Here is a 56868-nt window from a genome sequence, read left to right as displayed (position 1 = left end):
TCCGGCGCCGCGAGCTCCGCGACGCGGGTTTTCCGTCGGGTCGACCTCGACGGCGACGGAGTTCCGGACGAGGCGCAGGCCCTCACGGTCGCGAAGAACGTCGGCGGGCGCGTCGCGGGTGCCGCGGACGTAGTCGGTGGGCGCGTCGCTGGCCTGTTCAAGAAAAAGAAGGACGCCGACCTCACCGCAGCGGAAGCCGACTGAGCTCGTGCCGAAGACCGGCGCTCGTGTCAGTGCTCTCGATCGAATGCTGCAGCACGCAGGCCTCGCCTCGCGGCCGGCGAAGCGAGGCCCACGGCTCCCCGAGCTGCCGGAAGGAGCGCGGTCGGCGATCAGAGGTCTCTACCGACAGTTGGGCGGCGTCCTCGACGAGCCGAAACTTCGTCCCGGCGGATGGGACCTCGCGTACGACGGCATCCTCGTCGAGCTCGACGAGGAGATGCACTTCAACCGGTACCGGGCCGTCACGCTCGATGTCGATACCGGGGCGAGCGCGCCCTGGGCGGCTGCGTACGAGGACTTCTGCCGAACACATGAACGGCGATCTGGGACCGGCGGCCGACGGTGGAGCAGTCCTTCGGCCGAGCGGATGTTCGGGGCAGCTGCGCCCCATTGGACGTTCGAGGGAGGTGGCGCGCCGCGTTGGAAGCAGCGCGCCCTTTATGACGCCATGAAGGACGTTGCTGCTACAGCGGGCGTGGTCCGGCTGTCGAGGATCTCCGTGTACGACATGGTCGACGGAGTTCGTCTCGAAGATCTGCTCCGAGGCCGAGCCGTGGCCCCTCCCTCGGTTGTCCGGACCTTCGTCGAATCTCGCGCTCTCGGCGTGAATCGGTAGGTCCGTTCGCGGTCGTGTTCGATGCGGGGCTCGCTTCTGTCGAACGCTCACGGCCCCACAACGGGTACTCCCGCCCACTCTCCCCACCCACGAGGATGGTTCAACACCACTCGTCCCGGGGACGACGAGCGGCACCGAGGACCAGGGACTCCCCGAGGGACAACACCATGACGATCGCCGGGGAATCGGCAGGTGTCGAAGCACGCCGCCAGCGCAGCCACGCACAGGAACTCCGACGCCAGGCACACGACGCCGAACAACGTGCCGCCCGCTTCGAGATCGCCGAACGCACCGAGAGCGAGACCGCCCAGCTCCTCGCCCCTCTCGCCGGCATCGGCTACCACCTCCTCGCCGACCGCCGCTGGCCCGGCAGCCGCACCGCCCAGGTCGACATGGTCGTCGTCGGCCGCGCCGGCGTCTTCATCGTCGACACGAAGGCCTGGCGCGAGGTCGCGGTCCACGGCGACCGGATCACCCGCGGCCAGGAGGACGTCACCGACGACATCGCCCGCCTCGCCGACCTCGCGTACAGCACCGAGGCCACCCTCGCGGACATCGGGCTCGCGCCAGGCGAGGTCCACGCCGTCGCAGCACTCGCCGGCCAGAAACGCATGCACGCCCGCGTCGCCTCCGTCGACGTCGTCGGCACGCACGACCTCGTCGGCCACATCACCAAGCGCGGCGCACGGCTCTCGGCATCACGCGTCGACGAGGTCCTCGCGGCGATGCTCACCCACTTCCCCGTGATCGGCGAGGACGCAGCGACACCGCCGCAGATCGTCGTCCCCGCGGCCGTCCTCCCCCGCGAACCCGCCCCGACGATCGCCACGCTCGACGACGAGCTCACGGACCAGCTCCTCGACGGCGTCCTCGAGGCACCCATCGAGGACTGGATGGCCTTCCTCGAGCCCGCCCAGGCGAAGCTCGTCCGCCGCAGCTTCAACGGCCCGGCACGCATCCGCGGCGCCGCAGGCACCGGCAAGACCGTCGTCGGCCTCCACCGCGCCGCCTACCTCGCACGCTCGACCGGCGGCCGTGTCCTCTTCACGACGTACATCGGCACGCTGCCGAAGGTCCTCGAGTCGCTCCTCGAGCGCCTCGCGCCCGACATGGTCGGCCGCATCGACTTCATGGGTGTCCACGCGTTCGCCACGCGCCTGCTGAAGGAACGCGGGATCGCGTTCCGCACGCCAGGACGGGAGGCGCGACTCGCGTTCGACGACGCCTGGAACGCGATCCGCGCCTCCAGTCCATTGCGGTCCTCACGTTTCTCGCGCTCCTACTGGGAGGACGAGATCAAGCACGTCATCAAGGGACGCGGCCTGACGCGCTTCGACGAGTACGCCGACCTCGCGCGCGTCGGGCGCAAGCACGCGCTGCCCGTGGAGACGCGGCAGGCGGTGTGGGACCTCTACGAGGCGTACTCGCGCGAGCTGCGCGAGCGGCGCGCGCACGACTGGGAGGACATCGTGCTCCTCGCGCGCGACGCGGTCGCGGCGGTGCCGCTCGAGCGGTACGACGCGGTGATCGTCGACGAGGCGCAGGACCTGTCGTGCGCGATGGTCTCGCTCATGCACCACCTCGTCGGGGATCGCGCGGACGGGCTGACGCTCATCGGGGACGGCCAGCAGACGATCTACCCGGGTGGGTACACGCTCGGCGAGGTCGGCATCCGCCTCTCCGGACGCGGTGTCGTGCTCGACGTGAACCACCGCAACACGGCGGAGATCCTCGAGTTCGCGAAGGAGATGGTGGCGGACGACCAGTTCGTCGACATCGAGGGCGTGGACGGCGTCGGCGATGCGGTGTCCGATGTCTCGCGCTCCGGTCCCGCGCCGGCGTTCCACCGGTTCGCAAGCCGCGCCGAGCACGACCGTTCCATGGTCGCGCGGCTCAGCGAGGTGCTGCGGCTGATCGGGACGGGGCACGGGGACGTGGGGATCCTCACGGCGACGAAGCGGCAGGCGGACGACGTCCGGGGCGTCCTGCGGGATGCCGGCATCCCCGTGATCATGCTCGACGAGTACTCCGGCAGGACGTCCGACGCGGTGCGGGTCGGCACCGTGAAGCGGGCGAAGGGGCTCGAGTTCAAGCAGGTTCTGTTGGCGCACGTCGATCGTCGGCTGCTGGATCCGGAGACGAGTGAGCCGTCCGAGACGGAGCGGGAGCGGCGGGAGCGCGGCCGTCGGGAGTTGTACGTGGGGATGACGCGGGCGCGGGACGGGCTGTGGGTCGGGGTGCGTGGTGGAGCGGGGAGCGGTCGCTGAGCGCAACGCCGGTTCAGTCGGGTTCGTCCAGACCGTCGAACGCAGCGATCAGCGCTCGGGTGACGTCCCGGCCCGCGGACGCGACCTGGCGCACGAGGACGGCCGAGGAGTTCGTGTGCTCGACGCGCCGCCCAAGCTGCTGTGTCTCGATCCGCGCGAGCTCGCGCGCCCAGATGATGTCGTATGTCCGCGAGTCGAAGAGGACGAACAGCGCGATGTCGAAGTCCCATGACCGGAACGCTGAGAACGGTTGCGATCGCCTGTCGGCGGGGTCGACGAGGCGGGCCTTGACCTGAACCCGCTTGCCGTCATCGGACAGCAGGTCGTAGCTCTTCTCCGAGTTCGGAGCGAGTACTCCACCGAAGGCGCGGAGCGCGATCGTCTCGGCGAGGTCGCCGAGCGGCGCGTTCCGCGTCCGCACGAGCCCGCGCCGCAGAAGCTCGTCGACCACTGCAACCGATGCGGCGAGCAACTGCCGAATCGACAGAGCGGTGGGATCGAACGGTAGGACGGGCGGCTTCACGGTTGCACTGTACGGCCGGGACTATCGGACAGACGTCTCGACCGGCTTGAGCCGGGAGAGGCACTGGGTCGGATTGTAGGCACCGACCGTCGCCGTCACGCCGAGGTTCGTGCCCTCGCCGATCGTGTCCGGCACGTCGCCCGTGTAGTGCATGTCGAACGTCGTGTTGACGTCCTCGAACTGGAACGACGGACCTCGGTTCGACGTCGTGCTGTAGTCGCCGGCGCCGATGAGCATGTCGTAGCGCGTGGCGTAGCTGCCGTGGTTGTTCATCTTCAGAATCGAACCGTCGAACGCAATCGTGCGTCCTTCGTACTGCTTCGCAAAGGCGTCGATCGACGGGTCGCAGTTGTCGCCGAGCTGCAGCAGCGCGGCGAGCTCCGGCGAGTTCGCTGCAGTGAGGACGGCTGGCTCGGCCTGGGGGTCCGACCTCGGCGTGGCTGACGGCTCCGGCGTCTCTACGCGAGATCCGGCCGTCGAGCTGGCGGAGGGCGGGTCCGCTACAGCGTCACTTCCACCGTTGCTGTCGTCGTCAAACACCCCCGTCGCACCGAGGACGATCACCACGACAATCGCCGCGGCGACTCCCCCGCCGATCACGATGGTTCGGCGGGAGAGTTTCCGTACCGGTCGCCGGAGGAGGAGCTCGGACTGCAGCCGGCCCTGCTTCTGCGAGACGACCTCCCATCCGTCCTGCTCCCAACGTGCTGCCGTGCGCGCTTCCATGCCACGGACGCACTTGACCGTGCGTGTCTCGTACCGAACTGCCTCGTCGGTCATGCGTTCCCCGTTCTGATCCGTCGCCGATGCTCGCGACCGCCGAAGCCTATTGGGAGCGATGTGGACGACCGATACCGAGATCCCCGTCCGGGTGGGAAGTGCGCCTTCCGTTCGGGATCGCGCATCAGCGGTGTGCGTGACGGTCGAGCGCCTCGAGTACCGCTCCGGCAGTTCGCCCGTCAGTGAAGGCGATCACGTAGGTTCGCCCGTCTCGCATCACGAACCGCACGCCTGCGTCGCCGCCGACTGAGTAGAGACGACCTCGGCTCGCTCTCGCCGATCCCTTGATCCCCCACCCGCCGTACTCGGCGTACGCGTCGATCTGGACGAGATCCGCCGTCTGGATGTCTCGACGAACCAGGCGCGTTCTCCAGAACGGTGCCAAACCGACCGTGACGTGGTCGGGTGAGCACGTCACGAACGCGGCGGTCCTGGCTGCAGATGACGTCGCCCACGCCAGAGCACCGCTGACGGCTACGAGCACCACGATCGACGGGAGGTCGAACTGTCTGCGCGCGGCCTCGGCGACAGCAATCACGACGACCGGGGCGAGCACGATCACCGTCGCGAAGAACGCTCCGCGACCCGCGAAGCTGCGGAAGGAGCGGTCAACCGCTGACATGCTCAGCCCCCTGTGCGCGTCCGAGGCGCCAATGGATGACTTGCGCGAGACTCGTGGCTTCGTGGGGTCGCACGAGGAGCAGGACGTCCGCGGCGATCATGATCATCGAGAAGCTCCAGAGTCCCATGAGGCAAGCGATCGCGAGGTGGAACACCACGGCGAGGAGCAGGAACAGTCTCCTCGCCCGCTGCGGCAGGAAGACGGCAGCGACCAACGCGAGCTGCAGTGCGAGCGTTCCGTAGGTCAACACGACCGTGAACGGCAACCACGCCAGAGCAGATCGAACGACATCACCGATCGGGGCGGGTGGAGCGAACACCGGGTTCTGCATCCAGTACCACAGCGCAGTGCCGTCGGACCACTCGAGTACCGCGAACTTCGCGACGCTCGCTTGGAAGTACACGCCCATCATCTGCAGCACCCACAACCCGACAGCGGCGTAGGCGATGCTCGGGACCCACGGGCTGCGACGCCCGTACCTGCTGTCCCGCGACCAGTGCCAACGGCGCCTATCGAGCAGCAGGATCGGAACGAGGATGAGCGTCAAGTTCGCAGCGAGGTGTTCGCCACCGTCGACGGCGGTGCTCGAGGCCATCAGGCTCCACGTCACCCACCAGTGCGGGAGAGCGGTGACCGCCGGGAGGATCCCCGTGATCACGAGTGCGAGCACGATCACCGCAATCCACCGCGCCGGTTCGAGCTGCCCGTTCGAGGACCCGATGCAGAACAGGGACATCCACGAGGTCGCATTCGCACAGTTCGTGCCGCTCGGGAACGTGGCGCTCCGAAAGAAGAGCTGATCGGTCGGCGTGAGCACGAGCGTCAGCAGCGCTGCCGCCGCGAGGATCGAACGGACGAGTCCCAACACCGGAGAGAACGGGCTCACGGCGGCGATGTATCGTGCCCAAGCGGAGTGTCCGCTGCCTTCTGTGCGTCGGCACGCTGCCGCGATCGTCGTGGCCGTCATGCGGCATCGCCGAGATGGCGGCACCGAACATCTGCACGGATGGCCTTCGTCGGAGCGTCGTACTCGAGGCCGGCGAAGTCGATCGAGATCGGACTGATGTCGAGCAGGAGTACCTCGCCACAGAGTCGCAGGTCGTAACCGTCCGCGGTCCACCGCTGCACCCCTCGCTCCGACTCCGCTCGCCTCGCACAATCCGTGGCGGAACTTCCGGTGCAGTCGGTCCAAAGTTCGTCGATGTCCGTTCCACCGACGATCTGCGAGACGTCGTACTCGTCCAGTCGCGACGCGCGATCGAAGCCGAATGCGTTCTCGAGGGTGGCGTTCGGTCCTCGGGAGACCGGCTGCCATCGACCCGTCTCCGCGCGGGCCCATGCCTGCGTGATCGGCTCGCGCGGGTCACGTGTGAAGAAGCCCCACCCTTGCGGCGCGACCTCGCCGACGATCTGGAGTCCGTCCGAGACAAGGCCGGTTGCGTGCGTCTTCACGGGAAGAGATGCGAAGCCGACCGTGGCCACGACGGCGACCGCCGCCGCCGCCGCCGCCACGGTCGTCGTGGTGACGCGGGAACTCACGCCGGCAGCGCCTGGCCGACGCGCGTCGCGTTCGCCAGGAACTTCTCGTGCTTCACTCGCTCGGTACCCGTGTCGGCGCCTCGTCCACAGCCGACCCAGGCACCGCACCAGGCGTACACAGACACGAGCACCGCTGCCGCAGCCGTGATCGCGGCGGCATTGTGGACAACCGCTCCGGCGTACACCGCGAACGCCACCGCCGCGACGCACGCGGCGACTGCGCCACACATCGGTACGACCGCGCTCGAGCTGTACTTCTGCGTTGCTGCCTCGAGTTCCTCCGCCGAGTAGGTCTCTTCGACGTACGACTCGAAGGCATCGCCGAGCGTGCGGAATCCGTCTTCGACCGTGTTCACCGAGCCCGAGCGGATGTCATCGACTGCCTGCTCGACGGCCGAGGCTCGGGACGCGACGAGACCGTCACGTGCGTCACGCGCGTAGGTCTCGATGCGCTGAAGTTCGTCTCCGGAGAACACCGTGTCGATGCTCGTACCGAGTTGCTGAGCGACCGGCCCGACACCGAAGAGCGCGCCGTCGATGAGCAGCAGGTCTTGATCAGAGAGGCCACTCTGCCCAGCCGGCTGATTGGTTTCGCGTTCCGTGGCCACGGCCGGCGGCGCGACGACCAGCGCCGCGACCAACGAACCGACGACGGCCAGCCCGACCGCGCCGGAATGCGCTCCGCGAAATGAGATCGTGATCATGATTCCCTCCCGGCGGAGCAACTGCGCTCCACTCACAGAGGGACGGTACTGATACTTCACTCACCCGGCAAGTGATATTCACATTTCTGCACGCTCGGCCGAGGCCTCACCACGTCAACACGAACCGCCCCCGCGTCCCCCCAGCCTCGAGCCGCTCATGCGCCTCCCGAGCCCGCTCCGCCGGCAACACCTCCGCCACCCGCGGCGTCACCGTCCCACTCTCCACCGCATGCCGCAGCTGCTCGAGCTTGTCGAACGACCGGTACTCGGCGAACACGGCGATCTGCTCGAACCGGATGCCACGAGCCCCGTTCCCTTCCCACCCCCGCACGTCGAGGAACACTCCCCCGTCGCGCACGGCATCGACCACCGAAGCCCGCTGCACCGCAGCATCGGCGAGCGCATCGACCCCGTCCGGCACGAGGCCACGCACCGCAGCAGCGAACCCGTTCCCACGCGCCACGATGTGCGCCGGCCCGAGCGACCGGACCAGCGCTTCGTCCGCGGGAGCAGCATCGGCGATGACGGTGAGTCCGGCGGCAACACCGAGCTGCACGACGTAGTTCCCGAGCAACCCCGCAGCCCCGGTCACGGCGAGCGTCTGCCCGGGAGCGAGCCCCGCCCGCGAGAGGATCTGCAACGCCGTCAGCCCGTTCATCGGCACCGTGGACGCGAGCGGAAGAGACGTCCCCCGAGGGATCCGCGTGAACGACCCGACCGGCGCGACGAGCTCCTCGACGTAGGCACCACCGTGGGCGCTGAGCGGCAGCGCGATCGCCATGACCTCGTCGCCGACCTCCCACCCGGAAACGTCGGGCCCGACCTCGTCGATGACCCCGGCGGCGTCCATCCCCGGCACGTACGGCGGCGACGCCTGCGAGCTGTCCCGCTGACCGGCACGCACACCGGTGTCGGTCGGGTTCACGGCGAACGCCTGCACCCGGATCCGCACGGATCCCGCACCGGCGTGCGGCTCCGGCACCTCGTGGACGGCGAGGGCCTCCGGCCCTCCGAACTGTTCGACTCCTACGACCTTCACCGTTCCGGTCTACCGGACGTCGATCGGCCGTACCCAGCGAGCGGGCCGGTGGCGGTGGTCGGGCCGCACCATCCGTCGGACTGGAGGCGCGGATCACCACCGACCCGCGCCTCCAGTCCGGCACTGGGCCGGCTACACGGCGGGGGCGAGCGCCAGCTGCTCGCGCGCCACCACGGCGTCGGCGGCCGGGGGCCGGCCGTACGCCTCGCGGTAGTCCCGCGAGAAGTGGGAGGCGCTGCGGTAGCCGACGGCGGCCGCGGCGCGGGCGGCGGTGTCGGCGTGGAGGACCATGCGGCGGCGCGCTTCCCCGAGTCGGGTCCGCTTGAGGTACTGCGCGGGTGACATGCCGGTGGCCTGCTTGAAGCGGGCGAAGAGGGTGCTCTCGCTGACGCGGAGTTCGCGGGCAAGGCGCTCCATCGTCCATGGTTCGTCCATGCGCCCGGTCAGGAGTGCGGTCGCCGCCGTGACCAGTCCGGCGTCGGCTCCGGCTCGGTCGAGTGCTGCGGTGATGCGTGGCGCCTGCGCGGTCTGCAGCAGGCGGAGGACGATCTCGCGCGAGACGAGGGGGAACAGGACGGGGATGTCCTCGGGGGCGTCGAGCAACGCGAGCAGGCGGCTGACGGCATCGGCGAGCGGGGCCGTCCACGTGCCGAGTCGTGGGAGGTCCGTGCGGCTGGTGCTGGAGATCGTGCTCGACATCGACGCGACGACCTCACCGACGACGACCGGGTCGAGCTTCCAGACCGCCGAGACGAAGCCGTCGTTGCCTGCCGTGTCGAGCACCCCGGCGACCACGGGCAGGTCCACCGGCGTGATGATGAACCGCTCGCGACCCCAGACCTGGTCGTCGTCCCCGACGATCGAGCGCTTCCGGCCGCGGAGGACGACGGACAACGACGGCACGTACCGCCGGTCGAAGAGTCCGGTCGGCTCGTGGACGCGGGATACGGTCAGACCCAGTGCTTCGGCCCGCTGCACCGAGGCGGGACGGGCGACGGTGTCGACGGTGGACGCCCGGTCGAGCACGGCGGCGTGCCGCGAGGCCACTTCCGCCGCGCGGTCGAGGTGCTGCGCCGTGCGATCGTCCACGTGCCCACGCTACGCAGTTCTCCCGGCGCCGAAGAAGTCGTGCGGGATCCGGCAAGATTCCCGCTGGATCGGGCAAGGTGCGGGGCTGCCCGGGGATCGAGCATCGATGCATGACCACTGCACTCCACGACCAGACCACCGTCCGCACTGCCCTCGTGACCGGCGCCTCGAGCGGCATCGGTGAGGCCATCACCCGCGAGCTCGCGGCCGCCGGCATGACCGTCGCCGTGCACGGCCGCGACGCCGTCCGCACGCGTGCTGTCGCCGACGACATCGAGCGCCGGGGTGGCCGAGCCCTCCCGCTCGTGGCGGACCTCTCCGCGGGCGGTCCCGACGTCCGGGCGTTCGCCGCCGCGGCCCGGGAGCTGCTCGGCGGTCACGTCGACGTCCTCGTGAACAACGCCGGCGTCTACCCCGGCGGTCCGACGGAGTCCCTGTCCGACGACACCGTCGACGCGCTGCTCGCGACGAACGTCCGCGCACCGCACGTCCTCGTGGCGGCGCTCGCCCCGGGGATGGCCGCGCGCGGGTCCGGCGTCGTCGTGAACATCGGCTCGTGGATGGCCCGGGTCGGGGTGCCGTTCATGGGCCTCTACCCGGCGACGAAGGCCGCGGTCGAGCAGCTGACCCGGGCGTGGGCGGCCGAGTACGGGCAGCGCGGGGTGCGGGTCGTGACGGTGGCGCCGGGGGCCACGGCGACGCCGGGGAACGCGGACTCGGCGGACGTGCTCGCGGCGATGACGCAGGGGACGCCCGCGGGGGTACCGGTGCAGCCGGTCGACATCGCCCGCGCCGTCCGGTGGGTGGCGTCGGACGAGGCGGCGTTCGTGAACGGCGGGACGCTCGACGTCGACGGTGGGATCGCGTCCACGCGCCTGCGCTGAGGGCACATCGCTGCCCGTCAGGGTGCCCCGGACGGGATGCAGTCGCTCTCCACCAGCAGCACGTTGTCGGCCTTGAGCCACGAGATCGTGGCGTCGGCGGAGGAGACACTGAGCTCGAGGCGGCCGTTTCGCTCATCGAACCCGGTGTGGTCGCCGTCGGTGTCCCACGAAGCCCGGAGCGCCTTCTCCGCACTTGAGCGATCGACCTCGTCTCCGAGTCGGATGCGCTCGTGGAAGGCTCGACACGTGTTGCCCAGCGCGGTGGTGCCACTCGTGGACCAGGTGGTCGTCCGCACCGTGCTCGGCTCCACGTCGAGCAGCTGCAGCGCATCGTCGACGTACTCCTGCATCTCCTGGCCCGCTTCCTCGGCCGATCCCGGGCCGTAGCCCGAGTCCAGGTCGTCGAGTTCCTCCTGCCGCTGCTGCTGTGCGTACCTGTCGGCATCGCGGGCAGCCCGCGGGAGGATGTCGAACGACGGGACGATGACGAGCAGCACGACGGCGATCAAGCCGACGCCCGCGACCACGGTCGCTCCCGACGCAGCGACCTCCAGGACGCGGGCACGGAGCGCTCGTATCCCGGCGATCAGCGCTGGGACGGTGGCGAGCAGGCCGATGACGATTGCTACGATCTGCGGTCCGGCCGCGGCCCCGCCGTCGCTCGTCGATCGCCACGCGGAGCTGATCTGCACCACAAACGACAGGAAGAGTGCGATCAGGACTCCGATCGGCGCGACGACGATCCCGAAGATCAGCCGGTTGCGCCGGAGCCGCAGGTCGTCAGCCGTCGTGGACTCCCCGGCGGTGGACTCGGGTTCGCCGGCCGTCACCGGTAGTCGTCCGGGTCGCCGAGGACGCAGCGCGAGTCCACGTTGACGTGCGCGCGGACCTTGGTGGCTGCCATCGAAGCACGGGGCTTGCCGTCGGCTCGCGCCACCACGGCGTAGACCTGACCGGTCTCCGGGTCCATCTCCGTCTGGGTCTTCGACAACTCGTAGCCCTCGCGCTCCCAATGTTCGCCGGCTTGCGCGACGAGCACGCCAGGAGCGGCCGGCGCTTCGACCGCGACGAAGTAGCTGAACTGCACGGCTCGCACCCCATCGATCCGGCAGTCGAAGACGGCCGGCTTCGGCACCTCTTGCGGCCACGTGTCCGGAGCCAACGCGAGCGCGGATCGGAATTCCGCGATTGCCTCCGCCTTTGCCTCGTCGATCGTCATGGGCTGTCCCGCTCTCGTCGTCCCGCACCCGGAGAGCGCGAGGCTGGCAGCAGCGGCCAGGATGGCGACTGCGATGGTCGTGTGCGCGCGCGTCGTCATCGGATTCACCGTAGCGTCGCCTTCGCCGTCTCGATCAACGTGTTGGTGTCGAGGTCGAGGTAGCCGTGATCTGCGTCGTCGGCGCCGTTCGGGTTCACGTACAGGTCGTGCACGTTGACCGCGGAGGATCCGTTGACGTGCGACGCGTCGATCTCGGTCGCGCCGAACGGTTTGAAGGTCGGGTCGATGCGCTCGGGGTAGCTCAGGACCTGTCCGATGTGCGCCACGTTGAACCGTTCTTCGGCCTGCGCCGCGTACATGCGCTCGGCGTGGATCGCTCCGGCGTTCGGGATGTGCCCGGGGATGCCCGCGGAGCCCAGTGTCACGAAGCTGCCCACGCCGAGATCGGCACGCTCGTGCAGGGTGATCGATGCCGTCGTCGATCCGTACGAGTGCGCGACCACGTTGAGGTGCGCGTCCGGCCGGGTCGCTCGGAATCCACCGAGATCCGCGGCGAGACGGTCTGCCCCTGCCGCCGCGTCAGCCAATCCGAACACGCCGAGATCGCCTGTCGTCAGCGCGTTGCGCGGCGCGTCGTACCCGATCCACGTGACCATCGCGGTGTCTCGTCCCCCCTCGGAGAGCTGCTGCGTTGCGATCACGTTGGAACTCGCCTTCATCAGAACGGTCGTGTCCTCGAGGGTGGTGCCCATTCCGGGCACGAGGTAGCTGACGTTGGCTGCCGTGTCGAGGTCGCCGATCGACACCGCTCCGAGGGGAGGCTGCCCGTCGATGAACGAGACGAATTGCCGAGCCATGCCGTCCACGTCGCGGAGCGTCGTCCGCGATGCAGCGATGAAGTTGTCCAGAGCTGCGAGCCGCTCCGCGGCGTCGTCGAGCTCCTGCTGCGCCGCACGCCGAGCGCTCGGTCCCGCTGCGTGCAGCGCCTTCCGCGCCGCGTCCACGTCGTCCTGCGCCCGCGCGGACGCCCGCTGCGCGCTCAACCGGTTCGCCTGGTCCCGCGCCCAGTACGGCACGCCGATCAGGTTCCCGATCACTGCCGGCGACGCCGTGATGAGCGCGTCCTGTGCCGCCGAGTGCTCCCCCGCGGTCCCCCGACCACCGAGTCCGTCCCACCACGCCTGCACGGTCTCTGGCGGCATCCCGGCGAGCCGATCGGCGACCGACGGGTCCTGCGCCGCCAGGACCTCGGGCGGCATCGCGGCGACGGCAGCGAGGAAGTCGGCGTCGCTCATCCTGCCGAGCGTCCCCGAGTACGAGGGCGCCACGCCGAGGACGTCGGTGGCGGACAGCCCGGCCGACGCAGCACGGTCCGCGGTGGCCCGTCGTTCGACGAGCGCGTCCCATTCCGCCTGCAGTCGCGACGCCGTCGCCGCGAGGTCGTCCGCGTCGGACCGCAGCCGTCGGGCACGCCGTCCGTCAGCCTCGGTGGCGTCCTTCCCCGCGGCGGCCACCACCGCGGCCGAGAGCGACACGGTGTTCGCAGCGACTTCCATGGCGTTCGTCATCTGTGCCGCACGGATCCGCTCCGCCTCGTCCTGGATTGCCCGCACGTCGTCGGCGTAGGTGTCGAGTACGTCGATGGCCGCGTCGAGCCGGCCGATGATGCGTCGAGCCGCGCGCGGGACGGTGCCGACGGTGACGGAGAAGCGATCCTTCGAGGCACCCCTCCAGTCGTCCGCATCCTCCGCGGCGCGGGCGACGCCGTGGGCTCCGGCGCTGAGGTCGTCCTGGTGGTCGGCGAGGCCACTCGAGAGCTTCGCGACGGCACCGGGGTCGCCGGCGAACGGGTCGGCGGTCATCACTTGCCGCCGACCTTGCCCGCGAGCTCGGCGTCAGCGTCCTGCACGAGCGACTTCGTGTCGTGCGCGTACTGCGCGAGCGTTCGGCTCGTGTCCGCCAGCCATCCGGCCGAGCGTTCCTGTGATGCACGGAACACCGTGAAGGCGTCGGTGACCTCGTCCGCGCCGAACGCTCCGCCGTCGGTGGGCACCGAGGCGTTGGCGAACAACTCCTGTGCTGCGTCCAGCGCGTCGCGCACGCCGTCGAGCGTGGCGTACGAGACCCGTAGATCAGCCATCGTCTCCCCCGTCCGTCGCAACGCCCTCCGTCGCGATCCCACCGGCAACATATCAGTATCGGCAGGTCGGACGAGTCGTTGTGCACAGATCGGTGCCCATCGGCGGTGCGCCGGCATCCTCCGATCGGAGGATGCGGGTCGAGCCACCCGGCCGAGGCACCACCGGGCACGACCGGCCAGGCTGGACCCATGCCCGACACCCCCGCCATCGAGGTCCACCACCTCACGAAGCAGTACGCCACCGGCAAACGCGCCGTGGACGACGTCTCCTTCGGCATCCCCCGCGGCGAGACCTTCGCGCTCCTCGGCCCGAACGGCGCCGGCAAGACCACCACGGTCGAGATCCTCGAGGGCTACCGCACCCGCACCGACGGCGACGTCCGGGTGCTCGGCCACGACCCCGCCCGCACGAGCCGCAGCCACAACGCACGCATCGGCATCGTCCTGCAGACCAGCGCCGAGTCCCCCAACGTCACCGTCGCGGAACAGCTCCGGCACTTCACGACCTTGTACCCGCGGCACCGCAGCGTCGAAGAACTCCTCGAGAAGACCGGGCTCGAGCCGCAGCGCAACACCCGCATCAGCAGACTGAGCGGCGGCCAGCGTCGCCGCGTCGACGTCGCCCTCGGCATCATCGGCCGCCCCGAGGTCCTCTTCCTCGACGAGCCCACGACCGGCTTCGACCCGGAGGCCCGGCGCCGCTTCTGGGACCTCATCGACGAGGTCAAGCGCGAGGGCACGACGATCCTGCTCACCACGCACTACCTCGACGAGGCCGCACACCTCGCCGACCGGGCAGCGGTCATCGCCGACGGCAGGCTGCTCGACATCGCGCCGATCGACGAGATCGGCGGCGCCGAGGCCCGCACCCCACGCGTCAGGTGGCGTGACGACGTCGGCGAACCCCACGAACGGCGGACGAACGAACCGACCGCCCTGATCCGGAGCACCCCGGAACCCATGCACGACCTCGAAGTCATCCGCCCGTCCCTCGAGGACGTCTACCTCGGAATGGTCGGCCACCGATGAGCACCGCGACGACGAACACGAGCACCGCGAACGCCGCCACGATCGGTGCGCACCGCATCGGCTACGAACTCCGCTCGTACTTCCGAGCGCCCGACGCCGTGTTCTTCACCTTCCTCTTCCCCATCGTCATGCTGGCGCTCTTCTCGGTCGCGTTCAGCAGCGCGCCGGACATCCAGGCGGGCCCGAACGTCAGCGTCGACTACGCCACGTACTACCTGCCCGGCCTGGTCGCGACGGGCATCCTGCTGTCCGGCACGCAGTCCCTCGGTGTCGACATCGCGGGCGAACGCAGCGACGGCACGCTGAAGCGTCTGGGCGGCACACCCCTGCCGGTGGTGAGCTACTTCATCGGCAAGATCGGCATGGTCCTCGTCACGACGGTCGTGCAGACCGCTCTGCTGCTGGCGATCGCGAGCCTCGTCTTCGGCGTGGACCTGCCCACCGACGGCGGCGCGTGGGCGCACTTCGCGGGCATCATGCTCCTCGGGGTCGCGACGAGCTGCGTCCTCGGCATCGCGATCTCGGCGCTCCCCCGCGAGGGCCGCCGCGCCACCGCCACCATCGTCCCCATCGTCCTGGTCCTCCAGTTCATCTCCGGCGTCTACCTCCCCTTCACGCAGCTCCCCGACTGGCTGCAGAACGTCGCGTCCGTCTTCCCCCTGCGGTGGATGGCGTCCGGCATGCGGTCGGTCTTCCTTCCCGACGCGTTCGCGTCCGCCGAGCCAGGAGGCGCGTGGCACCTCGGCCTCGGAGCCCTCGTCCTGACAGCGTGGCTGGTCGTGGGCGCGGTGGCCTGCCTGCTGACGTTCCGGTGGAATCGCAAGGACGCGTGATCCGGCCTGTGGAAAACCGCTCGGCGGCACCCGGGCGATGGGATGCTGAGGCCATGGACCGCATCACGGCGCACCGCAACTGGGGCCTGCACGTGGCGTTCGGCGTCACGATCGCCCTCGTCGCGGTGATCACCGTGCTCGGGTGGTCCCCGTGGGCGGACCGCTGGCCCGCGTTCGCGATGCTCGGCGTCCTCGCCGTGGCCTACGCGGCGTACGGCTGGCGCGGCTACGAGGTCCCCCGCGCTGCCGCCGGCTTCGTCCCGCTGCTGGTACTCGCGGCGCTCGTGCTCCCCGCGGTCGTCCCGAGTACCGCGCTCGTGCAGTGCATCCTCTTCCCCGTCGCGTGGTGCCAGATCGACCGGACACGGACGGCGGTGGTGGTCTCGGTCGCGATCGGCGTCGCCGCGGGGGTCGGGCTCCAGATCGCGAGCGGCCCGGACAGCCTCGTCAGCACGGTCCTCATCGAGGGCGTCAGCATCGCGGGTGCCTGCGCGCTCGGACTCTGGATCACCCGGATCGCCGAACTCTCCGACGAACGACGCCGCCTGCTCGACGAACTCCGCGCGACCCAGGACTCCCTCGCCGAGGCGCACCGCAGCGCCGGCGTGACGAGCGAACGCGAACGCCTCGCCCGCGAGATCCACGACACCGTCGCACAGAACCTCGCCGGCATCGTCATGCTCACCGAGCGCGCCCGCGGGGACCTCGCGGCCGAACGTGTCGATCGACTCGACGAGCGACTCACCATCCTCGAGGAGTCAGCCCGCGCAGCACTCGAAGAGTCCCGCACCCTCGTCGCGGCGGGTGCAGCCGGGGTGGCGGGCGACGGACTCGGCGCCGCCCTGCACCGCCTCGGCGAACGGTTCACGCGTGAGACCGGCGTCCCGGTCACGGTCGAGGCAGCGGACTGCGCGCTGGACCGCGACACGCAGGTGGTGCTGCTCCGCGCCGCCCAGGAGGCACTGGCCAACGTCCGCGCGCACGCCCACGCCGCCACGGCGCGGGTCGCACTGCACGTAGCAGCCGACCGGGTCGGCCTGCGGGTCTCGGACGACGGCGTCGGCTTCGACGCGTCCCTCCCGACCGCCGGCCACGGGTTGCGGGGCCTGCGCGAGCGGCTCGCCCTCGCCGGCGGCACCTGCGCGATCACGAGCGACACCGGACGTGGCACCGTCGTCGAGGTGACGTTGCCCACCGGCGCCGAACCGCGCCTCCCGGCAGTCGACGCACCACTGACGGAGGTGCACCGGTGATCCGCGTCGTCGTGGCGGACGACCACCCCATCGTCCGTGCCGGCATCGTCGCGCTGCTCCAGGACGCCGACGACGTCGAGGTGGTCGGGCAGGCGAGCGACGGCGAGGCGGCGGTCGCGATCACGCTCGCCGAACGACCCGACGTCGTCCTGATGGACCTCCGCATGCCCGGCCTCGACGGCGACGACGCGACCGCGCGGATCCTCGCCCGCGAGCCGGGCGTCCGCGTGCTCATCCTGACGACCTACGAGTCGGACGACCAGATCCTCGCCGCGATCGAGGCCGGTGCCGCGGGGTACCTGCTCAAGGCGGCGCCGGAATCGGAGATCCTCGCGGGCCTCCGCGCGACGGCACGGGGTGGGACGGCACTCGCACCCTCGGCCGCAGCTGCCCTCGTCCGCCGGGCGACCGGCAAGCCCACGACCGGGCCGACCCTGTCGCCGCGCGAGCTCGAGGTCCTGCAGCTCGTCGCGCAGGGCAACTCGAACCCGGCGATCGGCCGCACGCTCTTCCTCAGTGAAACCACCGTCAAGACGCACCTCGGGCACGTGTTCGAGAAGCTCGGCGTGAACGACCGGACGCGCGCCGTGACCCGCGCGATGGAGCTCGGCCTGCTGCGCTGACCCCGCGCCCGTTCGTCCGTTCCTCCGTTCGTCCGCAAGGTTGGGCTCATGCGCTTCGACGAGGTCCTCACCCGCGCCGATGGTCCCGCGGTCGCCCAGGAGCTCGCCGCCCTCCGACGACCGGGACGAATGGTCATCGACGGCGTCCACCAGGAGGCACCGCGGGAGCACTGGCAGTTCCGGCTCGACATCGACGAGGCCCGGCAGAGATGGACGCTCGACCGATCGGAGCAGCCCACCGTCTCCTACCGCGACGGTGTCCTGCACGACGAGGACGGTCAGTTCGAGGACTCGTTCGAGCACAGCACGGTCGCCGGCACCGCCGTGCGGGTAGCCGTTCCCGAACTGATGCTCCGCTGGGGCCGAGGACCGGAGAGCTTCCACCCGGTCCTCATCCAGCACGCCGGCACTCCGTCCTGGTCACGTTCGAGCACCGTGGGGACCCGGCGGTCCGCACGACCCTGGTGGTCGATGAGCGCGACGGCGTCGCCCGCCGGTCCCTGGAGTACGGAGCGGCCACGATCGTCACCGGCGTGCGGACCGCCGAGCCCGACGACGTCCTGCCACCGGCGTCCTTCGAGCCCCTGACGGACTGGATCCGCCCGGACTACTGAGCGCGTGACCGTTCCGGTTCGCGATCCCCGAGGATCTCGAACCAGAGCCCTCACTGACACACGCCTCCGCAGCAGCGCACCATACGGCACGCAAACGCAGAAAACCCCTGACCACGTGGTGGTCAGGGGTTCCCTGGTATTCGTAACGTTGAGTCCGGCGGCGTCCTACTCTCCCACAAGGTCCCCCTTGCAGTACCATCGGCGCTGAGAGGCTTAGCTTCCGGGTTCGGAATGTGACCGGGCGTTTCCCTCTCGCTATGACCACCGGAACACCTTCGACCCAATCGCTTGGAAGTTCGAAAGCTGTTCCGCGCATGCGCGGTTTTCAGTTTCTTGTTCCCGATCGTCTGTCGGGAACCACAAAGTGGACGCGAGCCCCACACCGAAGTGTGGGAAATAGTTGTGTTGTCAAGTCTTCGGCTTATTAGTACCGGTCAGCTCCACGGGTCGTTAGTCCCCGCTTCCACATCCGGCCTATCAACCCAGTAGTCTGCTGGGAGCCTCTCACACTCAAGGTGCATGGAAATCTCATCTCGAAGACGGCTTCCCGCTTAGATGCTTTCAGCGGTTATCCGGTCCGAACGTAGCTAATCAGCGGTGCCCTTGGCAGAACAACTGACACACCAGAGGTTCGTCCATCCCGGTCCTCTCGTACTAGGGATAGATCTTCTCAAATTTCCAACGCGCGCAGCGGATAGGGACCGAACTGTCTCACGACGTTCTAAACCCAGCTCGCGTACCGCTTTAATGGGCGAACAGCCCAACCCTTGGGACCTACTCCAGCCCCAGGATGCGACGAGCCGACATCGAGGTGCCAAACCATGCCGTCGATATGGACTCTTGGGCAAGATCAGCCTGTTATCCCCGAGGTACCTTTTATCCGTTGAGCGACAGCGCTTCCACAAGCCACTGCCGGATCACTAGTCCCGACTTTCGTCCCTGCTCGACCTGTCAGTCTCACAGTCAAGCTCCCTTGTGCACTTACACTCGCCACCTGATTGCCAACCAGGTTGAGGGAACCTTTGGGCGCCTCCGTTACTCTTTGGGAGGCAACCGCCCCAGTTAAACTACCCACCAGGCACTGTCCATGAACCCGATCAGGGTCCTACGTTAGACATCCAGAGTGACCAGAGTGGTATTTCAACAACGACTCCACGAACACTAGCGTGCCCGCTTCACAGTCTCCCACCTATCCTACACAAGCCACACCGAACACCAATACCAAGCTGTAGTAAAGGTCACGGGGTCTTTCCGTCCTGCTGCGCGTAACGAGCATCTTTACTCGTAGTGCAATTTCGCCGAGTTCGCGGTTGAGACAGCTGGGAAGTCGTTACGCCATTCGTGCAGGTCGGAACTTACCCGACAAGGAATTTCGCTACCTTAGGATGGTTATAGTTACCACCGCCGTTTACTGGGGCTTAAATTCAGAGCTTCGCCCAAAGGCTAACCCTTCCTCTTAACCTTCCAGCACCGGGCAGGCGTCAGTCCGTATACATCGTCTTGCGACTTCGCACGGACCTGTGTTTTTAGTAAACAGTCGCTTCCCACTGGTCTCTGCGGCCTTCAACGCTCAGCGGAGCAAGTCCGCATCACGTGTCCGGCCCCCCTTCTCCCGAAGTTACGGGGGCATTTTGCCGAGTTCCTTAACCACGATTCTCTCGATCTCCTTGGTATTCTCTACCTGACCACCTGAGTCGGTTTCGGGTACGGGCGGCTGCAACCTCGCGTCGATGCTTTTCTCGGCAGCATAGGATCACTGATTTCCCCTTACGGGTACGCGTCGGATCTCAGGCATCTAGACGACGGATTTGCCTATCGTCAGCCCTACATCCTTACACCAGGATCACCTTACGGATACCATCGCCTGGCTCAGCTACCTTCCTGCGTCACACCTGTTCATACGCTAACCGCACCAGCATGGGGTCGAGCGTTAGACCGCACGCCATCACCCCGAAGGGATCCGGTCAATGCGGGTTAGGACTCTTAGCACCACTGGATTAGCTTGGGCGGTTGTTCGCCGGTACGGGAATATCAACCCGTTGTCCATCGACTACGCCTGTCGGCCTCGCCTTAGGTCCCGACTTACCCAGGGCGGATTAACCTGGCCCTGGAACCCTTGGTCTTTCGGAGGACGGGTTTCTCACCCGTCTTTCGCTACTCATGCCTGCATTCTCACTCGTGTAGCGTCCACGGCTGGATCACTCCGCCGCTTCACTCGCCACACGACGCTCTCCTACCACTCCGCACGACTGAACCACGAAGGCTTATCGAGTGTGCGAAATCTACAACTTCGGCGGTGTGCTTGAGCCCCGTTACATTGTCGGCGCGGAATCACTTGACCAGTGAGCTATTACGCACTCTTTCAAGGGTGGCTGCTTCTAAGCCAACCTCCTGGTTGTCTATGCAACTCCACATCCTTTCCCACTTAGCACACGCTTAGGGGCCTTAGTTGGTAGTCTGGGTTGTTTCCCTCTCGACGATGAAGCTTATCCCCCACCGTCTCACTGCTGCGCTCTCACTCACCGGCATTCGGAGTTTGGCTGACGTCAGTAACCTGTTGAGGCCCATCGGCCATCCAGTAGCTCTACCTCCGGCGAGAAACACGCAACGCTGCACCTAAATGCATTTCGGAGAGAACCAGCTATCACGAAGTTTGATTGGCCTTTCACCCCTATCCACAGCTCATCCCCTCCATTTTCAACTGAAGTGGGTTCGGTCCTCCACGACGTCTTACCGTCGCTTCAACCTGGCCATGGATAGATCACTTCGCTTCGGGTCTAGGACATGCGACTCAAATCGCCCTATTCAGACTCGCTTTCGCTACGGCTGCCCCACACGGGTTAACCTCGCCACATATCACTAACTCGCAGGCTCATTCTTCAAAAGGCACGCCGTCACCCCTACAAGGAGGCTCCGACGGTTTGTAAGCAAACGGTTTCAGGTACTATTTCACTCCCCTCCCGGGGTACTTTTCACCTTTCCCTCACGGTACTTGTCCGCTATCGGTCATCTGGGAGTATTTAGGCTTATCAGGTGGTCCTGACAGATTCACACGGGATTTCTCGGGCCCCGTGCTACTTGGGATACACATCCGGCCATAACACCATTTCGTCTACGGGGCTGGCACCCACTACGGCCCGGCTTTCAAACCGGTTCGACTATGATGCGCTGTAACCGCCCCAGTCCGGCAGAACTGAGCGACGTGTCCCACAACCCCGACCATGCAACGCCCGCCGGCTATCACACATGATCGGTTTAGCCTCATCCGCTTTCGCTCGCCACTACTCACGGAATCACATGTTGTTTTCTCTTCCTGTGGGTACTGAGATGTTTCACTTCCCCACGTTCCCTCTACCCGCCCTATATATTCAGGCGGGAGTCACCAGGTCACAAAAGCGCCCAGCGGGGTTTCCCCATTCGGAAATCCTCGGCTCACAGCTCGATTATCAGCTCCCCGAGGCTTATCGCAGATTTCTACGTCCTTCTTCGGCTCCAGATGCCAAGGCATCCACCGTTTGCTCTTAGAAACTTGACCACAAAGATTAAAATTGCGATCGACTCACAACAACAACAACCCGAAAGTCATCATCGTTCCGAGCGATCTAAGATGCTCGCGTCCACTGTGTAGTTCTCAACATACGATCGGCACCACACTCCCCCAGAAGCCATGCTCCCAGCATCATGCGGCCCACCGAAGAACCCAACCAGAACCCAAAAGGCCCCAGTCACGGCTCAACCCCCGACCATCACGGTCAGGAAGCCTGGTCCCTCAGGACCCAACAACGTGCACCAGCCGACCCGCTCACCCCCAACCCGTTCCAACCCGAACCACGAAGGCCCCGGCGTACTGAGATCAGGAAGCTGCGCTCCCGACTGCACTGTCAATGTTCCACCCATGAGCTACCGGCGAGAACGTTCGTCTCGATCCGGCGCCTGGACCCACCGTCCCCCGAAGGACACGACGAGCCAGATGCTCCTTAGAAAGGAGGTGATCCAGCCGCACCTTCCGGTACGGCTACCTTGTTACGACTTAGTCCTAATCACCGATCCCACCTTCGACGGCTCCTTCCACAAGGGTTAGGCCACCGGCTTCGGGTGTTACCGACTTTCATGACTTGACGGGCGGTGTGTACAAGGCCCGGGAACGTATTCACCGCAGCGTTGCTGATCTGCGATTACTAGCGACTCCGACTTCATGAGGTCGAGTTGCAGACCTCAATCCGAACTGAGACCGGCTTTTTGGGATTCGCTCCACCTTACGGTATCGCAGCCCTTTGTACCGGCCATTGTAGCATGCGTGAAGCCCAAGACATAAGGGGCATGATGATTTGACGTCATCCCCACCTTCCTCCGAGTTGACCCCGGCAGTCTCCTATGAGTCCCCGCCATAACGCGCTGGCAACATAGAACGAGGGTTGCGCTCGTTGCGGGACTTAACCCAACATCTCACGACACGAGCTGACGACAACCATGCACCACCTGTACACCGACCACAAGGGGGCGACCATCTCTGGCCGTTTCCGGTGTATGTCAAGCCTTGGTAAGGTTCTTCGCGTTGCATCGAATTAATCCGCATGCTCCGCCGCTTGTGCGGGCCCCCGTCAATTCCTTTGAGTTTTAGCCTTGCGGCCGTACTCCCCAGGCGGGGCGCTTAATGCGTTAGCTACGACACAGAAACCGTGGAAAGGTCCCTACATCTAGCGCCCAACGTTTACGGCGTGGACTACCAGGGTATCTAATCCTGTTCGCTCCCCACGCTTTCGCTCCTCAGCGTCAGTTACGGCCCAGAGATCTGCCTTCGCCATCGGTGTTCCTCCTGATATCTGCGCATTCCACCGCTACACCAGGAATTCCAATCTCCCCTACCGCACTCTAGTCTGCCCGTACCCACTGCAAGCCCGAGGTTGAGCCTCGGGATTTCACAGCAGACGCGACAAACCGCCTACGAGCTCTTTACGCCCAATAATTCCGGACAACGCTTGCACCCTACGTATTACCGCGGCTGCTGGCACGTAGTTAGCCGGTGCTTTTTCTGCAGGTACCGTCACTTTCGCTTCTTCCCTACTAAAAGAGGTTTACAACCCGAAGGCCGTCATCCCTCACGCGGCGTTGCTGCATCAGGCTTTCGCCCATTGTGCAATATTCCCCACTGCTGCCTCCCGTAGGAGTCTGGGCCGTGTCTCAGTCCCAGTGTGGCCGGTCACCCTCTCAGGCCGGCTACCCGTCGTCGCCTTGGTGAGCCATTACCTCACCAACAAGCTGATAGGCCGCGAGTCCATCCCCAACCAAAAAATCTTTCCACCACCAGACCATGCGGCCGGCAGTCATATCCAGTATTAGACGTCGTTTCCAACGCTTATCCCAGAGTCAGGGGCAGGTTACTCACGTGTTACTCACCCGTTCGCCACTAATCCACCCAGCAAGCTGGGCATCATCGTTCGACTTGCATGTGTTAAGCACGCCGCCAGCGTTCGTCCTGAGCCAGGATCAAACTCTCCGTAAAAAATTACAACCAACACCCGAAGATGTCAGCGAGTTGATTCTGACAAAAAGAACTGTCTACTGACAATTCTGTCTATCCAAAAGGAATTGTCTCCGAACCCACCAGCAAGCTGATGAGTCACGGGGTCAATAAATTGGCATTGACAATGTGCACGCTGTTGAGTTCTCAAGGACCAGACGCACTCCCCACTCGACCCCGAACGAGGTTCCGCCAGAGAGGCTTTTGGCTTTCGTTGCCCGGGGAAGAACCGTGGTGGACAAGATCTCCGGGTCTGTGACCAGGTGACCGTCTCGGCCGTTCCGTTCTCCGCCTCAGCGGCAACGAGTGATTACTTTACGCAGAGGTGAACGGCAGCACCAACCCGGGCCACATCCCGGGCGTGTCGGCTCTGCGAAGCCCGGAAACACGCGGATCGCGCGGTGCGGGCAGTGCCGACCCGCGCCGGGAACGACGGAAGGCACGGTGCGAACCCGCACCGTGCCTCCCGACCGAACGAACGAACGAACCGAACCGACCTACTCGGCCGCAGCCAACTGCCCGCACGCACCGTCGATCTCCTTGCCGCGGGTGTCGCGGAGGGTCGTCGGGATGCCGGCGGCGTTGAGTCGGCGGACGAACTCGTCCTGCACGTGGACCTCGGACGAAGTCCAGACCGAGCCGGGCGTCGGGTTGAGCGGGATCGGGTTCACGTGCACCCAGCCCTTGCCGCGCTTGTTGAGCTTCTCGGCGAGCAGGTCGGCACGCCACGCGTGGTCGTTCATGTCCTTGATGAGCGCGTACTCGATCGAGACACGTCGGCCCGTCTTGACGAAGTAGTTGTGGGCGGCGTCGATCGCCTCGTCCGCCTTCCACTTCGAGTTCACCGGGATGAGCTCGTCGCGGAGTTCGTCGTCGGGCGCGTGCAGGGAGAGCGCGAAGGTGACGGGGATGTCCTCGTCGGCGAGCTTGTTGATCGCGGGGACGAGCCCCACGGTCGACACGGTGATGCCGCGGGCGCTCATGCCGAGGCCGTTCGGTTGCGGCGCGACCATGATCCGCACGGCGTCCATCACGCGCTTGTAGTTCGCGAGCGGCTCCCCCATGCCCATGAACACGATGTTCGTCACGCGCTCGGCGTCGACGCGGTCCTTCCCGCCCTTGCGGGGATCACCGCCCAGCTCCCCCGCGGCGATGGCGGCGTTGGCACGGACGATCTGCTCGATGATCTCGGCCGTGGACATGTTCCGGGTGAGCCCGGCCTGCCCGGTCGCGCAGAACGGGCAGTTCATCCCGCACCCCGCCTGGGACGAGACGCAGAGCGTGATGCGCCCCGGGTACCGCATGAGCACCGACTCGACCAGCGCCCCGTCGTGGAGCTTCCAGAGGAACTTGATCGTGTCGCCCTTGTCGGTCGCCAGACGACGGGTCTCGGTGAGGAGGGGCGGGAGCATGCCCGCCACGAGTTCCTCGCGCTGGGCGGCCGGCAGGTCGGTCATCTGCGCGGGGTCGGACGTGTAGTGCGTGAAGTAGTGGGTCGAGAGCTGCTTGGCGCGGAACTTCGGCAGCCCCAGCTCGACGACCTTCGCCTCGCGCTCGGCGACCGTCATGTCGGCGAGGTGCACGGGCGGCTTGCCACGCTTCGGGGACGCGAACTGCAGCAGCGGCCGGCCGTCGGTCCCGGTGGCCTGCGTCCAGCCCTCGGTGCGCGGACGCACCTGCGGACGAGCAGAGCGCTGCTCTTCGAAGGGGGTGCGGGTCTCGGAGGCCATCACTCCAGTTTACGGGACGACGACGCCCCGCGGGTGCCGGTCAGCTGCCGGCGGGGAGCACCCGGGCGAAGTGGTGCGCCGCGGAGTACATCGGCACGATGTCGACGACCGCGCCGGGGTGTGGCGCCTGGAGCACCAGTCCGTCGCCGAGGAAGATGCCGACGTGGTCCTCGTTGTCGTACACGACGAGGTCGCCGGGCTGCGCCTCGGACTCCGGGATCGTCGTCGCCGCGGCGTCCTGCGTCGGGACGTAGTGCACGAGCGGGATCCCGACGGCCGCGTACGCGACCATCGTGAGGCCGGAGCAGTCGATGCCCTCGTGGCTCGCGCCGCCCTCGACGTACGGGTCGCCCATGTACTGCAGGGCGGTGGAGACCACGGTCGCCCGGTCGCCACCGGCGGAGAGGATCTTCGAGATCGCGTCCTCCGCCTGCTGGGTGCTGACGCCGAACTTCGTCACGATCGTCGGGTAGGACACCACGGTCGTGGTCGTCGTCATGCCGTCGGTCGACACCACGGGGACCTCGACGTCCCGGGCGACGGTGTAGGTCTGCGTGTGCTGCGAGGTGGTCGTCCCGTGGTGCGCGTCGGTTGACGGGGTCGCGGCGTTCGCCGGGACCGCGAGCGTCAGGCTCGAGGTGATGGCCAGTGCGGGCGCGAGGAGGACCGCTGCGCGCTTCGCGTTGGCAGCCCGGCGGACGTGCCGCGGGTCGACCGCCCGTTCGGCTCGGAGCGCTGCGGACCGGGACAGCACGGCCGCTCCGGCAACGGCCGTCGAGGCGACCGGGTGGGTGTTCGACAGGGACACGCTGCGCGCCGGCTTCTCGTGCTCCACGAAGGTCGAGCGGGCCACGGCGGGGCCGAAGGCGGAACGACGTCCGCGGGGACGGCGCAGTTCGACGGCTTCGGTGGTGGCCGCGCCGTCGGGGGCTGCGGGCAGTGCGTGGCGTCCCATGGTTCCTTCCGGGTCGGACGAGCCGGCCCGAGCAGGGGACGAGGCGACTCGGGAAGATAACGTATTGGTCACGAACCTGGACCCCGCTGGGCACTCGCGGCCCGTTCCTGCGGTTCGTCTCAGGCTCGGGTGTTCCTCGCAGCCCCCTCAGAACCGCGGTTCACGTCGCGCGAGACGGCCCGGGTGGTCCGGTCCCGCATGACGGCGGCGATCCGCGCCTCCCGAGCCCGTGCCAGGTCGTCGAGGCGGGCCGCCAGGGCGCGCACCGACTCGTCGACCGGCGCGTCCCCCGAGATGTCCCCCGGGAGCGGCTTCCCGGCGGTGACCGCGAGCGGGAGGACGCCCGCCCACACCGCGTGGTCCTCGGCGTCGTCGGCAGCCTCGCCGACGCCGGCGGCGCGGATCTTCACGCTCGCGTGGTCGAGGGGCAGCTGGAGGACCTGGGTGGCACGGACCTCCTTGGCGGTCATCTCGCGGACCTCGTCGCGGCGTCCGGGCATGAGGTGGTCGGCGACCTGCCAGAGCGCCTCGGTCCGCAGGTCGTCCGGCACCACGGTGGCGTTGCCGACGACCACGGCGCTGCGGTAGTTCGCGGAGCTGTCGAAGGTCGAGCGTGCGAACACCAGGCCGTCGACGTGGGTCACCGTGGCGCTGACGGGGACACCCGCGGCGCCGGCGTCGAGGAAGAGACCGCCGCCGGTCGAGCCGTGCAGGAGCAGGACGGGGCCGGCGCCGAGGTCGCCGACGCCGCAGAGGAACGGCAGGACGAGCGGGTGTCCGTCGCGGACGAAGCCGACGTGCGCGACGATCGCCTCGGCGAGGATCGCGTCGAGGTCGGCGGGGTCGTGGGACTGGCGGTCGCGGAGGCGGCGGACGGTGAGCGACGGGACGGCGGGGTCGGACGGGAGGCTCGTGGTGCGCATGCGGGCAACGCTAGGGTCAGGACCGGTCCGGTTCGTGGACCAGATCGGCGGTGCTCAGGTGGACCAGTTCGGGAAGACCGCCGGGGTCGTCGCGCGCGTCCGGGCGATGGTGCAGGACGGGACGCTGATGGCCGGGGACGCAGTGCCGTCGACCCGCGTCCTCGCGGCGGAGCTGGGGGTGGCGCGGGGGACGGTGGTCGCGGCGTACGAGCAACTCGACGGCGAGGGGTGGATCCGGACGCGGCAGGGGGCGGTGGCGCGGGTGGCGGCGGGGGTCGGTGCGGGCCACTGGCCCACCGAGCACGCTGCGCGCGACGCGACGGGGCGCACGCACGGGCACGCGGACGGCGCGGCAGGTACCGGCGCGGACCTCCTCGACGCCCGCCCCGGGATCCCCGCCGTGACGGCGATCGCCGCCCGCGACTGGCGGGCCGCCTGGCGCGCCGCTGCGGACGCCCCGCTCCGCAACGCGCTGTCCGACCCGGCCGGCCTCCCGGAGCTCCGCGCGCAGATCGCTGCCCAGCTCGGCCTCGCTCGCGGGTTCGCCCCGGAGATCGGCCGGATCGTGGTCACCGCCGGCACGGCCGAGGCGCTCTCGCTCGTCACCGAGGGGCTCCGGAACCGCCTGGGTCGGGCGCCGGTCGTCGCCGTCGAGGATCCCGGCTACCGCTCCGGACGTCGGGCGATGACGAGCGCCGGCGCCACCCTCGTGGGTGTCCCGGTGGACGGCGACGGGATCGACGTGGACGTCCTCGGCCGCGTCGGCCCGGTGGACGCGGTCGTCGTCACGCCGACGCACCAGTACCCGCTCGGCTCGGTGATGCCGGTGGCACGACGGCTCCGCCTGCTCGACTGGGCGACGCGCACCGGGGCGGTCGTGGTCGAGGACGACTACGACTCGGAGTTCCGGCACCGCGGCTCCCCCGTCCCGGCGCTGGCGGCACTCGACGCGACGGGCGTCGTGGTGCACGTCGGCGGGTTCTCGAAGACCCTCGATCCACGGCTGCGCTGCAGCTACGTGGTCCTGCCACCGGGGCCGGTGCTCGAGGCCGTCGTCGCCTCGCGGCTCGCTCGCGGACCCGTGGTGGCGGAGCCCGTGCAGGTCGCGCTCGCGCACCTCCTCCGCACGGGCGCCCTCCGCCGCCACCTCGGCCGCGTGCGCCGGGACTACACGCACCGACGGGAGCGGGTCGCGACGCGCGTGGCAGCGGTCGCGGGCCTGGAGGCGCGTGCCCTGGACGGCGGGCTGCACGCGGTCCTGACGTGGTCGGGTCGGGCGGCGGGGCACGACGTGGTCGCCCGGATGGCGCGGTCCGGTGTGCTGGTGAGCGCGCTCGAGGAGTACGAGGTGTCGCCGGGGAGCGCACCGGCGGGGATCGTCCTGGGCTACGGCGCGCTGACCCTGCCGCAGCTCGATCGCGCACTCGACGTCCTGCTCGAGGTACTGCCGGTCAGGGGGTACTGAGCCGCAGGTGGGCCCGCACCCGGTCCTGCACGGCGCTGGCGTCCGGGTGGTCCCAGAGCGCGAAGTGGGTGCCGCCGGGCAGGACGAGGAGCTCCGCTCCCGGGACCTCGTCCGCCGCGCGGACGCTGTTGGACGGCTCGACGTCGACGTCCGCGTCACCGTGCAGCAGCAGTGTCGGGGCACGGACGGCTCCGAGGTCGAGGTCGGTGACCGCGCCGAGGTTCCGGACGTCGGCCTCCCACCCGGCACGGTGCGGGCCCGCGGTGTTGCCGGTGCGGGCGAGGTCGAGCAGGAACGTGCGACGCTCCGGATCGCGCAGGATCCCGCGGACGTGCTCGCGGAGCCGTCGACCGCGCAGGGAGCTCACGCCCGAGACCGCGAGGCGCACGACGACGCCGGGCACCAGTCGCGCGGCGGCCCGGGCGAGTGCGGCGCCGAGGAGGGTGCCGCCGACCAGGCGCTCCGGTGCGGAGACCTCCGGGGGCGTCCAGGCACCGGTCAGTCCGGCCGCCACGACGAGGGAGTGGACCCGCTCGGGGTGGCGGACGGCGAACCGGTAGGCGGCAGGGGCCCCGCCCGACCAGGCGAGCACCGCCACGCGGTCGATGCCCAGCGCGTCGAGGACCTCGGCGTACCGATCGGCCTCGTCGTCGAGCGAGTCGTGGCCGGGTCGGACCCGGGTGCCGAGGTACCCGGGACGTGAGAGCGTGACGACACGGAAGTCGGCGGACGGCAGGAACCGCGCCATGATCTCGGCGACGTCGATCCCGCCGGGGGTGCCGTGCACGACGAGGACGGGAGCGCCCGCGCCGCGGACGGCGAACTCGGTGTCCTCGGTGACGACGGGACGCGTCTCTGGTGGCATCACCCGACGATATCCGCGGCGGCGATGCGTCGTCTCCGACCGCGGAGGGTGTCCCCCGGGTACTCGCCGTACATCGAGAAGTACGAACCCGAGAACCGCCCCATGTGCCGGAAGCCGCAGGAGTGCGCGACGGTGGCCACGGAGGTCTCGCTGGGGTCCGCGAGCTGCAGGCCGAGGCGGGCCTTCTCGAGGCGCAGGTCGCGGAGGTACGCCATCGGGGTGCTGCCCTCGCGCCGTTGGAACCCCTCCTGCAGGGTCCGGACGCTGACCTCGGCCGCGGCGGCGATGTCGGTGGCGGCGATGGCCCGGTCGAAGTGCGCGTGCATGAACGCCTTCGCACGTTCGACCGTCCCGGCGGGCGCGGCGGTCCCCCGGCGGTCGGCATCGGAGCGGAAGGCGCCGAGCACCGCCTCGGCGAGCCGCAGGTCGAGCGCGGCCCGGTCGGCGTCGACCACGGCGACGTCGAGCAGCGGACGGGCGACCTCGCGCAGCACGGCCTGCAGCGGCGCGAGGCGTTCCGCGGACACGGTCACGGGGAACGCGAGGGGGACGGGGGCGGCGTCGGTCCCCACGACCGCGACGGCCTCGAGGAAGTCCGCGTCGAAGTGCACGAGGTGCTTCGTCCCTGCCGGTGCCGAGACGTGGAAGGGGCGTCCGGCCGGGTACATCACGGGCACGCCGGCGCGGAGGAGCACGTCGTCGTCCACCACGATGCCGCCCTCGACCGACCACGCCAGCAGGTACTGCCGTTCGGGTGCGAGGAAGCCGGACCGAGCGGCGGACACCGACGATGTGCGGAGGCTCAGGCGGCCGTCCCCGGTGGCGCGGTACCGGAAGCCGAACGGCGACGAAGAGGGCGCGAAGGCCATGTCGTGGCCGTCGTACACGCCGCGGTAGAACTCGAGTGCTTCATCGGGGTCGGTGCCGCTCTGGAGGACTTCCCGGACGGAGGTCCGACGGACCTCCGCGGTCGAGGACTCCGCCGGCGGCCGGTCCGCCGCGGGGATCACCGTCGCTCCGGACCACCAGGCGATCGTTCCCCGACGAGGTCGGCGAGCGACGGCTCGGACTCGACGGGGACCGCCCAGCCGCGGCGTGTGGCCCGTCGGAGGTGTCGGTACGTGGTCACCCGCACCGGCTGGACGTCGGCGTTGGACTGGTAGTTGCTCGGTTCCTGGCTGCTCATGGCGTGCTCCCTGCTCGCGAGCCCGGCTCCGCCTCGGCCTCATGGGTGCCGACGTCCAGAACGGCCTCGGGGTCAGGGAGGTGCCATCGGAGCGTCGGGAGGACGCGTGACGATGCCGTCTTCCCTCCTGACGGTACGCGCGTGTCGGACACCCCACGCGGACCGGACAGCGGGCTGCGCAATCCGGACGGCCCGCGCACTGTCGCGGAGTATGTTGTTCGCATACAATGCAAACATGCTGATCACCGTCGATCCCGCGGCACGGACATCGCTCGCGGACCAGGTGGCTGCCCAGATCCGGCACGCGATCGCCCGTGGCGAGTTCCGGAACGGCGAGCGGTTGCCGTCCGCGCGCGAGCTCGCGGCCGCCGTCGACGTCAACATGCACACGGTGCTGCGGGCCTACGCCCAGCTGCAGGACGACGGACTCATCGAGCTGCGCCGGGGCCGCGGTGCCACGGTGCTGCGGTCGGGCAACGCGTCGTTCGACCGCCTGCGGTCGCTGGTGGTGGAGCTCCGTGAGCAGGCGGAGACCCTCGGGGTCCCGCTCGACGACCTGTACGCGATGATCAAGGGGGCACGATGACGACTCGGACGATGGGGACCGGCGCACGACTGGCCGTGGTGGGACCGAGCGCGGCGGTGGCCGTCGCGCTGGTCGTCACGGCGCTCACGCTCGGACCCGCGCTGCCGGCACGGGTGGCGACGCACTTCGGCGCGGACGGTGTCGCCGACGCTTGGGGGTCGCCGTGGCCGTTCTTCTGGGGGTCCCTCGTGGTGGCCCTGGTCGCCGCCGGACTCGCGGTGGTGGCGCTCGGACGGAACGACCGCCGGACGTGGGCGACCCTGCTGCTGGTGGCGAACCTCCTGAGCGGGTCCGTCGCGACCGCATGGATCGCCGAGGCGATCGTGGACCGCGTCGACGACCCGACGTTCCCGGTGTGGTGGGCCGTCCTCACGCTCGTGGTCGGTGTCGCCGTGGCCGTGCCGCCGACGATCGCGCTCGTCCGGACGGCAGCGCCGGTCCCCGCGCACGACGTCCCTCCGTTGGACGTCCCGACGGACGCCCGGGTCGCCTGGCGTGCACGGGCCGGCAGCCCCTGGTTCGCGGGGCTCGGCGTGGTCCTCGTCGTCGGCGGCGTCGTCGCGGCCTGGGCCACCGCGTCCGCGTCCGCCGACATCACCGCGGCCGCGGTGTCGGGCGGGCTGCTCGTCCTCGCCGGGATCGCGGTGTCGGTGCTCGCGCGGGTCGAGTGCACGGTCGATCGACGCGGCTTCCGGCTGACCTCGACGTGGACGCGGATCCCCCTCGTGCGGGTCCCGCTCGACCGCATCGAGTCGTGCGGGTGGGAGCAGGTGTCGCCCGGGCAGTGGGGCGGGTGGGGCTACCGGATCTCCGGCCGGGGTGTGGCGTACGTGGTCCGTTCGGGGCCGGGGCTCGTCGTCCGGCTCCGGGGCGGCGGAGCGCGGGTGGTCACGGTCGCCGATGCCGAGCGCGGTGCGGCGGCGCTCGGCGCGCTGCTCGCGGCACGCGGGCACGCCTGACCCCGGGGCGCGTGCGCTCTTCGTGAGCAGGAATGGTCGGGTCGGTCGAGCGAACCCGACCATTTCTGCTCACCGTCGAGCGCCGTGGCGGGGCGCGGCGCAGCGCGGCGCGGCGGGGCGCGGGCCCGGGCGCGGGCGGGGCGCGGCGCGGCGCTACAGGCTCGTCATCCCGCCGTCGACCCGGAAGAGCGCGCCGGTCGCGTAGGACGACTCGTCGCTCGCGAGGTACACCATGATCCCGGTCACGTCGTCCGGGGTCCCCGCCCGTCCGAGCGGCGTCCGCGACACGATCGCCGCGCGGGACTCCGGGTCGCCCGAGATCGCCTGGACGAGCGCCGTCTCGGTGTAGCCCGGCACGACGGTGTTGGCGCGGATGCCGTCACGGGCGTAGGCCATCGCGGTCGCCCGGACGAGCGCGTGGACGCCGCCCTTCGTGGACGAGTAGGCGGCGAAGTCGGCACCCTCGCCGTTCAGGCCGGTCGGCGACCCCGTCACGATGACGGACCCGCCGCCACCGGCCGCGAGCATCGCCCGGACGGCGTGCTTCACGGTGAGGAAGGTGCCCGTCAGGTTCACCGCGATCGTGCGGTTCCAGGTCTCGAGCGCGACGTCGGCGACCTTCGCGTCGTGACCGAAGAGCTGCACGCCGGCGTTGGCGACGACGACGTCCGGTACGGCGCCGCGGGCGACCAGGGCGGCGAAGCCGGCCGCCACGCTCGACTCGTCCGCGATGTCCACGGTGAGCGCGATCGCCGAGTCGGCGGTGACAGCCGCGGACGCAGATGCGGCAGCAGCAGCGGCAGCAGCAGCGGCAGCAGCAGCGTCCCGGTCCGCGTACACGACCCGCGCCCCCTCGGCCACGAACCGGTCCGCGATCGCCCGCCCGATCCCCGATCCGGCCCCGGTCACCAGGGCGGTCTTCCCGGTCAGTCGTCCGGCCATGCGTGTGCTCCGTCCTCAGGGCGGCAGTGCCCCGTCCTCGGAGCGACGCCGCTCCTGGACACATCATTGCGCAACCGGTTGACCGACTGGTAGCAAAGGGACATGACCGACGACGGTGCGTGGGCGGACTCGACCGCCGAGGACGTGCTCGTCGTCGGACCGTGGCGGGTGACCCTCCGCGGCTCCGAGCTCGCCGACGTCCGCCACGACGGGGTGCCGGTGCTGCGCGGCATCCGGTTCGTCACCCGCGACCAGGACTGGCGCACCGCGGACGACACCGTCACCCGCCGGACGACCGACGCCGCCGCGTCCGACGAACACGGGCACGCGCGGGCCCGGGCCCATACCCGCATCGAGGTGACGAGCGCCTTCGACGACGCCGAGGTCCTCCGCACCACCCTCGACCTCACGATCGACGCCGACACCCTGCACGTCGACGCGACCGCCACCACGACCGCGCCGTTCCGCCGCAACCGCATCGGCCTGGTCGTCCTGCACCCGCCGACACTCGCCGGCACCCCGTTCACGGTCCGCCACCCGGCAGCGCCCGCCACATCGCACACGTTCCCGCTGTGGATCGCCCCGCACCAACCCGCGACCGACGTCGCCGGGTACGCCTGGACGACCGGCGGCACGGACTGCACGCTCGACCTCACCGGCGACGTGTTCGAGATGGAGGACCAGCGCAACTGGACCGACGCCTCGTTCAAGACCTACTCGACGCCGCTGGCCGAGCCCTTCCCCGTCGCGCTCGACGCCGGTGCCGTCGTCCACCAGGCGCTCACGCTGCGCGCGGTGCGACACCCGGGAGGCGCGCCCTCCCCCGCCCCGGACCTCGCCGCGCTCGACGGGCCGGCCCCGACCTCCGTGGTCACCCCGCCCCCGACCCTCCAGCTGCTGGCCACCTCCGCCCCGGCCGCTGCGCGCCCGGACGACGAGGCACTCCCCGGCGGCGTGCCGATCCTCGTCGAGCCCGTCCTCGGCGACCACGACGTCGCCGCGGTGCTCGCCTCCGCCCGGCGGGACGCCCGAGGCGCGCCGCTCGACGTGCGGTTCGTCAGCGACGACCCGGCCCGGCTGCGCGCCGCGGTCGACGAGGTCCTGGCGTCCGGGCCGGTGGTGCGCATCGGCGCGTTCGACCCGTCGTCGCACGTGACGACGACGGCGCTGCAGCGGGCGCTCCGGGAGACAGCAGCCGCGCACGAGGGACTCGACGTCGTGGCCGGGACGCGCGCGCACTTCACCGAGCTGAACCGCACGATCGACCTGTTCGGCGACTGGGACGGTCCGCTCACGTTCAGCGTGACGCCGCAGATGCACGACCGCAGCCGTGCCCAGGTGACCGAGTCGATCCGGATGCAGCGCTGGGTGGCGATGAGCGCCTCCAGGCTGGCCGCCGGCAGGCCGCTCCACGTCGGGCCGGTGACGCTGCGTCCGCGGTTCAACGCCGTGGCGACGTCGCCGCGTCAGGCCGTGACCGACGCCTCGGTCGAGGCCGGCTCCGGGCCGCAGTTCGTGCCGGACGCGACGGATCCGCAGCAGCACTCCGCGGCCGCCGCCGCGTGGTTCGACGCGGCGGTCAAGGCGCTCACGGTGCCGGGAGTCGCCTCGATCACGCTCGCCGAGGCGTGGGGACCGAGGGGAACGCCCCGCCGGAAGGGGGTCGGCGGGGCGTTCCGGTCTCGGGGATCGATCAGCGCTTGACGGCGTCGATCTTGAGCATCTTGGCGATGACGCTGTCGAGCTCGCTGTCGTCGAAGACCTGCTTCCAGTCCTCCTTGATGAGCTTCTCGCGGCCGTAGCCCATCGCGATGTGGCAGGCGTCCGAGAACGGGTTCGAGCCACGCAGACCGTTCGTCAGGGCGATCCAGGTGTGGCCGTAGAGCATGGCGCGGGCGGCCTCGCGGGGCACGCCGACACCGGTGACGGTCTCCTCGAGGGCGTCGTTGAGGAAGTCGCCGATCATGCAGGCGATGGTCTCGACGAGCGTCGGCTCGAGGACGGCGAGCTGCTTCACCGTGACCCAGTGCACCTGGATGACGGGCGCGTACATGGTCGTGATGACGGCCTCGGCGATCGCCTTGGCGGCGTCACCCTCGTCGCCGAGCGACTCCGACGCGTCGAAGGCGGCGATGACCTCCTGCGGGGCGGCGATGCCACCGAAGGTGTCGTCCCACTCGGCCTTGGTGGTGCGCTCGAGGAACACCGACGGATGGCACGGGTGCGCCACGGCGTAGTGGATGTCCTCACGCTTCGCGAGCAGCCCGGCGTAGGCGGCGGCCGGGTCGAGGGTCAGGATGCTGGCACCCGACTTCATGACGGGGACGAGCTGCTCGGAGATGCTGCCGAGCAGGACGTCCGGCACGGCGAGGATCACGACGTCGGCGACCTTGGCGGCCTCGACGCTGTCGGTGAGCGACCGGCCGAGGGCCTCGATGCGCTCCTGGCCGGCGGGCGAGGCCTCGCTGTAGAGCGTCGTGTACTCGCTCTTGGCGAAGTTGTTCGAGACGCGGGTGCCCATCTTGCCGCCGGCACCGATCACGGCGACGGTGACGTCGGCCGTACCGGATCCGGCAGCGACGGTGTGGGGGGTGGTGACGGTGTCGGTCATGATTCCTTGCTCCTGATGTACTCGATGGTGTGTTCGGTCCACGCCGCCTCGACGCGGGTGGTGGTCTGTGCCGGGTCGCCCGTGGCGCCGAGGGCCTCGTCCTGCCAGGGCAGCCAGAACTCGATCACGCGGTTGATGCCCCGTGCGTCGGGGTCGATCGCGGCGCGGACGGCGTCGTAGTCGAGGAGACCGGTGCCGGTGCGGACGCCGGTGTACTGGAACCCGACCCAGCCCGGTGAGCGGGTGAACCCGGAGTCCTTGACGTGCCAGTTGCGCGCGTACGGGGCGGCCGCGGCGACCACGTCGGCGGGGTGCTCCAGCCGCGCGACGGTGTTCGCCGGGTCGAGGCAGATCCCGAGGTGGTCGGAGCCGACGGCCCGGACGACGGCGACGAGGTCCTCGGTGGCGACGACCTCGTAGGTCTCGAGCGCGAGCGTCACCCCGGCGGCCTCGTACGCGGGGAGCGCCCGGCGCAGTCGGCGTTCGGTCTCGAGGGCGTCGGGCTGGTCGTCGCCGCTCGTCCACATGCTCCGCACGAGGGTCGCGCCGAGCGCCTGCGCGACGTGCAGGTACCGCGCGAGGTGCTCCGGGTGGGTCCCACGGGTGCCGACCTCGAGCGCGAGGCCGAGCTCGTCGGCCAGTGCCCGGATCGCGGCCAGTCGGTCGTCCGAGGCGGTGTCGAGCGGCAGGTGGTCGCAGATCTGGAAGAGGTCGACGCCGTCGTGCGCCGCCGCGTCCCGCATCGCGTCGTCGAGCGACATCGGGTCCGGCACACGGTCGGACATCCGCCAGAAGTAGGCGTAGGTGGAGAGGCCGAGCAGGGTGGTCATGCGGTCGCTCCCAGCTGCGCGGCTTCGTCGAGGATGGTCCGGATCGCGGCGGGATCGTGGGCGAACCGTCCGAGGAACAGCCCGCCGATGCGCCCCTGCCCACGGGTGAGCAGGCCCGGTCCGGCGCTGCCGCCGTAGATCGCGACGGAGCCGGCGAGCTCCGGCCGGGAGGCGAGGTGCTCCTCGATCCCGGCGAGGACCGCGACGATGTGCTCGTCGGGCGCGGGCGCCGGGGCGCCGATCGCCCACACGGGTTCGTACGCCGCGATGATCGGCCCGGCGAGACCGTCCGCGGTCGCGGTCGCCAGGAACCGGTCGAGCTGCGCGGTCACGTCCGCCACGGCGGTCTCACTGGAGGCGCGGGCGGTCTCCCCGACGCAGATCAGGGGCCGCAGGTGGTTGCGGAAGGCGGCGTGCACCTTCCCGGCGATCTCCTCGTCCGTCTCGTGGAACAGGGAGCGCCGCTCCGCGTGCGCGATCTCGACGAGCGCGACGCCGATCTCGCGCAGCTCCGCACCGGACACCTCGCCGGTGAAGGCGCCGATGTCCGCCCAGGCCAGGTCCTGCGCGCCGAGCGTCATGGGAGCGTCCCCGATCACCTCGCGCACCGGGACGAGCGCGGGGAACGTCGGGATCACGAAGAGCTCGACGGCGCCGGACTGCACCGCGGGGTGGGTCCGGGCGATGTCGGCCACGGCGGCTGCCCACTCGAGCGTCCGGGCGTGAGAGAAGTACATCTTCAGCGACACCCCGATCGTCAGCTGGGCGGCTGCCGTGGACGCGGGCATCAAGCGTCGGTCCCGACCGGGGCCGAGCCGTCGTCAGTGCTCGTTTCGTACGAGCAGATTGCCTGCACCTTCTCCGCGCTGGCGGACGAGCGGTCGAACTCGTAGCCGAGCCACTCCTTCGCCATGCGCCGGGCGACCTCGACTCCGACGACCCGCTGGCCCATGCAGAGGACCTGGGCGTCGTTCGACAGGATCGAGCGCTCGACGCTGAACGAGTCGTGCGCGGTGACGGCCCGGATGCCGGGGACCTTGTTCGCGGCGATCGCGACGCCGAGTCCGGTGCCGCAGATCAGGATCGCCCGGTCCGCCTCGCCGTTCGCGACCATGCGTGCTGCGTCGACGGCGACGTGCGGGTAGGCGGTGTGCCCGTCCGCGTCGACCCCCACGTCGGTGACGCTGACCACGCGCGGGTCCGTGGCGAGGTCGGCCTTGATGATCTCCTTGTAGTCGAACCCGGCGTCGTCGGAGCCGACGACGATGCGGAACTGCTGCTCGGTCATGGGGTCTTCCTTACTTCTCGGAGAGCGTCGCGAGGACCGCGGCGGTGATGAGGGCGAACGAGATCGCACCGGCGTCGGGGGTGCCGACCGCGTCCTCGCCGTGGGTCCGGGCGCGGCCCATCCGCGGCAGCAGGTCGGCGGTGGCGTCGGCCGCGGTCGTGGCAGCGGCGGACGCGGCGGACCAGGCGGTGACCAGGTCGTCGCCGGCCGCGGTGCGGGCGGTGAGGACCTCGTCGAACGGGACGAGCGCGTCGACCATGGTCTTGTCGCCCGGGACGGCCCCGAACGCGAGGACGGCCTCGGCGGCCGCGTGCACGGCGCCGGCGACGGTGGTGGCCGACGGGCGCGAGGTGTCCCCGAGGACGCGACCCAGTGCCTCCAGGGCCGCGCCCCAGATCGCACCGGACGTGCCGCCGGCCTTGTCGGACCAGGCGTCACCGGCGATCACGAGGACCGATCCGGCACCGGCGCCGCGTGCTGCGGCGTCCTGCGCCGCCGCGTCCGCCGCGGTGGAGCCGCGCTGCATGCCGATCCCGTGGTCGCCGTCGCCGGCCACGGCGTCGATGCGGCCGAGTTCGTCGGCGTGGGCGTCGATCGTCGCGCGCACGGCCGTGATCGCCGTCGCGATGCGGGTCGCGGCCACCCGGGACTCGTCGGTGCCGACGGTCACGGGGACGACCACGCCGGCCTCGAGGACGTCGGACGACACGGGCTCCTGCGGGACGGCACCGCCCTTGCGGTAGGCGGGACTGTCGGCCGGGGCGGCCCAGAGCTCCTCGAGCTCGTCGTCGAGCCAGAAGAGGGTCAGCGAGACGCCGGCCATGTCGAAGCTCGTGACGAGTTCGCCGACCTCGGGCTCGACGACGACTGCGCCGGCCGCGGTCAGTCGGCGCTGCACGGCGTCGAACACGACGAAGAGCTCCTCGTACTTGACGGAACCGAGGCCGTTGAGGATCGGGACGACGCGTGCTCCGTCGGCTGCGACACCGGACGGCAGCTCGGTGAGCAGCTTGTCGACGAGCAGGTCCGCCAGTCCGGACGCGGTGGGGACGTCGGCTTCGTCGATGCCGCGTTCTCCGTGGATGCCCATGCCGATCGCCATGCGGCCCTCGGGGACGGTGAACAGGGGTTCGTCCGCGCCGGGGAGCGAGCAGCCGGAGAACGCGACGCCGAAGCTGCGGGTGCGGTCGTTCGCCCGCTCGGCGATCGCCGTGACGGTGTCGAGGTCGTCGCCCCGCTCGGCGGCGGCTCCGGCGACCTTGAACACGCAGAGGTCGCCCGCGATCCCGCGGCGCTTGTGGGCCTCGGCACTCGGGGCACTCGCGACGTCGTCGGTCACGCGGACCGTGCGGACGTCGATGCTGGCCGCGGTGAGTGCCCGGGCAGCTGCGTCGAAGTTGAGGACGTCGCCGGCGTAGTTGCCGTAGCTCAGCAGCACCCCGCCGCCGTGCTCGGAGGCCGTCGCGACCGACGTGACCTGCTGTGCGCTCGGGCTGGCGAACAGGTTCCCCATCGCCGCACCGGCGGCCAGGCCGTGCCCGACGAGCCCGCCGAACGCCGGGTAATGCCCGGACCCGCCGCCGACGACGAGCGCCACGGTCCCCTCGGGGCTGGTGGTCGAGCGGGCGACGCCGCCGTGGACCTTCCGCACCCGGGAGCGGTTCGCGGCGACGAAGCCGTCGACCATCTCGTCCGCGAAGTCCGCGGGGTCGTTGAACAGGCGGGTCATGCGTGGGACTCCTGGGTCGTGGTCGTCGCGGCCTGCGCGGCAGCGTCGGCGTCGCGTCGCTCGTTCCGCTTCGTGGTCCGGCCGAGGACGAACATCAGGACGCTCGACAGCACCATGAAGAACCCGACGATGAACATCGGCACCTGGTACCCGCCGGTCCACTCGCTGACGGCGCCGGTGATGTACGGCGCGGCGAACCCGCCGAGGTTGCCGACGGTGTTGATGAGCGCGACGCCCGCGGCCGCCGCGGCACCGGTGAGGAACTGCGTCGGGACGGTCCAGAAGTTCGGCAGCGCGGCGAAGATCGAGCACGCGGTGATCGCGATGACGGCGACCGTGGCGGCCGGGCTGTTCATGTAGAGGGCCACCGGGATGCTCAGGCCACCGACGAGGGCGGGGACCGCGATGTGCCACACCCGGACGCCGCGCCGGAACGCGTCACGCGACCAGAAGTAGAGGACGACGGCGGCGGGCACGTACGGGATCGCCGTGATGAGCCCCTTCTGGAACAGGTCGAACGTGGTGCCGAACTGCTCCTGGAAGCCGTCGATGATGGTCGGCAGGAAGAAGCTCAGGGCGTACAGGCCGTAGATGAAGCCGAAGTACACGGCGGCGAGCATCCAGACGCGACCGGAGCCGAACGCCGCACGGAGGCCGCCCTTGCCGTGCGCGTTGCCCTCCTTCTGGCTGTTCTCCTTCGCGAGGGCGCCCTCGAGCCAGAGTTTCTCGTCCTCGTCGAGCCACTTCGCCTGCGACGGCTTGTCCTTCAGCACGAAGAGGCACAGGATGCCGACGATGATCGCGGGGATCGACACGCAGAGGAACATGAAGCGCCAGCCCGCGAGGCCGCCGAGCAGTCCCTCGTGGGTCATCAGCCAGCCGGCGAGCGGCGAACCGATCACGCTGGTGAGCGGCTGCGCCAGGTAGAAGAGCGCGAGCATCTTGCCGCGGTGCCGGGCGGGGACCCAGGTCGACAGGAACAGGATCGCACCGGGGAAGAACCCGGCCTCGGCGATGCCGAGCAGGAAGCGCAGGCCGACGAGCTGCGGGTAGTTCTGCACCCACGTGAAGAGCAGCGAGACGATGCCCCACGTGATCATGATGCGGGCGAGCCAGACGCGGGCGCCGAACTTGTGCAGCGCCAGGTTCGACGGCACCTCGAGCACGAGGTAGCCGATGAAGAACACGCCCGAGGCGAACCCGAACTGCGCGGCGGTCAGGCCGAGGTCGGCCTCCATGCCGTTCGGGGCCGCGAAGGAGATCGCGGTGCGGTCGAGGAAGTTGATGAAGAACATCAGCGCCACGAAGGGCACGATGCGGATCGCGATCTTGCGGATGGCCGTCTTCTCGACGACCGAGGTGGGGATGCCTCGCGTGGCGGGGATGTCCACGATGACTCCTGCTCGGGTGGGGTGGTGCTCCGGTCGGCTGCTGCGCCGGGGACGGAGGTGACGCATCGGTGCGCACGGACCAGTGTGCGCGGTCGCGCAAAACTTGTCAACCGGTTGACCATTTCATGCCGCCACGAGGGGCGGGGAGTCCCGCCGCAACCGGTTGACCGACCGGTACGCTCACTGCATGCCCGCGTTCAGCCCGGACGACCCGCTCAACATCCGCCTCGAACTCGAGTCGGTGCCGACGGGCTCCCCCGCCTCCGAGGTCGCCCGACAGCTCGTCTCCCTGCTGACCGCCGGCGACCTGGCGCCCGGTTCGCGGCTGCCCTCGGAGCGGGTGCTGGCCGAACGGCTCGGGGTCGGTCGGTCCGCCGTGCGAGAGGCCCTCGCGGCGCTCGAGATCCTCGGCATCGTGCAGATCCGCCCGGGTTCCGGCACGTACCTGCAGGGCGGGACCTCGGACCTGCTGCCGACGACCCTGTCGTGGGGGCTCATGCTCGCGTCGAACCGGACCCGGGAGCTGCTCGAGGTCCGGTCGTCGCTCGAACGCACCGCGGCGATCCTCGCCGCCCAGCGTGCGACGCCGGCGCAGCTCGACGAGCTCCAGACCTACATCGACCGGCAGCACCAGGCGCTCGACGACCCGGACGCCTTCATCGACGCCGACGTCCGGTTCCACGTGCTGCTCGCCCGCTCCGCCGGGAACGACGTGCTCGCCGACCTGCTGCAGAGCCTCCGCTCGATGCTGAGCGTGTGGGTCGGCCGTCGTGTCCGGACCCGCCAGGCCACCGAGGCCGCGTACGAGGAGCACCGGGCGATCCTCGAGGCGCTCCGGGCCGGGGACGTGCTCGCGGTGCAGCGGGCGATGGACGACCACATGGCCACGGCGAGCGCCCGCATCGAGCACGCCGGCCCCGCCGACTGACGAACGGGGCCAGCCGCCGGCCCCGTCCGCCTACGTGCGGAGCAGCGGGGCAACCAGCGGCTCGAGCCACCTCGAGTACGCCGTCGACATGTGCGTCCGGTCGCGGTACACGAGCTTGTCCTGCACCACCACCGGGCACCCGTCGTCGGTGCAGAACCAGTCCCGCGGCTCCACGGTGGGGACGCCGGCCGCCCGCACGGTGTCGGCGACGTCCTCGTGCCGTCCGGAGACCGCGTAGGCGCGTTGCTCCGCCTGGTTGCACTCGTCCACGGTGTCGAGGTGCTCGGCCACGCACGACACCGCGTCCCCTTCCGGCACCGGCGTGTCCAGCATGTAGACGGTGCGGAGTCCGGCGGCCTGCATCGTGGCCGCGGTCTCGGCGGTGCCGTCCGCCCACGTGGTGTTCGACACCTGCTTGCCGGGGACGTTGTCCGACTGCGCCATCACCACGAGGTCGGGGTCCAGGGCCTGGATGCGCCGCATCGACGCGTCCCGCCACTCCGGGCACTCGGTGTACGTGCGCTTGAGCGAGGAGTTGAACAGCTCGACGTCCTGGGCGACCGGGCACGCGGCCTTCGTCCACGCGACGACCTTCCAGCCCTCGGTCTTGCCGGCGGCGTCGAACGCGGGCAACCACTGCTGCGCGTGCGAGTCGCCCCAGAGCACCACGGTCCGGGAGCCCTCCGGGTCGCCGTACACGCACGCCTTCTGCTGGATCTGCAGGTAGCCCGCGTGGCAGCCGTCGTCCGTCGAGTCCGGCTGGTCGTCGGCGGCGGTCGTGAGGCTCGGGGTCAGGTTCGCCGGCACGTCCGACGTCGTCAACGCCGACCGGATCGTCGCCTGGATCTCGGTGGAGTCGCCCTCGTCGAGCGATGCCGCCTGCACCGTGCCGCCGCTGCCGACGAGCGCCGGGACGGAGAACACCACGACCACCGCGGTCGCCGTCGTCGCGGCCGCCGCACCGGCCCCGATCGCGGCCCAGCGGATCCGCTTCCACCGCGCACGCGCGGAGGGCGACTCGATGAGGTGGTACGTGATCGTCGCCACCCACAGCGCGACCGCCATCACCTCGAGCTTCTCGAGCCACCCGAGGTCGCGGTTGACCATGACGGGCACGAGCACGACCATCGGCCAGTGCCAGAGGTACCAGCCGTACGACACCTTGCCGATCGCCTGGAACGGCTTCAGCTGCAGGACCGTCTCGACCGAGCCGCGGCGGTACACCCCACCGCCGGCGATCACCGCGCATGCGCCGAGCACCGGCAGGAGGGCCGCCGTGCCGGGGAAGGGCGTCTCGTCGGAGTACACGAACGCGCTCGTCAGGACCGCGCCGAGGCCGGCCCAGGTCAGTGCGACCTGCAGCGCACCGGGGGCCTTCGCGAGCCACCGGGCACCGAGGGCGAGGAACGCCCCGGCCGCGAGCTCCCACGCGCGGGTCTGCATCGAGAAGTACGCCAGCGGGGAGTCGTGCGCGGTGATCGTCACGGACGCCCACATCGACGCCCCGAACACGAGCGTCACCACGGCGGCCATCGCCAGGCGACGGTGCCGCTTCCAGAGCACGATCGCCAGTGTCAGGACGAGCGGCCACACCAGGTAGAACTGCTCCTCGACGCCGAGCGACCAGAAGTGCTCGAGCGGCGACGCCGGTCCGTCCGCGGCCTGGTAGTCGACGCCCTGCGCGGCGAGCCGGTAGTTCAGGGCGAAGAAGGTCGCGGCGACGCCGTCCCACGCCACGTTGGACGCGCGCAGGATCGAGTCGAACACGCGGGTGGCCACGACGGTCACGGCGATCACGAGGAGCGCGGTGGGCAGCAGGCGCCGGATGCGGCCCGCGTAGAACGAGCCGAAGTCGATCCGTCCCGTCCGCTCGACCTCGCGGAGCAGCTGCCCGGTGATGAGGAAGCCGGAGATCGCGAAGAACACGTCCACGCCGACGTACCCGCCGGTGAGGACGGGCGCGCCCGTGTGGTAGACCACCACGAGCAGCACCGCGACGGCGCGGAGCCCCTGGATGTCGGGTCGGAACTGGCGCGGTCCGGCGGCCTGTGGCCGCTCGGCCTGGACCGGCTCCTCGACGGGTGCTGCGGTGTCCGCCAGCACCACCGGGTCGAGGCGCTCACCGAACGCGGGCCCGGAGGCGCGGCGCGGCTCCGGCACGACGCCGACCGGTGACGACGGGGTCACCGTCGGCGAGAGCGGCGGCGCGGGGAGCGACGGATCGGCCGCGTCCGCCGCCGCGACGGAGGCTGGTGCGGGGGTCGGAGCCCCGCCACCGGTGGCGGTGACCGGTGCGTGGGAGGCGGTCCGCGCCTCCCGACGGTCGACACGTGCCTGCCTGCGGAGCGCACGCCGCGGCGAGGAGGGAACCGACAGGAAGAGCATCGGCACCTGCACGTACGCGTGGATCGCGGCGAGGATCCACATGGCCCAGAGCACGTCGGGGCCGAAGCGGACGGTGGCCCACGCGAGGCCCGTCCACGTCACGAGGAGCGACGTGGTGACCGTGATCCGCATCACCCGCGCGATCTGCGTGCCGAGCGGCGTGGTGACCTTCTTCGCCGCACCGGTCGGCACCCACTCGCGGGTCCTGCCCGTGAGGACGTGCACGATCGCGACGGCGTGGGCGAACGAGTACAGGGACTGGATGCGCAGGACGTCGATGCGCCACCGGGACCGGTACATGATCGGGACGACCACGAGCCACATGAGCATCGCGCCGAGGAGCCAGACGGAGTTCTGCGGCATGATCCACTGCGGCAGGCCGAACAGCATCACGAGCCCGGGCAGCGGGGACAGGAACACGTTCACCGCGGTGGAGATGTAGTAGAGGAACCCGGACCAGAAGCACATGCGTTGCCGGAGCGTGATGTGCGGGTTCTCGTGGAAGGTGGTGTCGGCGAGGAGCGACATCGACCCTGTGCACCAGCGGTACTGCTGGTTGAGGAACGACGCGAGGTCGTCCGGGCACATGCCCTTGGAGACGAGGATCGGGACGTACCGCACGAGGAAGCCGACGCGCATGAGGTTCACGCCGGTGTGGACGTCCTCGGAGTGGCCGATCTGGGCGAAGCCGCCCGCGCGCTCGAGTGCCGCCCGCCGGTAGATCGCGCAGGTCCCGACGCAGATCGCCGCGTTCGAGCGGTCGCGTGCGGGCTGGATCCAGCGGTAGAACAGCTCCTGCGTGGCGCCGGCGGTCCGCTGCAGCCAGTGCATGCCCTTGCGGGCGTCGAAGAACTGCGGCGACTGCACGATGCCGAGGCTCTGGGTCGTCGAAGTAGGGCACGAGCTCGTGGAGGTAGTCGGCTCGGGGCACGAAGTCCGCGTCGAACACCGCGATGAGGTCACCGTCGCTCTGTTCGTAGCCGTACCGGAGGTTGCCGGCCTTCTTGAGGTGCCCGCGGTCCGGCCGGACCTCGTACCGGTAGCCGTGGCACCGCGCGAGCTCGGCGACCTCGGGGCGGTCCGCGTCGTCGAGGACGTACACCGTCAGTGTCGTCGGCCAGCGGAGCTTCGCCACCCACGCGTAGGTGTTCGCGAGGATCGCGAGCGGCTCCCCCGCGGTGGGGAGGAACACGTCGACCGTCGGGTACCGGTCCGGGGCCCAGCTGCTGACGCGTTCGACGTGGTCACGCTTGTGGAAGCGCTTGCGCCGTGCGCTCGTGGTGAGCGACACGCACAGCGTGAGGCAGTAGAGCGTCGTCGGGATGAGGAACAGCAACAGCCCCGGGGCCGACGTGGAGAACCGCCAGATGCTCGAGGCGATGAGCGCGAAGGCGGCGGCCTGGGCGAACAGCATCCAGCGGTGCTGCGCGCCCATGTACCAGTACTTCTCGCGGTCCGTGGGCGGTGCCGGGAGGTACTGCGGCTCCCCCGTCTGATCCGTGCTGTCCGTGGTCGCGGGCTGGATGCGCGCGTCGACCACCGTGTCCGTGGACGTCATGTCGGGCCTTCCCCTGGTTCAGGCGTGACGAATGGCGTTGCAGTGGTGCAGGTACGGTGCTGCGGTGATCGTTCGATGGTGACGGTTGCTCGGGCACTTCGTGTGACGGGGAGGTGAACCCGACCTGGCAGTGTGCCCCTCGAACGGGGGACGACCCCGCTCTGCCGGGCGCGCTGTCAGCCGGGCATCGGCATGGCCGTACCGATCGGGACCTGTCCCCCGGGGATCTGCGACGCACGCCCCGCGGCGCCGGGTCGTTGCCGGTCCGGCAACGTTCCTTGTCCGTCGAGCGCGGGATGCGGTGGATTGACGGCATGCACACGCACCGGGAGCCGTCCGACACGACCGCACGCAGCTGGTGGGAGGCCCGCTACGCCGAGCACGACGGGATCTGGTCGGGGCGGGTGAACGCGGTGCTCGCCGACGTCGCGTCGTCGCTGCCAGCGGGACGCGCGCTCGACCTGGGCTGTGGCGAGGGCGGCGACGTCGTCTGGCTCGCCCAGCAGGGGTGGGCGACCACCGGGGTGGACCTGTCGGTGACGGCGGTCACCCGCGGGTCCCGGGCTGCCGTCACCGCCGGGGTCGAGGAGCGGACGGCGTTCGTCGCGGCGGACCTCGACTCGTGGGACACCGCGGCGCGGTTCGACCTCGTCACGGCGTCGTTCCTGCAGTCGTGGCCGGTCGAGATCCCGCGTGGGGTGATCCTGCGGCGGGCGGCCGGGTTCGTGGCGTCCGGTGGGCACCTGCTCGTGACGGCGCACGCCGCGCCCCCGCACGGGGACCTGCCCGAGGAGATGCGGGCGTACCGCTTCCCGACGCCGGCGGAGGACCTCGCGGCGCTGGGGCTCGACGACGGGTGGGAGGTCGTCGCCGCCGAGCTCCGACCGCGCACCGCGGTGACGCCCGAGGGAGCGCCGCACGAGGTGCTCGACAGCGTGGTGCTGGTCCGCCGCCGCCCCCTCAGCGAGGCAGGGGCAGGGGCAGCGGCACCGAGGCCGTGAACGCCCGGACCACCCGGTCGACGACGTCCGTCGCCGGGGCGTCCCACACGGCCTGGTTGAAGATCTCCACCTCGACGTCACCGGCGTACGCGGCGGCCGTCACGGCGGCGGTGACCGGCCCGAAGTCGATGTGCCCGTCCCCCATCACACCGCGGGAGAGCAGCGGGTCGGCGGCGATCGGGGTGAGCCAGTCGCACACCTGGTAGCTCGCGATCCGCCCGGCGGCACCCGCGCGGGCCACCGAGGCCGCGAGCGCCGGGTCCCACCAGACGTGGAACGTGTCCACGACCACGCCAACGGCAGCGGCCGGGAAGGGCGCCGCGAGGTCGAGGGCCTGCGCGAGGGTCGACACGACGGCCCGGTCGGCGGCGTACATCGGGTGCAGGGGCTCGACGGCGAGCTGGACGCCGGCGTCGAGGGCGTGCGGGACGAGGTCGGCGAGGGCGTCGGCCACGCGGTCCCGGGCGTCGATCAGGTCACGGGACCCCTCAGGCAGTCCTCCGGCGACGAGCACGAGCACCGGCGCGGACCCAGGTGCACCGGCCTCGGCCAACGCCGCGGTCTCGTCGATCGCCCGGCGGTTGTCGTCGAGTGCCCGCTGCCGTTCGGTGCCGGCCGGGAGGGTGAAGAAGCCGCCGCGGCAGTGCGAGGACACCCGGAGGCCGGAGTCGGCGACCATCCGCACGGCCTCGGACAGCCCGACCTCGGCGACGGGCGCCCGCCAGGTGCCGATCGCCTGGACGCCGGCGGCGCGGACGGTGTCGAGGGCGTCCCGGAGCGAGGCGTACTTGATCGTCGCCTGGTTGATCGAGAGCCGTGGATGCGGGGGTGCGGAGCCCGGGGCGGCCCCGGTCCGCGTGGCGCGGACGACGGGGGTGCTCACGCGACCACCCCGGAGAGCGGGCGGTCGGCGGGGGTCGAGGCGCGCCTCCTGGCCGTCACGGGCACACCGGACACGGTGAGCAGGTCGTGCCACCGCGACGCCGCGAGCGACGGGTCCTCGAGCGCGCCGCAGGCGTTCGCGAGCCGGACGGTCTCGGACAGGTGCGGCAGGGAGCGGCCGGCGTGCTGGCCGCCGACCATGGCGAAGGCGCCCTGGTGGCCGTTCAGCCAGGCGAGGAAGGCGATGCCGGTCTTGTAGTGCCAGGTCGGGGCGCTGAAGACGTGGCGGGACAGGGCCTCGGTGGGGCCGAGCAGCGCGCGGAAGGCGGTCTCGTCGGGGAGTGCCCGGACGGCGGCGGAGGCGATCGGCGCCACGGCGGCGAACGCGCCGAGCAGGGCGTCGGAGTGCGTCCGATCGGTCCCGGCGATGAGGTCGACGTAGTGGAAGTCGTCGCCGGTGAACATCCGGACGCCGGCGGGCAGTCGGGAGCGGAGGGCGACCTCGGCCCGGGCGTCGAGCAGGCTCATCTTGATGCCGGCGACCTTCGACCCGGCGTCGCCCATGATGTCGAGCACGGTGTCGGGGCCGTGCTGACCGCCGAAGTAGCCGGCGAGGGCGGGGTCGAACGCCTCCCCCAGCCAGTGCAGGACGACGGGGGCGCTCGCCCGCTCGATGACCCTGCGGTAGACGCGGCGGTAGACCGCAGGATCGCTGCCCGCCAGGCGCGCCAGGTGCCGGCTCGCCATGAGCACGACCCCCGCGCCGGCGTCCTCGGCGTGGTGGAGCTGGGCGACGTAGGCGTCGACGACCTGCTGCTCGGTGGCGACCTGGTCCGGGAGGTCGTCGGTGTTCACGCCGACGACGATGCGGCCGCCGACGGACTGCGCCTCGCGGGCGCTGCGGGTGATGAGCTCGCGCGTGGCGGCCGGGTCGAGCCCCATGTTCCGCTGCGCGGTGTCCATCGCGTCCGCGACGCCGAGGCCCCACGACCAGAGGTGGTGCCGGAACGCGAGGGTGGCGTCCCAGTCGAGGTCCGCCGGCGCACCCGGCGTGTTGTCGGCGGCGGTGCGCGGGACGACGTGGGCGGCGGCGTAGACGACGCGCTCGGTGAGCGGGGCGGTCGGCTTCGCGGTGGCCGCGACGGCCGGCTCGCGCAGGTCGGCCCGGCTGGTCGTGCCGTCGGGCGCGAGGAGGGTCAGGGTGGTCATGCGCGTGCTCCGACGGTCTCGGCGTCGTCGGCGCGGTCGGCGCGGTCGGCGCTCTCGGCGCGGTCGGTGCGTTCGGCGTTGTCGGCGCGGTCGGCGCTGTCGCCCTGGAGGCGCGGCTCGGCCCCGGTGGGCAGGGTCAGCTCCGGCAGGTCGATGCGTCGTCCTTCGGCGCTCGAGCGCAGACCGGCCTCCGCGAGCGCCACGCCGCGGGCACCGGACAGGAGGTCGTAGGGATGCGGGCGGCCGGCGACCAGGTCCTGCAGGAAGTCCTCCCACTGCGCGCGGAAGCCGTTGCCGAACACCTCGTTGTCGGGGACCTCGAGCCACTGCGCCCTGTAGTCGCGGTCGTCCCGCAGGTCGGGGTTCCACACCGGCTTCGGAGTCGCCGTCCGGGGCTGGATCCGGCAGCCGAACAGTCCCGCGACGGCGCTGCCGTCGGTGCCGTCGACCTGGAACTCGACGAGCTCGTCACGGTCGACCCGGACCGCCCAACTCGAGTTGATCTGCGCCGTGATGCCGCCGGCGAGGTCGAACACGCCGTAGGCCGCGTCGTCCGCGGTCGCCGCGTACCCGGTCCCCTGCTCGTCGGTTCGCTCGTCGATGTGCGTGACCGCGCGGGCGTACACCGACTCCACGCGGCCGAACAACTGCTCGAGGACGTAGTTCCAGTGCGGGAACATGTCGACGACGATGCCGCCGCCGTCCTCGCGGCGGTAGTTCCAGCTCGGCCGCTGCGCGGTCTGCCAGTCCCCCTCGAACACCCAGTAGCCGAACTCGCCGCGGACGGAGAGGATCCGGCCGAAGAACCCGGAGTCGATGAGCCGGCGGAGCTTCCGGAGGCCGGGCAGGTAGAGCTTGTCGTGCACCACGCCGTTCGGCACGCCGGCGTCGGCGGCGAGGCGGGCGAGCTCGAGCGCCTCGTCGGAGGTCTCCGCCGTGGGCTTCTCGGTGTAGACGGCCTTGCCGGCGGCGATCGCCTTCCGCAGGGCGTCGGCGCGGGCGCTCGTCACGGCGAAGTCGGCGAAGACGTCCCAGCGGGGATCGGCGAGGGCGGCGTCGAGGTCGGTCGTCCAGTGCTCGAGGCCGTGCCGGGCGGCGATCTCCTCGAGCTTCGCGGCGTTCCGGCCGACGAGGATCGGTTCGACCTGCAGCCTCGTGCCGTCCGGGAGCGGGAGCCCGCCGTCGTCGCGGATGGCCAGGATCGACCGCACGAGGTGCTGGCGGTAGCCCATGCGTCCGGTGACGCCGTTCATGATGATGCCGATGGTGCGCGTGGTCAACGCGTGCTCCCTTGCTCGCTGTGGCCCGCTCGCCACCGTGGTGGAAAGCGCTTGCCGGAACCGTACACCACGGCCCGGGCCGACCGCACGCGCGTGTCCGGGTGTGTGCGTTCGGGGCGCGCGGCGCGGGCGGGCGGCGCGGGCGCGCGGGCCCGGGGCGTGGGCGCGCCGTGCCACTTCGTGAGCAGGAATGGTCGAGTCGCGCCACGGCACCCGACCGTTTCTGCTCACGAACCGGGCGACGGGGACGGGCGCGGGGTGCCCGGGCGCGGGGACGAGCCCGCGCCGGGCGTGCGCCCGGCCCGGCTAGCGCGCCGTGCTCGCGCGCAGCACGACCTCGCCGTCGATGGCGCCGTCCGCCTCGAGCCCGAGGGCCCGCCGCACCGCCCGCTCCCCGATCTCCTCGAGGGGCAACCGCACCGTGCTCAGCGCCGGCACGACGTCGGCGAGCATCCGCACGTCATCGAACCCCGCGACCCCGACGTCCACCCCCGGGACGAGCCCGCGCTCCCGTATCGCCGCGACCGCCCCCACCGCCATGAGGTCCGTGACCGCGAACACGCACCGCGGCAACACCCCCGAGCCCGCCGCAGCCCGGTCGAGCAGCGACACCATCGCCCGGTACCCGCCGTCCCGCGTGAACTCCGACGGCACCACGGCGTCGTCGGGCACCCGGATCCCGTGGGCGGCGAGGCCCGCGACGAAGCCCTCGTAGCGCGCGTGCGCGGTGGCGAGCGACGGATCCCCGGCGAGCACCGCGAACGAGTCGTGCCCCTGTTCCACCAGGGCGCCGGCGAGCGCCGCAGCACCGCTGAGGTTCCGGATCACGAGTGGTTGCACTCCCGACACACCTGCCACGGCGCCGTCGAGGTCGGACACGAGCGCCGACACCCCCGCCCCGGCCGCGACGAGTCCGGAGACGGCCGACGCCAGCTCGGCGCCACCACCGAGGCGACGGCTCACCGCGAGCACCACGGCCCGCGGCCGGAGCCCCGCGACGACGCCGAGGACGGCCGCCTCACGCGACGGGTCCCCTCCCGTCGACGTGATCGTGACGACGAGCCCGGCGTCGTCGGCGGCGCGGATGGCCCCGGCCGCGATGGCCGCGAAGTACGGATCGGCGATGTCGCCCACGACGAGCGCGAGCGTCGTGGTGGTCCCGCGGGCGACCGCCTGGGCCTGCACGTTGGCGGTGTACCGGAGCTCCTGGGCCGCAGCGTGGACGCGGTCGACCGACTCCTGCCGGACCTTCCGCACGCTGCCGTTGAGCGCGCGCGACGCGGTCGCGAGCGAGACGCCTGCCCGCGCAGCCACGTCGGCCAGGGTGACCGAGCTCCGTTCGGGCATGTCGCGCCTCCAGTCCGTCGGCTCCGCGCTGTGCGGCGAGGGTTGTCTGTGGCGAGGATAGCGATTTCCCGCCCGCCGGGGCGGCGCCGCGGCAACGGACCGAGCCGTCACGTCACAATGTCCAAACATTCTGCAGGAAAGCGCTTGCCAGAATCGCCGGGCGTCGTGTAGACCTTGTCTCCTCGGCCGAGACACCCCGAACGCTCGCCCACGGCAGACGCCAGTGGTCCCGAACGAAAGCAGTGACGATGAAGTCATCCAAGAAGATGCTCGCGCTCGCCGGCGGCATCGCCGCACTGGCGCTCCTGAGCGGCTGCGCCTCCGGCAGCGGTTCCGGCGACGGCGGCAAGGTCGACCAGCTGACCTTCTGGCTCTCCACGTCGACGGCACAGGAGAAGGGCTACCAGGACCTCGCGACCGACTACGAGAAGAAGACCGGCGTCACGGTCAAGATCGTGAACCTGCCGTACGACGGGCTGCAGACGAAGCTCCGCGAGTCGGCGCAGGCGAACTCGCTGCCCGACGTCGTGCGAGCCGCGGGCATCGACCCGATCTGGACCGGCAAGACCGTCGACCTGGCCTCGATCGTGGACGACGACGCGAACAAGATCGACAAGGACATCATCGCGAAGGACGACGACGGCAAGGTCACCTCGATCCCGTCCGACGTCACCGCGGCGGGCCTGTTCGTGAACAAGTCGCTGTTCGACAAGGCCGGCATCGCCTACCCGACGGACCCGGCGAAGGCCTGGACCTGGGACGAGTTCCTGCAGGCCGCCGACCAGGTGAAGGCGAAGACCGGCGCGAAGTACGACCTGGTGTTCGACTCCTCGCCGTCCCGCCTGCGCGCCTACATGTTCACCAAGGGCACCGACTTCATGCAGCAGGAGAAGGACGGCTCCTTCCCGACCGACTCGAAGACCGTCTCGGCGCTGCAGGACTTCGCCGACATGAACGACGACTCCACGATGCCGAAGTCGGTGTGGACGAGCGGACAGGACCCGAACGCCCTGTTCAAGAGCGGCCAGGTCGTCGCCTACTTCTCGGGTGTCTGGCAGTCGTCGGACTTCGCGTCGAACATCACCGACTTCGACTGGGCCAGCGCCGCGACCCCGGCCGACCCGACGCACGCCACCGAGATCAACTACGGCGGCAACATCGTCGGCTTCGAGAACTCGGACGCCCGCGGGACCGCGGCGAAGAAGTTCATCGACTACATGTACGAGCCGACGAACTACGCCAAGCTCGTGACGACGAACGGCTTCCTGCCGGTGGAGACCGGGCTGGACATCAGCTACCCGTTCGAGTCGCAGGCCGCCAAGGACTCCTTCGCGCTCTACCAGAAGGAGATCGACGCGGCGGACCCGATCTCGAGCTCCTACGCCAAGGAGAGCGCGAAGTGGGCGGTCGAGGGCAAGGAACTCGGCACCGACCCCACCACCGCCGAGGTCGGCAAGCTCATCAACGGGCAGCAGTCGGCCGAGAAGACCCTCGAGACGATCACGAAGTACTACGAAGAGCACGTCGGATGACGGACCGGGGTCGGGTGCACGCACCCGACCCCGACGTCGTCCCCCGAGCAACACCGCGACGAACGAAGAGGACCATCGTGAGCATCCCCACCGCAGCCGGCGACGTGCAGACCGCCGTGCCCACCCCGGTGCCGCCCCGCCGGCCCGGCGCCGGGAAGACCACCAAGCGCCGCCGCTCCGGCGTCAGCAAGCCCGTCCTCGCCCCGATCCTCTTCGTCAGCGTCAACGCGGTGCTCTTCGTCGTGTTCTTCGTGTGGCCCGCGGTCATCGGCCTCGGCTACTCGTTCACCGACTACAACGGTGTCGTCGCCCCGAAGTTCATCGGGCTCGAGAACTACTTCGAGCTGTTCGCCGACGACACCTTCTACGCGGCACTCCTCCGGACGTTCCTCTACGCGATCGTGGCGGTGCCGCTCGGCTTCGTGCTCTCCCTGTCGATGGCGCTCATGCTCACGAGCCCCGCGGCGAAGGGCCGGAGCGTCGCCCGCATCGTCTTCTTCGTGCCGTGGCTCATCTCGCCGATCGTGACCGGCGTCATCTGGCGGTGGATGTTCGGCGAGAACTTCGGGCTCGCGAACTTCGTCATCGAGTCCTTCGGCGGCAAGGCCGTCCCGTGGCAGTCGAACGCGGACCTGTCGCTGCTCGTCGTGGTGTTCGCCACCGCGTGGGCCGGAGCAGCCTTCAACATGCTGCTGTTCGTGGCAGCGATCCGGAACGTGCCGCAGTCCTACTACGAGGCGGCGTCCCTCGACGGCGCCGGCGCCTGGCACCAGTTCCGCTACATCACGCTGCCGAGCATCGCACCGACGTCGTTCATCGTGGTCCTGCTGTCGTCGCTCGGCGCCTTCAAGGAGTTCGCCACGATCCAGGCCCTCAACGGCGGCGGTCCCGGCACCGACAACAACCTGCTCGTGCAGTACATCTACACGAACGGGTTCCAGAACGCCCACATCGGCTACGCGAGCGCGGCGTCGATGGTCCTCATGCTCATCCTCATGGCCATCGCGCTCATCCAGCTGGCCGTGAACCGTCGGACGGAGGCCCGCCGATGACCGCCACCCTGCCCGGCGCCTCCGGCGCACCCGCGACCGACGTCACGTCGGGGAACGCCAAGAACAAGAACACGACCAGGACCAAGCGCCTCGACGGCCCGCCCCGCCCCAGGGCCATCGCCGCCACCGCCCTGCTCTGGGTCTTCATCATCGCGTTCGGCTTCCCCGTGCTCTGGTTCGTCCTCAGCGCGTTCAAGCCCGGCGGCGAGCTGTTCTCCTACCCGCTCACCCTGTTCCCGAAGACGTGGTCGGTCAGCGGCTTCACGGAGGCCTGGGCGAGCTACGACTTCGCCCGCTACTTCGGCAACACCGTGATCGTCGCGCTGGTCACCACCGTCCTCACCGTGCTGGCGAGCGCGGCGACGGGGTACGCGCTGGCGAAGTACGACAACAGGTGGCTCAAGGTCTTCTTCGTCTGCATCCTCGCGACGACGATGCTCCCGACCGAGGTCATCCTCGCGCCGACGTTCATCGTGATCCGCGACCTCGGCATGTACGACTCACTCGCCGGGATCATCGTGCCGTCGGTCATCACCGCGACCGGCATCTTCATGTTCCGGCAGTTCTTCCTCACCGTGCCGGACGACCTCGTCGAGGCCGCCCGCATCGACGGCGCGAGCGAGTTCGGGATCTTCTGGCGGATCATGCTGCCGATCTCCCGCCCGATCATGCTGACGCTCGCGATCTTCTCGTTCCAGTGGCGGTGGAACGACTACATCTGGCCGCTGCTCGTCCTCAACGACCCCCACCAGTTCACGATCCAGATCGCGCTGCAGAGCATCGTCGGCGCGGAGAACGTCAACTGGACGGTCCTGCTCGGCGCCTCGGTGATCTCGATCATCCCGCTCGTCCTCATCTACCTGGTCTTCCAGAAGTACGTGAACGGCGCGGACCTCAACGCGGGCCTCAAGGACTGATGGGCTTCCTCGACCTCGCCGGCACCGCGGCCGACGCCGACGCGGCCCGGCTCCGGCAGGCCACCGACGCCCCGGAGACGCTGCAGCACCGCGAACTCATGGCGCGCGCCCTCACCCTGGTCGGGGCGTGGGTCCGGAACGAGCGGACGGGAGGCGCGGCTCGCCCCACCGACGACGACCTGGCCACCGCACACGGCTGGGTCCGGCACCTCGCCACCAGGCAGTCCCCCGGCGGCACGTTCGTCGGCGGCGACAACGTCCTCTCCCCACCCGACTCCGCGTTCACGGTCAACGACGTGTGCGACGCCCTCGAGCTCCTCGCGCCGTACCGTGCGACCATGCCGACTGCCGCGGCGCTGGCCGACGACCTCGACGAGATCGTGCACCGCGCGACCCCGGCGTTGCTGACGGGTGGCGTGCACACACCGAACCACCGGTGGGAGATCGCGGCCGCACTCGCCCGCGTCCACCGGCTCCACCCGGACCCGGCCCTCGTCGAGCGGATCGACGAGTGGCTCGCCGAGGGACCGGACATCGACGCCGACGGCCTGTGGTCCGAGCGCAGCCCGAACTACGCCGCGGCGGTCTCGTGCCCGTCCTTCCTCGTGTTGGCGTCGGTGCTGGGTCGACCCGAGCTGCTCGACCCGGTGCGTCGTTCGCTCGACGCGACGCTCGCGCTGCTCCTGCCCGACGACACCGTCGAGACCGTGCAGTCCCGACGGCAGGACCAGTCGCAGCCGTTCGGGATCGGACCGTTCGCGCCCCTGCTCTGGCACGTCGCGGTGCTCGACGGCCGAGCCGACCTCGCCGCCGTCGCCGCCCGGGCAGCGGTCGCCGACACCTGGCAGCCCGGCGCGGTGGCGGCACGGGCGATGACCGACCCGGTGCTCGAGCGCCCGCTGCCCGAGGGCGCACCGCTCCCCCGGGGCACCTCGACGTTCCGGGCGGCACGGCTCGTCCACGTGCGCGAGGCCGACCGCGACGTCGTGCTCTTCGCCGGCTCGGACGTCCCGGCGGCCGGACACGTCCGCTCCGGGCTCGCGAACAGCCCGACGTTCCTGCGGGTCGTCGCCGGCGCCGTCGTCCTCACCGACGTCCGGCTCTCGCGGGAGTTCTTCGGCCTCGGCCCGTTCCGCCCGACGAGGCTCGAGGACCTCGGCGCCGGCCGGTTCCGGCTGACCGAACGCGTGTCGGCCGGCTACCACCAGCCGCTCGCACCGGAGCACCGGCGGGCAGACGGTGACTACGCGCTCGGCGACGAAGGGCGGTTCTCGGCGTCGATGGCGTTCGGCAGCCGGACCGCCGACGAGGTGGCGCTCACGACGACGGTCGACGTCGCACTGACGGCCGACGCGGTCACGCTCGACATCGAGACCGCCGGGGCCGACGTCCCGTGGTCGCTCCAGCTGACGTTCCGCGACGGGGGTACGTTCTCCGGTGTGAGCACCGACGCCGCCACCGCAGAACGCGTCCTCGTCACCGGGACCGCTTCGTACCGCGTCGGCACCGACACCGTGACGTTCGGGCCGGGCAACGGCTCGGGCCCCGCGCAACCGGCGTTCTACGCGCCCGGCCAGGACTACGCGTTCCTCGGCGGGACGGACCGGCCGACGGGCTCGCACGTCCACGTCACCGGACGCGCGCCGGGCCGGACCCGTGTCGTGATCGGCACCCCGTCGGTGGGGTCGTGACCACGGAGCGACCGGCGGCCGGGGATCCGAGCCGCACCGCGCCTCCCGGCATCGTCCTCGTCGGCGCGCGCGGCTACGGCCTGCACCACCGGGCGACCATCGACCGGCT

51 protein-coding genes, 3 rRNA genes and 1 pseudogene (2 of these 55 running past the window's edge) are annotated in these 56868 nt (G+C 70.2%); 21 read left to right on the top strand and 34 right to left on the bottom strand.

All coding sequences use genetic code 11. The features are described 5' to 3' along the window. The 3 genes from QE359_RS10995 to QE359_RS10985 form a co-directional block, all read left to right on the top strand. Positions 1–204, top strand: partial view of a hypothetical protein gene (locus QE359_RS10995; RefSeq protein ID WP_309779184.1) — the final stretch only. The gene continues 1023 nt to the left of window position 1, outside the view; 204 of the gene's 1227 nt are visible here — the last part of the coding sequence; its start codon lies beyond the left edge, outside the window; it ends in the stop codon at positions 202–204. 4 nt (positions 205–208) lie between these two features. Then, positions 209–838 carry a hypothetical protein gene (locus QE359_RS10990; RefSeq protein WP_309779182.1) on the top strand — a complete coding sequence of 210 codons (630 nt, stop codon included), beginning with the start codon at positions 209–211 and terminating at the stop codon, positions 836–838. Between the two features lie 167 nt (positions 839–1005). Continuing rightward, positions 1006–3105: a UvrD-helicase domain-containing protein gene (locus tag QE359_RS10985; RefSeq protein WP_309779181.1), complete on the top strand. Its 2100-nt coding sequence runs from the start codon at positions 1006–1008 to the stop codon at positions 3103–3105. 13 nt (positions 3106–3118) lie between these two features. Here the strand turns inward: QE359_RS10985 and QE359_RS10980 are convergent, their stop codons facing one another. The 8 genes from QE359_RS10980 to QE359_RS10945 all read right to left on the bottom strand — a co-directional run bounded on the left by QE359_RS10980 (position 3119) and on the right by QE359_RS10945 (position 9401). Beyond that, positions 3119–3628 carry a DUF6998 domain-containing protein gene (locus tag QE359_RS10980; protein WP_309779180.1) on the bottom strand — a complete coding sequence of 170 codons (510 nt, stop codon included), beginning with the start codon at positions 3626–3628 and terminating at the stop codon, positions 3119–3121. 21 nt (positions 3629–3649) lie between these two features. Next, on the bottom strand, positions 3650–4408 hold the full coding sequence (locus QE359_RS10975) for a DUF4839 domain-containing protein (protein WP_309779179.1): 759 nt from the start codon (positions 4406–4408) through the stop codon (positions 3650–3652). A gap of 124 nt (positions 4409–4532) precedes the next feature. After that, complete coding sequence (locus QE359_RS10970; protein WP_309779178.1) at positions 4533–5030, bottom strand: hypothetical protein; 498 nt, start codon at positions 5028–5030, stop codon at positions 4533–4535. Beyond that, complete coding sequence (locus QE359_RS10965) at positions 5017–5916, bottom strand: sporulation-delaying protein SdpB family protein (RefSeq protein ID WP_309779176.1); 900 nt, start codon at positions 5914–5916, stop codon at positions 5017–5019. The genes QE359_RS10970 and QE359_RS10965 overlap by 14 nt, the downstream gene beginning before the upstream one ends. Positions 5917–5993: 77 nt before the next feature. Then, complete coding sequence (locus QE359_RS10960; RefSeq protein ID WP_309779175.1) at positions 5994–6569, bottom strand: SdpA family antimicrobial peptide system protein; 576 nt, start codon at positions 6567–6569, stop codon at positions 5994–5996. After that, the gene (locus QE359_RS10955; protein ID WP_309779174.1) at positions 6566–7273 is read right to left on the bottom strand and encodes a hypothetical protein; all 708 of its coding nucleotides are present in this window, start codon (positions 7271–7273) and stop codon (positions 6566–6568) included. Before QE359_RS10955 ends, QE359_RS10960 begins: the two co-directional genes overlap by 4 nt. A gap of 106 nt (positions 7274–7379) precedes the next feature. Beyond that, positions 7380–8312 carry an NADP-dependent oxidoreductase gene (locus QE359_RS10950; RefSeq protein ID WP_309779173.1) on the bottom strand — a complete coding sequence of 311 codons (933 nt, stop codon included), beginning with the start codon at positions 8310–8312 and terminating at the stop codon, positions 7380–7382. Positions 8313–8444: 132 nt separating this feature from the next. After that, positions 8445–9401 carry an AraC family transcriptional regulator N-terminal domain-containing protein gene (locus QE359_RS10945; protein ID WP_309779172.1) on the bottom strand — a complete coding sequence of 319 codons (957 nt, stop codon included), beginning with the start codon at positions 9399–9401 and terminating at the stop codon, positions 8445–8447. A gap of 110 nt (positions 9402–9511) precedes the next feature. Between QE359_RS10945 and QE359_RS10940 the strand changes: the two genes are divergently transcribed. Next, entirely contained in the window at positions 9512–10285 is a 774-nt protein-coding gene (locus QE359_RS10940; protein WP_309779171.1) for an SDR family oxidoreductase, read from the top strand. A 17-nt stretch (positions 10286–10302) separates the two neighbouring features. On the opposite strand, the gene QE359_RS10935 is transcribed toward QE359_RS10940, so the two are convergent. From QE359_RS10935 to QE359_RS10920, 4 genes are read right to left on the bottom strand one after another with little or no spacing between them, the layout of a single operon-like run. Next, entirely contained in the window at positions 10303–11115 is an 813-nt protein-coding gene (locus QE359_RS10935; RefSeq protein ID WP_309779170.1) for a hypothetical protein, read from the bottom strand. Next, a complete protein-coding gene (locus QE359_RS10930; RefSeq protein WP_309779169.1) occupies positions 11112–11603 on the bottom strand; it encodes a hypothetical protein in 492 nt (163 codons plus the stop codon). Before QE359_RS10930 ends, QE359_RS10935 begins: the two co-directional genes overlap by 4 nt. A gap of 5 nt (positions 11604–11608) precedes the next feature. Beyond that, a complete protein-coding gene (locus QE359_RS10925) occupies positions 11609–13366 on the bottom strand; it encodes an alpha/beta hydrolase (RefSeq protein ID WP_309779168.1) in 1758 nt (585 codons plus the stop codon). Then, entirely contained in the window at positions 13366–13644 is a 279-nt protein-coding gene (locus QE359_RS10920) for a hypothetical protein (protein ID WP_309779167.1), read from the bottom strand. The genes QE359_RS10925 and QE359_RS10920 overlap by 1 nt, the downstream gene beginning before the upstream one ends. Positions 13645–13833: 189 nt before the next feature. Between QE359_RS10920 and QE359_RS10915 the strand changes: the two genes are divergently transcribed. The 5 genes from QE359_RS10915 to QE359_RS10895 are packed head-to-tail and all read left to right on the top strand — an operon-like array spanning position 13834 to position 17970. After that, positions 13834–14673, top strand: a complete 840-nt coding sequence (locus tag QE359_RS10915; RefSeq protein ID WP_309779166.1) for an ABC transporter ATP-binding protein — start codon at positions 13834–13836, stop codon at positions 14671–14673. Further along, the gene (locus QE359_RS10910; RefSeq protein WP_309779165.1) at positions 14670–15506 is read left to right on the top strand and encodes an ABC transporter permease; all 837 of its coding nucleotides are present in this window, start codon (positions 14670–14672) and stop codon (positions 15504–15506) included. The genes QE359_RS10915 and QE359_RS10910 overlap by 4 nt, the downstream gene beginning before the upstream one ends. Positions 15507–15559: 53 nt before the next feature. Beyond that, positions 15560–16759 carry a histidine kinase gene (locus QE359_RS10905; protein ID WP_309779164.1) on the top strand — a complete coding sequence of 400 codons (1200 nt, stop codon included), beginning with the start codon at positions 15560–15562 and terminating at the stop codon, positions 16757–16759. Continuing rightward, positions 16756–17382 carry a response regulator transcription factor gene (locus QE359_RS10900; RefSeq protein ID WP_070418542.1) on the top strand — a complete coding sequence of 209 codons (627 nt, stop codon included), beginning with the start codon at positions 16756–16758 and terminating at the stop codon, positions 17380–17382. Before QE359_RS10905 ends, QE359_RS10900 begins: the two co-directional genes overlap by 4 nt. 48 nt (positions 17383–17430) lie before the next feature. Then, on the top strand, positions 17431–17970 hold the full coding sequence (locus QE359_RS10895; protein WP_309779163.1) for a hypothetical protein: 540 nt from the start codon (positions 17431–17433) through the stop codon (positions 17968–17970). 178 nt (positions 17971–18148) lie between these two features. Here QE359_RS10895 and rrf read toward each other — a convergent pair. The 6 genes from rrf to QE359_RS10865 form a co-directional block, all read right to left on the bottom strand. Continuing rightward, positions 18149–18265: ribosomal RNA gene (gene rrf / locus QE359_RS10890) — 5S ribosomal RNA — on the bottom strand. 135 nt (positions 18266–18400) lie between these two features. Continuing rightward, positions 18401–21531: ribosomal RNA gene (locus QE359_RS10885) — 23S ribosomal RNA — on the bottom strand. A gap of 446 nt (positions 21532–21977) precedes the next feature. Next, a 16S ribosomal RNA gene (locus tag QE359_RS10880) occupies positions 21978–23499 on the bottom strand. Together the 16S, 23S and 5S rRNA genes form the textbook arrangement of a ribosomal RNA operon. Before the next feature lie 515 nt (positions 23500–24014). Continuing rightward, on the bottom strand, positions 24015–25247 hold the full coding sequence (rlmN, locus tag QE359_RS10875) for a 23S rRNA (adenine(2503)-C(2))-methyltransferase RlmN (protein WP_070416448.1): 1233 nt from the start codon (positions 25245–25247) through the stop codon (positions 24015–24017). 40 nt (positions 25248–25287) lie between these two features. Beyond that, positions 25288–26202, bottom strand: coding sequence for an NlpC/P60 family protein (locus QE359_RS10870; RefSeq protein ID WP_309779162.1), 915 nt, complete (start codon positions 26200–26202; stop codon positions 25288–25290). A 119-nt stretch (positions 26203–26321) separates the two neighbouring features. Beyond that, positions 26322–27125, bottom strand: coding sequence for a pyridoxamine 5'-phosphate oxidase family protein (locus QE359_RS10865; protein WP_309779160.1), 804 nt, complete (start codon positions 27123–27125; stop codon positions 26322–26324). A 34-nt stretch (positions 27126–27159) separates the two neighbouring features. Here QE359_RS10865 and QE359_RS10860 point away from each other — a divergent pair, with 34 nt between their 5' ends. Further along, on the top strand, positions 27160–28590 hold the full coding sequence (locus QE359_RS10860) for a PLP-dependent aminotransferase family protein (RefSeq protein WP_309779159.1): 1431 nt from the start codon (positions 27160–27162) through the stop codon (positions 28588–28590). On the opposite strand, the gene QE359_RS10855 is transcribed toward QE359_RS10860, so the two are convergent. From QE359_RS10855 to QE359_RS10845, 3 genes are read right to left on the bottom strand one after another with little or no spacing between them, the layout of a single operon-like run. Then, on the bottom strand, positions 28577–29455 hold the full coding sequence (locus tag QE359_RS10855) for an alpha/beta hydrolase (protein WP_309779158.1): 879 nt from the start codon (positions 29453–29455) through the stop codon (positions 28577–28579). The two genes, QE359_RS10860 and QE359_RS10855, sit on opposite strands and share 14 nt — an antisense overlap. Next, positions 29455–30465 (bottom strand): helix-turn-helix domain-containing protein, encoded by a 1011-nt coding sequence (locus QE359_RS10850; RefSeq protein ID WP_309779157.1) that lies wholly within the window; start codon positions 30463–30465, stop codon positions 29455–29457. The genes QE359_RS10855 and QE359_RS10850 overlap by 1 nt, the downstream gene beginning before the upstream one ends. Beyond that, positions 30462–30641 (bottom strand): hypothetical protein, encoded by a 180-nt coding sequence (locus QE359_RS10845; protein ID WP_309779156.1) that lies wholly within the window; start codon positions 30639–30641, stop codon positions 30462–30464. The genes QE359_RS10850 and QE359_RS10845 overlap by 4 nt, the downstream gene beginning before the upstream one ends. 235 nt (positions 30642–30876) lie before the next feature. Here QE359_RS10845 and QE359_RS10840 point away from each other — a divergent pair, with 235 nt between their 5' ends. Together QE359_RS10840 and QE359_RS10835 are read left to right on the top strand one after the other, a co-directional pair. After that, positions 30877–31227, top strand: coding sequence for a GntR family transcriptional regulator (locus QE359_RS10840; protein WP_309779155.1), 351 nt, complete (start codon positions 30877–30879; stop codon positions 31225–31227). Continuing rightward, positions 31224–32186, top strand: coding sequence for a DUF1648 domain-containing protein (locus QE359_RS10835; RefSeq protein ID WP_309779154.1), 963 nt, complete (start codon positions 31224–31226; stop codon positions 32184–32186). The genes QE359_RS10840 and QE359_RS10835 overlap by 4 nt, the downstream gene beginning before the upstream one ends. A gap of 153 nt (positions 32187–32339) precedes the next feature. Here the strand turns inward: QE359_RS10835 and QE359_RS10830 are convergent, their stop codons facing one another. Continuing rightward, positions 32340–33128, bottom strand: coding sequence for an SDR family NAD(P)-dependent oxidoreductase (locus QE359_RS10830; protein WP_309779153.1), 789 nt, complete (start codon positions 33126–33128; stop codon positions 32340–32342). Positions 33129–33230: 102 nt separating this feature from the next. On the opposite strand from QE359_RS10830, the gene QE359_RS10825 reads away from it, so the two are divergent. Beyond that, positions 33231–34832 carry a hypothetical protein gene (locus tag QE359_RS10825; RefSeq protein ID WP_309779152.1) on the top strand — a complete coding sequence of 534 codons (1602 nt, stop codon included), beginning with the start codon at positions 33231–33233 and terminating at the stop codon, positions 34830–34832. On the opposite strand, the gene QE359_RS10820 is transcribed toward QE359_RS10825, so the two are convergent. From QE359_RS10820 to QE359_RS10795, 6 genes are read right to left on the bottom strand one after another with little or no spacing between them, the layout of a single operon-like run. Beyond that, the gene (locus tag QE359_RS10820; RefSeq protein ID WP_309779151.1) at positions 34822–35739 is read right to left on the bottom strand and encodes a phosphogluconate dehydrogenase C-terminal domain-containing protein; all 918 of its coding nucleotides are present in this window, start codon (positions 35737–35739) and stop codon (positions 34822–34824) included. The genes QE359_RS10825 and QE359_RS10820 overlap by 11 nt on opposite strands. After that, the gene (locus QE359_RS10815; RefSeq protein ID WP_309779150.1) at positions 35736–36569 is read right to left on the bottom strand and encodes a sugar phosphate isomerase/epimerase family protein; all 834 of its coding nucleotides are present in this window, start codon (positions 36567–36569) and stop codon (positions 35736–35738) included. Before QE359_RS10815 ends, QE359_RS10820 begins: the two co-directional genes overlap by 4 nt. Beyond that, positions 36566–37357, bottom strand: coding sequence for a triose-phosphate isomerase family protein (locus QE359_RS10810; protein ID WP_309779149.1), 792 nt, complete (start codon positions 37355–37357; stop codon positions 36566–36568). Before QE359_RS10810 ends, QE359_RS10815 begins: the two co-directional genes overlap by 4 nt. Next, positions 37357–37857 (bottom strand): ribose-5-phosphate isomerase, encoded by a 501-nt coding sequence (locus QE359_RS10805; RefSeq protein WP_309779148.1) that lies wholly within the window; start codon positions 37855–37857, stop codon positions 37357–37359. The genes QE359_RS10810 and QE359_RS10805 overlap by 1 nt, the downstream gene beginning before the upstream one ends. A gap of 10 nt (positions 37858–37867) precedes the next feature. Next, entirely contained in the window at positions 37868–39586 is a 1719-nt protein-coding gene (locus tag QE359_RS10800; protein ID WP_309779147.1) for a dihydroxyacetone kinase family protein, read from the bottom strand. Further along, positions 39583–40977 (bottom strand): MFS transporter, encoded by a 1395-nt coding sequence (locus QE359_RS10795; protein ID WP_071295475.1) that lies wholly within the window; start codon positions 40975–40977, stop codon positions 39583–39585. The genes QE359_RS10800 and QE359_RS10795 overlap by 4 nt, the downstream gene beginning before the upstream one ends. A 187-nt stretch (positions 40978–41164) precedes the next feature. Between QE359_RS10795 and QE359_RS10790 the strand changes: the two genes are divergently transcribed. After that, positions 41165–41905 carry a FadR/GntR family transcriptional regulator gene (locus QE359_RS10790; RefSeq protein WP_070416464.1) on the top strand — a complete coding sequence of 247 codons (741 nt, stop codon included), beginning with the start codon at positions 41165–41167 and terminating at the stop codon, positions 41903–41905. A gap of 30 nt (positions 41906–41935) precedes the next feature. Here QE359_RS10790 and QE359_RS10785 read toward each other — a convergent pair whose 3' ends face one another. Both QE359_RS10785 and QE359_RS19105 read right to left on the bottom strand, forming a co-directional pair. Then, positions 41936–45253, bottom strand: coding sequence for an SGNH hydrolase domain-containing protein (locus tag QE359_RS10785; protein WP_309779144.1), 3318 nt, complete (start codon positions 45251–45253; stop codon positions 41936–41938). Continuing rightward, a pseudogene (locus QE359_RS19105) lies at positions 45177–45482 on the bottom strand (glycosyltransferase); the annotation flags it as partial. The pseudogene QE359_RS19105 and the gene QE359_RS10785, both read right to left, overlap by 77 nt. A 130-nt stretch (positions 45483–45612) precedes the next feature. On the opposite strand from QE359_RS19105, the gene QE359_RS10780 reads away from it, so the two are divergent. Next, positions 45613–45786 carry a hypothetical protein gene (locus QE359_RS10780; protein ID WP_309779142.1) on the top strand — a complete coding sequence of 58 codons (174 nt, stop codon included), beginning with the start codon at positions 45613–45615 and terminating at the stop codon, positions 45784–45786. A gap of 376 nt (positions 45787–46162) precedes the next feature. Then, positions 46163–46849, top strand: coding sequence for a class I SAM-dependent methyltransferase (locus tag QE359_RS10775; RefSeq protein WP_309779140.1), 687 nt, complete (start codon positions 46163–46165; stop codon positions 46847–46849). Here the strand turns inward: QE359_RS10775 and QE359_RS10770 are convergent. The 4 genes from QE359_RS10770 to QE359_RS10755 all read right to left on the bottom strand — a co-directional run bounded on the left by QE359_RS10770 (position 46809) and on the right by QE359_RS10755 (position 51567). Beyond that, entirely contained in the window at positions 46809–47732 is a 924-nt protein-coding gene (locus QE359_RS10770; protein ID WP_396127729.1) for a sugar phosphate isomerase/epimerase family protein, read from the bottom strand. The genes QE359_RS10775 and QE359_RS10770 overlap by 41 nt on opposite strands. Continuing rightward, positions 47729–48940, bottom strand: a complete 1212-nt coding sequence (locus QE359_RS10765) for a DUF993 family protein (RefSeq protein WP_309779139.1) — start codon at positions 48938–48940, stop codon at positions 47729–47731. Before QE359_RS10765 ends, QE359_RS10770 begins: the two co-directional genes overlap by 4 nt. Beyond that, positions 48937–50193 (bottom strand): Gfo/Idh/MocA family oxidoreductase, encoded by a 1257-nt coding sequence (locus QE359_RS10760; protein WP_309780423.1) that lies wholly within the window; start codon positions 50191–50193, stop codon positions 48937–48939. The genes QE359_RS10765 and QE359_RS10760 overlap by 4 nt, the downstream gene beginning before the upstream one ends. 333 nt (positions 50194–50526) lie before the next feature. Further along, positions 50527–51567 carry a LacI family DNA-binding transcriptional regulator gene (locus QE359_RS10755; protein ID WP_071295472.1) on the bottom strand — a complete coding sequence of 347 codons (1041 nt, stop codon included), beginning with the start codon at positions 51565–51567 and terminating at the stop codon, positions 50527–50529. Positions 51568–51815: 248 nt separating this feature from the next. Between QE359_RS10755 and QE359_RS10750 the strand changes: the two genes are divergently transcribed. From QE359_RS10750 to QE359_RS10730, 5 genes are all read left to right on the top strand, one after another. Beyond that, entirely contained in the window at positions 51816–53099 is a 1284-nt protein-coding gene (locus tag QE359_RS10750; RefSeq protein ID WP_309779138.1) for an extracellular solute-binding protein, read from the top strand. Between the two features lie 77 nt (positions 53100–53176). Further along, entirely contained in the window at positions 53177–54151 is a 975-nt protein-coding gene (locus QE359_RS10745) for a sugar ABC transporter permease (RefSeq protein ID WP_309779137.1), read from the top strand. Continuing rightward, a complete protein-coding gene (locus QE359_RS10740; RefSeq protein ID WP_309779136.1) occupies positions 54148–55068 on the top strand; it encodes a carbohydrate ABC transporter permease in 921 nt (306 codons plus the stop codon). The genes QE359_RS10745 and QE359_RS10740 overlap by 4 nt, the downstream gene beginning before the upstream one ends. After that, positions 55068–56759, top strand: coding sequence for a hypothetical protein (locus QE359_RS10735; RefSeq protein WP_309779135.1), 1692 nt, complete (start codon positions 55068–55070; stop codon positions 56757–56759). The genes QE359_RS10740 and QE359_RS10735 overlap by 1 nt, the downstream gene beginning before the upstream one ends. Further along, positions 56756–56868 carry the 5' end (the start) of a DUF6807 family protein gene (locus tag QE359_RS10730; protein ID WP_309779134.1) on the top strand. The gene runs 1885 nt beyond the window's last position, so the window shows 113 of its 1998 coding nt (coding positions 1–113); the start codon lies at positions 56756–56758; its stop codon lies off the right edge, out of view. Before QE359_RS10735 ends, QE359_RS10730 begins: the two co-directional genes overlap by 4 nt.

The organism is Curtobacterium sp. SORGH_AS_0776 (genome assembly GCF_031453355.1).
Classification (GTDB): Bacteria; Actinomycetota; Actinomycetes; order Actinomycetales; family Microbacteriaceae; genus Curtobacterium.
The sequence above is the reverse complement of the archived record's forward strand: the minus strand, read 5'-3'. Positions and strand labels throughout refer to the sequence as shown.

Excerpts from the sequence above, each read along its gene's own strand:
- QE359_RS10985 (WP_309779181.1), top strand. The coding sequence starts at position 1,006 with ATGACGATCGCCGGGGAATCGGCAGGTGTCGAAGCACGCCGCCAGCGC.
- QE359_RS10975 (WP_309779179.1), bottom strand. The coding sequence starts at position 4,408 with ATGACCGACGAGGCAGTTCGGTACGAGACACGCACGGTCAAGTGCGTC.
- QE359_RS10970 (WP_309779178.1), bottom strand. The coding sequence starts at position 5,030 with ATGTCAGCGGTTGACCGCTCCTTCCGCAGCTTCGCGGGTCGCGGAGCG.
- QE359_RS10955 (WP_309779174.1), bottom strand. The coding sequence starts at position 7,273 with ATGATCACGATCTCATTTCGCGGAGCGCATTCCGGCGCGGTCGGGCTG.
- QE359_RS10940 (WP_309779171.1), top strand. The coding sequence starts at position 9,512 with ATGACCACTGCACTCCACGACCAGACCACCGTCCGCACTGCCCTCGTG.
- QE359_RS10930 (WP_309779169.1), bottom strand. The coding sequence starts at position 11,603 with ATGACGACGCGCGCGCACACGACCATCGCAGTCGCCATCCTGGCCGCT.
- QE359_RS10925 (WP_309779168.1), bottom strand. The coding sequence starts at position 13,366 with ATGACCGCCGACCCGTTCGCCGGCGACCCCGGTGCCGTCGCGAAGCTC.
- QE359_RS10920 (WP_309779167.1), bottom strand. The coding sequence starts at position 13,644 with ATGGCTGATCTACGGGTCTCGTACGCCACGCTCGACGGCGTGCGCGAC.
- QE359_RS10915 (WP_309779166.1), top strand. The coding sequence starts at position 13,834 with ATGCCCGACACCCCCGCCATCGAGGTCCACCACCTCACGAAGCAGTAC.
- QE359_RS10910 (WP_309779165.1), top strand. The coding sequence starts at position 14,670 with ATGAGCACCGCGACGACGAACACGAGCACCGCGAACGCCGCCACGATC.
- QE359_RS10905 (WP_309779164.1), top strand. The coding sequence starts at position 15,560 with ATGGACCGCATCACGGCGCACCGCAACTGGGGCCTGCACGTGGCGTTC.
- QE359_RS10895 (WP_309779163.1), top strand. The coding sequence starts at position 17,431 with ATGCGCTTCGACGAGGTCCTCACCCGCGCCGATGGTCCCGCGGTCGCC.
- rlmN (WP_070416448.1), bottom strand. The coding sequence starts at position 25,247 with ATGGCCTCCGAGACCCGCACCCCCTTCGAAGAGCAGCGCTCTGCTCGT.
- QE359_RS10870 (WP_309779162.1), bottom strand. The coding sequence starts at position 26,202 with ATGGGACGCCACGCACTGCCCGCAGCCCCCGACGGCGCGGCCACCACC.
- QE359_RS10865 (WP_309779160.1), bottom strand. The coding sequence starts at position 27,125 with ATGCGCACCACGAGCCTCCCGTCCGACCCCGCCGTCCCGTCGCTCACC.
- QE359_RS10855 (WP_309779158.1), bottom strand. The coding sequence starts at position 29,455 with ATGCCACCAGAGACGCGTCCCGTCGTCACCGAGGACACCGAGTTCGCC.
- QE359_RS10845 (WP_309779156.1), bottom strand. The coding sequence starts at position 30,641 with ATGAGCAGCCAGGAACCGAGCAACTACCAGTCCAACGCCGACGTCCAG.
- QE359_RS10840 (WP_309779155.1), top strand. The coding sequence starts at position 30,877 with ATGCTGATCACCGTCGATCCCGCGGCACGGACATCGCTCGCGGACCAG.
- QE359_RS10835 (WP_309779154.1), top strand. The coding sequence starts at position 31,224 with ATGACGACTCGGACGATGGGGACCGGCGCACGACTGGCCGTGGTGGGA.
- QE359_RS10830 (WP_309779153.1), bottom strand. The coding sequence starts at position 33,128 with ATGGCCGGACGACTGACCGGGAAGACCGCCCTGGTGACCGGGGCCGGA.
- QE359_RS10825 (WP_309779152.1), top strand. The coding sequence starts at position 33,231 with ATGACCGACGACGGTGCGTGGGCGGACTCGACCGCCGAGGACGTGCTC.
- QE359_RS10820 (WP_309779151.1), bottom strand. The coding sequence starts at position 35,739 with ATGACCGACACCGTCACCACCCCCCACACCGTCGCTGCCGGATCCGGT.
- QE359_RS10815 (WP_309779150.1), bottom strand. The coding sequence starts at position 36,569 with ATGACCACCCTGCTCGGCCTCTCCACCTACGCCTACTTCTGGCGGATG.
- QE359_RS10810 (WP_309779149.1), bottom strand. The coding sequence starts at position 37,357 with ATGCCCGCGTCCACGGCAGCCGCCCAGCTGACGATCGGGGTGTCGCTG.
- QE359_RS10805 (WP_309779148.1), bottom strand. The coding sequence starts at position 37,857 with ATGACCGAGCAGCAGTTCCGCATCGTCGTCGGCTCCGACGACGCCGGG.
- QE359_RS10800 (WP_309779147.1), bottom strand. The coding sequence starts at position 39,586 with ATGACCCGCCTGTTCAACGACCCCGCGGACTTCGCGGACGAGATGGTC.
- QE359_RS10790 (WP_070416464.1), top strand. The coding sequence starts at position 41,165 with ATGCCCGCGTTCAGCCCGGACGACCCGCTCAACATCCGCCTCGAACTC.
- QE359_RS10780 (WP_309779142.1), top strand. The coding sequence starts at position 45,613 with ATGAGGAACAGCAACAGCCCCGGGGCCGACGTGGAGAACCGCCAGATG.
- QE359_RS10775 (WP_309779140.1), top strand. The coding sequence starts at position 46,163 with ATGCACACGCACCGGGAGCCGTCCGACACGACCGCACGCAGCTGGTGG.
- QE359_RS10765 (WP_309779139.1), bottom strand. The coding sequence starts at position 48,940 with ATGACCACCCTGACCCTCCTCGCGCCCGACGGCACGACCAGCCGGGCC.
- QE359_RS10760 (WP_309780423.1), bottom strand. The coding sequence starts at position 50,193 with ATGAACGGCGTCACCGGACGCATGGGCTACCGCCAGCACCTCGTGCGG.
- QE359_RS10755 (WP_071295472.1), bottom strand. The coding sequence starts at position 51,567 with ATGCCCGAACGGAGCTCGGTCACCCTGGCCGACGTGGCTGCGCGGGCA.
- QE359_RS10750 (WP_309779138.1), top strand. The coding sequence starts at position 51,816 with ATGAAGTCATCCAAGAAGATGCTCGCGCTCGCCGGCGGCATCGCCGCA.
- QE359_RS10740 (WP_309779136.1), top strand. The coding sequence starts at position 54,148 with ATGACCGCCACCCTGCCCGGCGCCTCCGGCGCACCCGCGACCGACGTC.
- QE359_RS10735 (WP_309779135.1), top strand. The coding sequence starts at position 55,068 with ATGGGCTTCCTCGACCTCGCCGGCACCGCGGCCGACGCCGACGCGGCC.